Origin of the sequence: Sulfuricurvum sp. IAE1, from assembly GCF_004347735.1 — a bacterium.
In the GTDB taxonomy this organism is placed as follows: domain Bacteria; phylum Campylobacterota; class Campylobacteria; order Campylobacterales; family Sulfurimonadaceae; genus Sulfuricurvum.
The window spans coordinates 1-57,671 of the sequence record NZ_SLTI01000013.1 but is presented as its reverse complement, the minus strand read 5'-3'; the positions used below and the strand labels follow the sequence as shown (position 1 = coordinate 57,671).

Genomic DNA, 57,671 nt, shown 5'->3' with positions numbered 1-57,671 from the left:
CGAACGGGTCCCTTCCGAAACGCTGATCGCGCTGGCCCATACGCTTGGGGTCTTCGACGGTACCACCGACAAAGCGGGGCTCATCAAAACGTTCCGGCGGATCTGGTCGGAAGGGGAGAGCGACAACCGCGCCCTCATCGTCGAGTTTTTCCATCACGAAGGGAAAATCTACCCGAATCCCAAACCCAAGGAAAAACCTCACGAACGCGAAGAGAAGATCGACGAGTTCCTCGACGCCTTCGACATCTCCGCCGACGAGCGGCGGGAACTGCACGCCGCGTTTATCGACGTCCGAACCCGCAAAATCACCCCCGAGAAAATCGCCGCCAAACTCGAGCACCTCCGCTACGTCGGCAAACGCGAAACGCTCGAAAAAGCGCTCGACGGGAAACTCGGTTACGACGACCGGCTGGAGTTTTACGCCCCGATCGTCTACACCCTGGGAAATGAGCGTTTTACCAAAATACAGGTTCTCAAAACCCCTCCGCTCAACGAACGGCGCCTACATGAGGAAGATATCGACACCCTCACCGCGGAGATCGCCCTTCTCAAACAAACCCTTACATCACAAAAACAGGAACAAACCGACCGTTTTACGGCGACCCTCGATCCCCATCGCTACCTAAGCCCCGGCGAGATCGTTTCGGCACTCAAAAGCGCGCCGCCCACCGCCTCGGAAAGCGATGTTCCCCTCCCTTTGAGCGTCCTCAAACGCCTTCTGGGCGAAACCGCGAACCTCAGCGAACACGGCGACGATCTGCTGATCGAAACGACCCACACGATCGAACTCCCCCACACGTCCCAAACGATCGAGTACACCGCTCATCACACCCTCGATCTCTCCCGCATCACCCAAGCGGTCTGGAAACAAGAGGATATCGGCATCGAAACAATGATCGCCGAAACGCTCGAAGAGGAAAAACGGCTCTTCTTCGCCGAACTGGAGCTGCTCGTCTCGGAGTGCCGCGAGCGCTCGCGTCTGCTGGCACTGGAGGAAGAGCGGCTCCATGCCCTCGTGATGGAAACGCTCCTCCCGTTTTTGAGCGGAACCCTTCACATCAGTGCCAAGACCTCCCGCCGCGTCCTTTTCGCGTTCGACCAAAAAATTGCCGGCGAGCTGTTGCGCCGACAGCGCCAGGAACTTCTCGCCCGGACCGTACGCGACTTTAAAAACCTTTTTCCCCTCGCCCGTTCGCTACGCCGTAAGCTGATCCTTCACATCGGCCCCACCAACAGCGGCAAGACCTACGGCGCATTCGAACATCTGCGCAAAGCGGGGACGGGATATTATCTCGCCCCGTTGCGGCTCCTCGCCCTGGAAGGGTACGAAACGCTTAAAGAACACGGCGTCGCAGTCTCCCTCATCACCGGGGAAGAGCAGCTGATCGACGAAGACGCCACCCACATCAGTTCAACGATCGAAATGCTCGGATTCGAGACCGAAGCCGACGTCTGTGTCATCGACGAAGTCCAGATGATCGGAGACCGCGACCGGGGATGGGCCTGGGCAAACGCCATCATCGGCGCACCCGCCAAGACGGTGATCATGACGGGGTCTCCGAACGCGCGTGAAGCGGTCGTGGCACTCGCCGAATACCTGAATGAGCCGCTCGAAATCGTCGAATTCGAACGCAAAAACCCCCTCGAGCTCCTCCGCACCCCCACCCCGATCGACGCGATCGAAGAGGGTACGGCCCTCATCGCCTTCACCCGTGCCAACGCGCTGCGGCTCAAACAGCAGCTTTCCAAAACGTACCGCACCAGCGTCATCTACGGCAACCTGAGTCCCGAAGTGCGCCGGGAAGAAGCCCGCCGGTTCCGCGAAGGGGAGACGCAGATCCTCGTCGCGACCGACGCCATCAGCATGGGGCTCAACCTCCCGATCAAAACGCTGCTGTTTTCCAAAGCCGACAAATTCGACGGCCAGAACCAGCGCTTCCTCACCCCCGGCGAAGTGCAGCAGATCGCCGGGCGGGCGGGGCGCTACGGCATCACCGAAAAAGGGTACGTCGGGGCGCTCAGCGCCGACGTCCTCAAAAAAATCGCCCCCCTTTTCAACGCCCAGCCCGAGCCGATCCGCATCCCGTTTAACGTCATGGCCAATTTCGACCACGTCATGCTCGTCTCGAACATCCTCGAAGAGCGCTCCCTCTCCGCCATCATCGCATTTTTCGTCGACAACATGAAGTTCGAAGGCCCCTTCCGTGCCGCCAACCTCGAGTCGATGCAGGAAGCCTCGGCCATCGTTGACCGTTTCGATCTGGACATGCGGACCAAATACACCCTCGCAACCGCCCCGCTCTCGACCTCCTCCCCGCTGGTGATGGCCTCTTTCGAACGCTACGTCCGCGCACTGGAGCAGAAAAAACCGATCGCCTACATCCCTCCGCGCCATCTGGGAAGCCATGCGCTGACAATGGAAGAGCTGCAGGAAGCCGAAGACCGGATCAAAGAGATCAGCCTTTACCTCTGGCTTTCCTATCGGCTCGGGGAGTATTTCATCGACGCCGAAAAAGCCCGCGCGTTCCGGGGTGAACTCAACCGCTTTATCGAGAATTCGCTCCAGCAAAGCCATTTCGTCCCACGCTGCAAAATGTGCTCCAAACCGCTGCCGCCGCAGAGCGAATTCAGTATCTGCCAAAGCTGTTTCAACAAACTAAACCGTTCCAAACAAGGGGTGAGAGAAGGCGCAAGAGCGCCGCTTCGGGAGGGGACGGCGAAAAAACGGCCGTACCGTTAAAGCTTAGAGGAGGTCGGAGTAATCGTAGCGCGAAGGGTTCAAAAACACTTTCCCTTCCCGCAGCGTGAGCCTCTCATCCGCCTCGACCGCCGTTTCGAAGCGGTTTTTGATCTTCTTTTTTTCTTTCTCTTTGACCCGCTTGAGCTTCAAAAACGCCTTGAGGGAGATCCATTCCTCATCCGCGACCTCGACCACATCGGCATTGATCGCCTCTTCAACGACCGCGTCGGCATTGGCGTGGGAGAGAAATTTGGTCGCCACGACGTGCAGTACGCTGCGCAGCTGAGCATCGCGCTCTTTATAGATCTGTTCGATTTTGACCCGTTCGTCGATCAGCATCTGCTCGCGCTGGTCGCGCAGTCGCGTCGTCTCTTTTTCGAGAACGTCCACCTTGTCGCGCAGCCGTTCGTTCTCCTGTTCGATGTAGCGGGTATAGCGGTCGGCTTCGATCGCCGTTTCCGAATGCGCCGCTTTGGCCGAAGCGACGGCGACGAACTTGACGCCGTTTTCGACGATGCACGTAAGGCTTCCGCGCCGGATACGGTTATGGATCGCCTCTTTGGAGACCCCGAAATGTTCCGCCGCTTCGGCAATCGTCATTTTTTTCATCGTGATCCTTTACTTAGCGGAAGTTGTCGAACACGAGCGGCGCTTCCCACTCCATCGCCTTGATCGCCGCCATGATTTTCTGGAGTTCGTCGATCTGTTTGGATTTGACGCGGATGTGATCCCCTTCGATCTGGGCGGTCGCTTTGGTTTTCATATTTTTTATTTCGGCGACGATCTTTTTGGCCTCTTTGGCTTCGATCGCGTCGACGATCTTGTAGGTCGCTTTGCGGTTCCCCCCGCTGGCGTCTTCGGTTTTGAGTTCCTCGAGCACCTTGGAAGAAAGACCCCGCTTGACCAGACGGCCGATGACGATGTCTTTGAGAGCGTCGAGTTTGTTGTCGCTGGAGGCGAGGAGGATGAGCTGTTTCTCTTTTTCACGGTAGTTGATTTCGTACGTGATCCCTTTGAAATCGTACCGCCCCGCCGCCTCTTTCTCGGCTTGGGCGATAGCGTCTTTAAATGCCTGAAGATCGATTTTGGCGGAAATATCAAGAGAGTGTTCGGATGCCATACATAATGTCCTGCAGATGTTTTTTATAACATCAGTATAACATAATCCTAACTCCCCTAAAACATCGGTCCGCCGAAATCGAGTCCGCCGCCGAAAGCGGCAGCGGCATGAGGGTCTTGATACCCCATCATGGAGGCTTTGGTGCGCAGCATCATGATGTCCTGTTTGGGAGCGATCCCCTGCGGGCATACGGGGACGCATTCACCGCAGAGGGTACAATCCCAGATCCCGTTGGCCTGAACCGCGGCCATCTTGGCCGAAACCTCCCGCTCACGCGGGTCGTTGACGTAGCGCCATACCCTAGTAAGGGCGAAAGGGCCCAAAAAGTCGGGGTTCACCGCATAAACCGGACAGGCGCTGTAACACGATGCGCACAAAATGCAGTCGCTCTGAACCGTGATCCGCTCCATTTCCCCGGCGCTGAGCGCCGATCCGTCCATCTTTTCGCCCGATGCGTGGGCGGCACGGTTGCATTTCTCCACCATCGATCCCTCGACGACGAGGTCGCGAATTACCCGGGCGTTGCGGATCGGCTCGATACACTCCCCTCCCGAAGGTTTGTATTCGCACATCAGCACCTCACGTCCCCCGACGCGAACCGCACAGCTTCCGCACACCCCGCTGCGGCAGCCGTGGGAATAGGTGAGGGTCGGATCGATCTTCGTTTTGATATGATTGAGGAGCGAAAGGAGCGTCGCCCCTTCTAACTCGACGTTATACGTCTGATACTCGCCGTTACCGCTGCGTAAAATTTTAATTTCCATCAGTCGCACCACTCCCGCTATCAATTTTATACGCCATCGGAGCAAAGCCCCGATCGGCTACGCTAACGCTGAGTTCGCTTCGGCAGCGGGCCCGCGGGCAGTACACCCCGTTTTTGCTTATCCTTACCATTAGTCGCACCACTCCCGCTCATTCTCTTCGTCATCGTCACAGGGGTCTTCGCAGCACCCGTTCCAGTCGGCATCCTCTTCCTCATCCCAACGTTCCCCTTCATCCGAACAACGGATCAGCGGTTTCATTTCATGAAATCGGCGCATAAGACTCCGTCCTCCTTCCACGCGATCGTATGGGCCCCGAACATCGAATCGTTTCGCGCAGGGGCGTCGCTGCGGTAGTGGGCCCCGCGGCTCTCGACGCGGCTGATCGCGCTGACGACGATGATTTCGGAGAGTTCAAGCTTGTTCCCGAATTCGATGAACTCTACGAGATTCGTATTGCACTCCCGGGACTTGTCGCGCGGTCCCATGAACGGAAGCTCCTTCTGCATCTGCCGGATAGCCCCGAGAACCGCCTTGAGCCCCATATCGTCGCGTATCAGCCCTACGTTGTTATAGAAGATGTTGGCAAGCATCTCCTGTTTCTGGTAGAAGTCGATCTGGTTGGTGAAATACATGACGCCGCGGACGAAATTGAGATCCTTTGCATACTGCGGGTTTTCGAGGGATGGGGCGGGGTGTTTCGCCCCGAATTCCGCCGCGTTTTTGCCGCATTCACGCCCGAAAACGACGAGTTCGAGGAGCGAATTTCCCCCCAGGCGATTCGCTCCGTGCGTTTTGTGGTTGGCGCACTCGCCGACCGCGAACAGCCCCTGCACCGACGTCATGCAACGTGCATCGACTTCAATCCCCCCCATGCTGTAATGGGCGGCGGGCTTGATGGGGATCAGCTCGCGCACCGGATCGGTCCCTTCGTAGATTTGGGCCAGTTTGCGTTCCTGCGGGAGCTCGTGATCGATAAACGCCTCCCCCAGATGGCGGATGTCGAGGTAAACCGCGCCGCTTTTGCCGATTTCGTCATGGATGGCCCGGGCGACGACATCGCGGGGAGCCAGCTCATCGGTGAAACGATCTCCCTGCGCATCCACAAGGTATCCTCCCGCTCCGCGCGCGCTCTCGGAGATGAGGATCGAGGAGTTTTTAAGCGCCGTCGGATGAAACTGGATGAACTCCATGTCGGCCAGCCGCGCCCCCGCACGGACCGCCGCGGCCAGACCGTCGCCGGTTGATTGGACGGCATTGGTCGAATGCTTGCCGTAAATCGCACCGTACCCCCCCGTCGCAAGGATCACCGCGTCGGCGCGGATCTCTTCGACCTCACCGCTTTCGATATCGAGAAACGTCGCCCCCAGCGCACGGTTCGTTTCGGGATCGACGATCAGGTTGAGCAAAAACCGCCCGTTTTGAAAGTCCACCCCCGCATCCAGACACCGGTCGAACAATGTGTGCAGCAGTTTGAGCCCGGTGTAGTCCTGCGCGTAACACGCCCGCGGCGCGCTGGCCCCTCCCAGGCGGCGGCGGGCGATCTCTCCGGCCTCGTCACGGCTGAAAGGGAGCCCCAGCGCGTTGCACCACCGCACCGCGTCGGGGGCTTTTTCACAGAGCATCGCGATCCGCGCTTCGTCCCCCAAGCCCGCCGAAGAGCGGAGGGTATCGTCGATATGGGCCGCGACGCTGTCGTCGGCGGCGAGCACCGCATTCATCCCCCCCTGCGCCATCGATGTCTGGGAACGGGTCGGGAGGGTTTTGGACGCAACCACGACCTCTGCACCCGTTTCGCGGGCCGACAAAGCGCTCACCAGCCCCGCCCCTCCGCTGCCGATTATCAATACTTTCGCCATTACACCCCTTCTTCATCCAATAATCCCGGCGATTGTACCCCATCGCTCGTTAGGGACGACTCAAAAAGATCGACTAGTTTTTTTGGGTAAAATAACCTATGCAAACGTTGTTCTCGATCCTCGGCATCTATCTGTTCATCGCCGTCGGTTTCGGTGCGAAATGGGCGTTCAAAGAGAAAATCGACGATCGGACGATCACGCTCATAAGCGTTTATTTTCTGCAAATATTTCTCACCTTCTGGGGATTGCTCAAGCGCCCCATCGATACGGCCCTGCTCGCCGCCCCGACGCTGTATCTGGGTATCACTCTATTGTCGCTGATACTGATGATTCCGCTCGCGCGGATGGTGTTTGCCGACACCAAAGAGCGCTCCATCGCCACCGTCGCCGCCCTGATCGGCAACACGGGGAACCTAGGGGTTCCGCTGGGGATCGCCCTATTCGGCGAAGAGAGCGTCCCCTATACCACGCTTATCAACCTTGTCAACGTCTTCGTCGTTTATACGATCGGCGTTTTTTATTATTCGCGCGGTGAATTCAGCGTAAGGGGTTCACTCCTCAACATCCTCAAGCTTCCGGTGTTATGGGCGGCCTCTTTTGCGATCATCCTCAACCTTGTCGGGTACACCCCAAGCCCTGCAATCGATAAAACGCTGATGATGGGAGCCTACGCCTCGATGACGATGCAGCTGGTGCTCTTTGGAATCTACCTCTACGGAATCAAGCTTGCCGAAATCAACCTGCGGCTGAGCGCATGGGTCACAAGCGCCAAATTTCTGTTGATACCGCTGCTGACGTTCGGGATATTGCAGTACGTGGAGATGGAACCGATGGTCAAGGGGATTTTGTTTCTGGAGCTGCTCGTTCCGCTCGCGGTGGCGAACGTCAATCTCGCGTCGCTCTATAACTGTGCGCCGCGCACCGTCACGGCACAGGTATTTCTGACGTCGGCCGCGTTTTTGGGAATCGCGCTGGCATTGCCCGCTATTTTGAAAACGTTCTGATGTTTTCGGCCGTCGCCGCGATGAGACGTTCCCGTGCCTCTCTCGAGGTCCAGGCGATATGGGGAGTGATGTAGAGGCGTTCAGGATGCCCGACGCCCAGAAGCGGATGGGGCGTTTTCATCGGCTCCTGGGCCAGAACGTCCAGTCCGACAAAAATGGGCTTGACGTCGATGATGACCGAAAGGGCCTCTTCGTCGACGATTCCGCCCCGGCCAAGATTGAGGAGCACCGCACCGTCTTTCATCTGGAGCAGTTCGGAGTGGGAGATAAGGTTCTGTGTTTGGGCATTGAGCGGTGCGTGGATCGAGATGACGTCGCTTTGCTCGATGAGACGCGAGAACGTTATTCTCTCATACTCACCGTTCTCGTTTTTCCCCGACGTGGAGTAATAACGGACGTTAGCGCCGAACGCACTTGCGACCCGCGCAACCCCGCGACCGATCTCTCCCAGCCCGATGATACCCCATTGTTTGCCCCGCAATTCGCTGAATGAAGGACCGATATGGGCAAACACCTTTTCACGCTGCCAGTCACCCCGTTTGACGTAGTCGTCGTAATAGCGGCTCTGACCCATCAGGTAAAAGAGCATCGAAAAGGTATGCTGCACCACCGCATCGGTCGAATACCCCGCGACGTTTTTGACGGCAATCCCGCGCCGTTCGGCGGCCTCGTGGTCGATGTTGTTCGTCCCCGTCGCGGCGACGCAGATGAGCCTGAGCGACGGTGCGGCCTCCATCACGGCGTCATTGATGACGACCTTATTCGTCACGATCACCTCGGCCTCGCGGACCCGGTCAAAAATCTCCTCCGCCGTCGTCGTCAGGTGGACGGTGACGTCTCCGAGCGCGTTAAAAGCCTCTAACGACGTATCACCGTACGTTAGCGCATCGAGTATTACGATCTTCATCCGCTTACGCGTCCTTGATTTTCTTGATCAGCTTCTTCGCTTTTTTCAGCGCCTTGTCAGCACGGTCGAGGACAAGAAGAACTGCCATACGGCGCCCGGCGTGCGCTTCGGGTTTGCCGAACACGCGGACAAACGTTTTTTCGTCGAAGAGCTCATCGGCGACGTCGATTACCGGCGTTGTCGATTCGGCTTCGGATTTGAACGCCGCGCTCGCCCCTTCGCCGTAGAAGGTGAAGCCCAGAGGCAATCCCAGGACGGCCCGTACGTGGAGCGCAAACTCGCTCTGGCTTTGGGTGATGAGGGTGACCATCCCCGTATCGTGCGGACGGGGGCTCACTTCGCTGAAATAGACCTCATCCCCTTTAACGAACAGTTCAACGCCGAAAAGCCCTTTGCCCCCCAGTCCGTCGGTAATCGCCTTGGCAATCTTCTGGGAACGTTTAAGAGCTTTTTTGGACATCTCCATCGGCTGCCAGCTGAAAACGTAATCGCCCCCTTTTTGGATATGGCCGATCGGTTCGCAAAATACTGTTTCATTGCCGTTTCGCGCGGTGAGAAGGGTGATCTCGTAGTCGAAACGGATAAATTCCTCAACGATCAGTTCGCTCGCATCGCCGCGGGCTTCCTTGGCGATTTCCCACGACGCGATGAGGTCATCGCGTGTTTTCGCGATACTTTGCCCGTGCCCCGAAGAGCTCATGACCGGCTTGATGACACAGGGGAATCCGACGTCTTCGGCCGCTTCACACATCGCTTCGTAGGTGCTCACGAAATGATAACGGCTTGTTTTAAGTCCCAGATCCTCGGCAGCAAATTTGCGGATGTTTTTACGGTTCATCGTTTTGTTCACCGCTTCGGCGTTGGGGATGACGCAAAACCCTTCTTTCTCCGCTTCGAACAGCGCCTCGATACTGATCGCCTCGATCTCGGGGAGGATGTAATCGGGTTTTTCCTTGCGGATCAGTTTGAGCACCGCTTCCTTGTCCTGCATGTTCACGACGTGCGAATGGTTGGCGACGAGGTGAGCCGGAGCGTTCTTGTAGCGGTCGACCGCGACGACTTCGATCCCCAGCCGCTGTGCTTCGATCGCGACCTCTTTGCCGAGTTCGCCGGAGCCTAACAACATGATTTTTTTGGAATTGCTTTTGAGAGGTGCGCTAAAGAGCATGGTAGAGCCTTGTGCAAAAATAATTGCCTAAGTGTAACACACGGTTTTTAAAGGGGGGGTTATAAAAGGTCGAAGGGGTGTAACCCAAGCGCCGAAGCGCTTGAAATTACAGGCGAGATTCGTAACGTCTCATCATGTAGAGACGTTTCAGCATCTTTTTGCGAGCGCTGATTTTGAACTGCTTGCGCTTTTCAGTCTCGGTAACGTGGTTACGGCGAGCACGGGCTTCAGTAACAATCAGATTACGATCTGTTTGTTTTTTGAAACGGCGGTAAGCTGCATCAAAGTTATCATCTTGGCGTAAGATAATACCAGGCATGCAATCACCCACTTTCTATTTAAAATTTTTGAACCCGAATTCTACCATAACTTTCAAAAAATAAGTAGTTTTTCAGTCAACCCTGAGCTATGATAAAATCTGACGTAGACTTAACACGGAGCATAAATGACGCAGCGCAACCAGTTGATGGCACTTGTTTTTGCCGGAATGATGATTCCCCCCGCGGTTTGGATCGCCCTTTTGGCTTTTTCGGAACTTTTCAGTACCGCAGAATTGCTCGACATCCTCTTTTCGCTTCCCATGATCCTCTACATGGCGGTCGCGACAACGGCGATGATACTGGGGTTCCGGTACTCCCTGGGATCGCTCGAATCGCTGATGGGCAATCCCTCGACCCATGCCGAGGCGGCGGCGCTCATTGCCAAACTGCCCTACCGCTTTTTGGTCGGACAGCTCCTTTATACCGGGATCGGGCCGGCGGCGGTACTGTGGGGCAAGCCTTTTATCGCGCCGGAGCGTTTTATCCTCGCGGAGCTGGCCGTACTCCCGCTGTTGCTCCTTTTTATCATCCCTGTCTTCATTCTTTTCGTCATACGACTTGAAGAGTGGGTCGCTTCGGTTCCTCTCGACGAGCGCAGCCCGTTTTTGTCTTTCGGCCGGAAAATGGTTCTCGCGGTATTTACGACGATGGTCGGGAACATCACCCTTCTGGTACTGCTCAACGCGATTCTTCTCTTCTCTTCACCCGACCTCTCGCTGAGCGACATGCTCAGCAAAAATATCGTCGTGGCGCTGATCGGGACCGCCGTTTCGGCAGTCAACGTCGCCCTGCTCGTCTCGCAGGTGAGCCGACCGGTACAAACCCTCACCGACGGGCTAAAAACTGATCTGTTCAATCTTACAAAAAGGTTTAGGGGGAACACGCGCGACGAAACGGGTACCATGATGTTCAACCTCAACCATTTTATCGCCGAAATCGAGCGTTCCATCTCCCATTCCAAAGAGATCGCCTCCGCCAATCTCGGGGCGGCCCGCGAACTCGATACCATCAATACCGAACTGACCAGGCGGGTCTACGACAGCCGCGTCATCACCGACGCCTCATCGGAAAAAGCACGGTCGGTACAGCGAATCGTTGACGAGGGGGTCGAAAACTTCACGCACGCCTCGGAATCGATGACTCAGGCTCTCTCAAAACTCCTGCACGGGCGGCAGGAACTTTCCGTATTGCTCGATACCATTTCACACAGCACCGAACTCGAAGCCGAACTTCGTTCCAAACTCGACCAGCTCAACGGCGAAGCGTCCCAGGTTCAAAAAATTCTCTCCGTTATCGGCGATATCGCCGATCAGACCAATCTGCTCGCACTCAATGCCGCGATCGAAGCGGCACGGGCGGGGGAACACGGGCGGGGATTCGCCGTCGTTGCCGACGAGGTACGCCAACTGGCCGAAAAAACACAACACAGCCTGGTCGAGATCAACGCCACGATCAACGTCATCGTCCAAAGCATCTCGGACGCTACCGAACAGATGCACCGCAACACAGAAGCGATGCACCATCTGGCCACCCTCTCCGAACGGGTCGACCGGGACATCGACGAGAGCGTCGGCGCAATGGAAAAAACCGATATCCTTACCGGCCAAAGCGTCGAAAATTCCCGAACGATCGCCGAACACATCGAGTCGATGCTCGCGCAAATGGAATCGCTCGCATCCCTTTCGTCCGCCAACGACGCGTCGATGAAGGAGCTCTCCGCTATCGTCGGATCGATCGCATCCTCGGCCGATGCACTCTTCACGCAGCTCGGGCAGTTCAAAACGGCCTGAGCCCCTGCCTGTCCATGCGAAACCAAAGCAGGGTTTCGATAAAATAGTTCCATGATTGCCCAAGACTCCATTGACGCCCTCAAAGCGAGACTCGACATCGTCGACGTCGTCGGTTCCTATGTCGAACTCAAACGTGCGGGCTCGAGCTTCAAAGCCCCTTGCCCGTTTCACGAGGAAAAGTCCCCCAGTTTCGTCGTCAATCCCGCGCGCGGGAGCTACCACTGCTTCGGCTGCGGCGTTCACGGCGACGCGATCAAATTCGTCATGGAGTATGACAAACTCTCGTATCCCGAAGCGATCGAGAAACTGGCCGCCTCGATCAATTTCACCCTCCACTACGAAGGTGGAAACTCGCAGAAAAAACGCTCCAACCTCCTCGAAACCCTCAACGAATGGTACCAGAAGCTGCTCGAGCAAAACCGCACGGCGCAGGAATACCTGCATGAGCGGGGGATCTATGCTTCCAGCCTCGAGCGCTTCGGGATCGGGTACGCTCCCGCTTCTTTCGATACGATCCGTTTCCTGGAACAACGCAAACTGAGCACCGCCGAAGCGATCGAGCTTGGCGCATTGGGGAGGGGGGAAGACGGACGTCTCTTCGCCCGCTTCATCGAGCGGATAACTTTCCCGATCTATGCTCCCGGCGGAGCCCTCGTAGGATTCGGGGGGCGGACCATTACGGGTCATCAGGCCAAATACGTCAACTCCCCCCAGACGAACCTGTTCAACAAATCCCGTCTCCTTTACGCCTACCATCTCGCCCGGGACACCGTCTTCCGCCGTCGCGAGATCATCGTCACAGAGGGGTATCTCGACGTGGTGATGCTGCATCAGGCCGGTTTTACGCAGGCCGTGGCGACGCTGGGAACGGCGCTGACTGCGGAGCATCTCCCGCTGTTGCGCAAGGGCGAACCCAAAGTGCTGCTCGCCTACGACGGCGACAAAGCGGGACGCGCGGCAGCGCTGAAGGCATCGAAACTTTTAAGTGCGGGGGGTTTCGACGGCGGCGTCGTACTGTTCGAGGGAGGGCTTGACCCCGCCGACATGGTCAAAAACGGCGAAATCGAAGCGCTTGGGGGGCTGTTACGCCATCCGATCCCTTTTATCGAATTCGTCGTCACCGAAACGATCAGTACCTACGACCTGCGCGATCCGAAAGCCAAAGAGGGGGCGCTGCACGAGTCGGTCGCTTTTCTCAAAACGCTCTCCCCCCTCCTCCAGGAAGAGTACCGCCCTTTCGTCGCATCCCGTCTTGGGGTATCCCCTTCGCTGATCCGGATCGGTCAGGGGAAAAACGCGGCGGTACAGCCGATCAATTTTTCACATCACGACGTATGGGAACTCAGCCTCATCAAAACAGTACTGGAACGTCCTCACATCATCGATGCGCTCCTTGATTTCGTCGAGCCCGGGCTGCTCCAGTATCATGCGGACGAGTTCGAAGCGGCACTGCGGGGGAACGGCGAGGACCCTCGGCTGAGCGCCCTGTTGATGGATGAGCGGATTCGGGTATTCGAGGGGGACGAAGGGCTCAAGCAAGAACTTATAACGTTCTTAATAACCCACTACAACCGGGAACTCAAAAAAGTCACCACCCAAAATACGGTATCATTCGACCAAAAATCGTATTTAATACGTCAATACCGGGACAAAATCGAACGCCTCAAACGGGGCGAACTCGTTCCGTTAGGATAAAGGGACACCATAATGAAAGCAATCGCCCTCTTCAGCGGCGGCCTCGATTCGACGCTCGCAATGAAACTGATCATCGACCAGGGGATCGAAGTGATCGCCTGCAACATCAACACCGGATTCGGATCGACCAAAGACCGCCTCGCGCACATGCAGAATATGTGTGCGCAGGTGGGGGCCGAATTTCGGAGCGTCGACATCCGCGACGAATACCTCCGTGAGGTTCTCTTTACCCCCAAACACGGTTACGGCAAACATTTCAACCCCTGCATCGACTGCCATGCCAAAATGTTCGAAGTCGCCAAACGGCTGATGGGGGAATGGGGAGCGAGCTTTCTCATTAGCGGGGAAGTGCTGGGACAGCGTCCGATGAGCCAGAACAAAGAGGCCCTGGCGATCGTCCTCAACCAGAGCAACTGCGAAGGGCTGCTCCTGCGCCCGATGTCGGCCAAGGCACTCGAACCGACGATCCCGGAACTGGAAGGATGGATTGACCGCGAAAAACTCGAGGGGATCGTCGGACGCAACCGCGACCGGCAAATGGAGCTGGCCGAAACGTTCGGACTCAAAGACTACGAGTCCCCCGGCGGAGGGTGCCTGCTCACCGATGAGCATTTTGCCCGCAAAATCCGTGATTTTATCTCCCACGACACCTTTAGCGTCGAAGATATCCCGACGCTCAAATACGGCCGCCAGCTGCGCCTTCCGGAGGGTGCCAAACTGATTGTCGGACGTCACGCCGAAGACAACGCCGTGCTCGAGGGGATCGACAATCCCAAATACCTTCACGTGACGACCGATCTGATCGGCCCGCACGCCCTTATTTCGAAAACGGCCAGTGCGAACGACCGCGAATTGGCGGCAAAACTCATGCTGGCATACTGCAAAGCGGGATTTGAAGGGGAGCAGACGCTCCGTTTCGGGGATGAAGTACTAACGGCCGTTAGCACCCTGACGCGCAACGATGCGCAGAAGTATATGATCTAAGGATGCGTTAGTGCGGCTAAGGGCGCACGTAACGCAAGCCGCTTTATTTGACGACTTTACAGCCGTATCCCGCCTGCTTGATCGCGTCGCACATCGCTTCGGGCTTGGTCCCCTCGGCCGCTTTGACCTCCGCGCGCCCCTCTTTGAGATAAACGCTGCTCTCTTTAACCCCTTTTACTTCGGAGAGGGATTCTTTAACGTTTTTGACGCACGCGGGGCAGGTCATGCCGCTTACGTTGAGCTTGACCAGCTGATCGGCACCGGCCACCGCCACAAGCGCCGCAAGGGAGAGAAGAACTTTTTTCATCGTTTATCCTTTTAGTGTTTTCATGCTATTGTTTCATAGAACTGTTAAATTTTCGTTAAGTGTTAACACTGTTGTAACGAAAATCATTTAGTATGCTGATATTTTTTAAAAGGGTGACTTATGAACGGTATCGAATGGTGGCTGATCGTCTCAATCGCCTTTGCAGGAAGTTTCGGTCATTGCATCGGGATGTGCGGGGGGTTTATCGTCGCCTACAGCTCGACCAAAATCGATGCGTCGATGTCGCGTGTCGCCCAACTGATCCGCCACGGCGCCTACAATCTGGGGCGAGTGAGTTCCTATGTCGTTCTGGGGATGCTTTTCGGGGCGCTTGGAGCCTTGTTGAGCTTTACGATGGAGATGCACGGGGCCCTGTTCATTTTCGCCGGGGCCGTCATGGTCGTCACCGCACTGGGGATGTTCGGCGTCTCGTCGCTTATCCACGCCCTGGAGCGCGGTTTCTCCTCCAATTCTCTCTTCAAAGCCCTTTTTTCCCGCCTTATCAAAAGCAAAGGCGTCGGCAGCTTTTTCGCCCTCGGGGTGATGAACGGCTTTTTTCCCTGCGGTTTCGTCTTCTTTTTCGCCGCCAAAGCCGCAGCCTCCGCTTCGGTTATCGACGGGGGTCTGATCATGGCGGCATTCGGCCTCGCTACCGTTCCCACCCTCCTCGCGCTCGGGCAGTCGGTCAGTTTTTTCAAAGAGATCGCGTTTCGCCAGACGATGAACCGCATCGCCGCATCGGCCATTTTGATCTACGGTCTTTACAGTATCTATTACGGGCTGGCCTATTTTTTCGATTTGCCGCTGTAAATCCAAACTTACGTTATACTGTTTTGAGATTTTGTCCAAGGAGTCAGTATGGCGGGAGTTATGTTTGCGTTTTATGATTTTACGGCGCTGGTGGAGCTCAATATCGGGCTTGCCGACAGGCTCAACGAAAACCGGTCGGAAAGTTTTGCGGTGATGCTGTTCGATTTTTCAGAGGTGATCCCCGAATCGGTCGAGCCGACGCTTGGGACGCTGCTCCGGACCTCCGATTCACTCGTCCATTACGACCACCACTACTTCGTGGTGATGCCCTACACCGACCGCTACGGGACCGGCATCGTCAAAAAAATGGTAAATGAGCGGTTCGCGACCGCCGTCCCCTCGGCCGCCGTGTGTTATCCCGCCGACGGGGAAACCCCCCTCGAACTGCTAGAGAAGCTTCACGCGGCGGCAAAAAACGAGTTGGGAATCGATCTGGACTGTCTGTACAGCGCCCTTAACAAAGAGCCTTAACGGCTCTGCATCGCCACGGGCTTGAAGGTGTGGTAGGGAGAGGTCTTGTAATATTCGATCGCGTCGTGAATATCGCTTTTTCGGGCGAGATTGCGATCATATACCACAACGGTCGGACGCACTGTCGCGGTTGAAACCGTTTTCGGGGTTTCCTGGACGACCGGGGCAACCGGATGCGGGGCCGCAACCGGAGCCGCTGCAATCGCCTCCTTGGGTTTTTCGACGGTTACGGGGGCTGTGGTATGCGCCACTGCGGCAACGCTCTCTTTGGCCGGAGATTCTTTGTCGGTTTTCGCCGCGCTTGCGCTCTCACACGATTTGGGTACGTTCCGCTCGATCGGACGGACAAAGGCGTCTTTGGCGATCGCTTTGGCTTTAGCCAGGTCCGCGCGCGCTTTTTTGACACTGTCGTAACGTCCCACCGTCACAACGTTGCAGATTCCCTCTTTTTTCTTGACGCTTTGCAAAGCGCTTTTATGTACTTTCTTTTCGAAAGCGGGAGTGATGGAAGCTTCTTTTTTGGCGCTGATCGTCTGGATCGTATATTCCTGAGCGTTCAACGCTACGCCTGTGACACCGAGGATGATTGTAAGGGCTAACTTTTTCATACCGCTTATATCGGCACAATGCGTTGAAAACTTTACACATCGACCGTTTTTTGGCTCCCTATTGACATTTTAGGATGCACACTCTATAATTTCCGTTCCAAAACTTTGGGCCCTTAGCTCAGCTGGGAGAGCGCGTCGCTGGCAGCGACGAGGTCAGCGGTTCGATCCCGCTAGGGTCCACCATCCTCATTGTAAAATAATCCTCCGATATTTTTTATTTCATCCTCGATAACGTACCACCGCTTTGCGCACCTCTTCGACCGCCACGACCAGTGGAACGATCATCGCCACTCCGGCCCAGTAGGCCGGTTCAAACGGAGCCGTTGCAAAAATGCCCGATACGCCCGGCATCCAGACGATCACACCCAGAATAACCAACTCCGAAGCGACCCCTCCCCAATAATACGGATTGCTTCCCCACCCTACGCTGCGCAGCGAATCGCGTTCGCTCCGGCAGGAGAGGCCGTTTCCGATCTGGGCGAATACGATCGCGGCAAATGCGAGCGTCGTCGCCTGCAGATAGAGCGGATCGTTCCACGAAAGGGTCGTTCCCCACTCCCAGCCGTGGGCATAAAGATAGCCGAAGAAAAACCCCATGGATGCGACCGATCCGAGTATCCCCAGAAAACCGAACGCCCTCAAATAGACTCCGGGGGTCAGAATCGGTTCTTTGCGGCTGCGGGGTCCTTTGCGCATCAGCGATTTGTGGGGCGGCTCGGCACCCAATGCCAATCCCGGCATGATATCGGTTCCAAGATCGATCGCAAGCACCAGTGCGACGGGGAGCGCCAGCGGAGCTCCGATCCAGAAATAGAGGATGTAGGGGACCGCTTCGGGAAGATTACTGGCGAGCATGTAGGTGATAAAACGGCGGATGTTTTCGTAAACGGCACGTCCCTCTTCGATCCCTTTGACGATTGTCGCGAAATGGTCGTCCACCAAAACGGCATCGGCACTTTGCTTGGCAACGTCGGTCCCCGATCCCATCGCAATGCCGACATCGGCTTTTTTGAGCGCCGGGGCATCGTTGACGCCGTCTCCGGTGACCGCGACCGTCTCTCCCATCTCTTTGAGCAGGGTGACGATACGGAGCTTCTGTTCGGGAGAAACGCGCGCGAACACCCGGTTTTTTTTCAGCAGCCGCTTAAGCCCCTCCGGCGGGATCGATTCGATCTGCTCGGAACTCAAAACATCCTCCACCGAATCGATAATCCCCGCCTGAACCCCTATCGAACCCGCCGTGACCGGATGGTCACCCGTTATCATCAGCAACCGGATTCCGGCCCTGTGGCATTTGGCGACCGCTTCGATGATATCTTCGCGCAGCGGATCGACCAGTGCGATAAAACCGATAAAGCATAGTCCCCGCTCGGCTTCTTCACGCGAACGGGGGAGTGCGCTGGAGCGTTTTCTAGCAAGGGCGATCACCCTGTACCCTCCCGACGCGATAGCGTCGTGCTCCGTACTCAACCTCTCCCTCGAAGAAGCGTCAAGGGGCATTCCCGAACCGTCCGTATCGCACAGCGCTATGATGATTTCGGGAGCCCCTTTGACGAAAACTTCATACCCCTGCGGTGTTTGATGCAGGGTACCCATCCGTTTGAGATGGTAGTCAAAAGGATATTCGGCCAACAGCGGCTTGTCATCCCGACGCCTAGCGGGATCGTCGTAACGCTGCGCATAACGCAGCAGCGCCAGATCGACGGGATCTCCCCGTTCCCCGTCGGCCCGGTTGCACAACATAATCGCATCAAGCATCTCCTCAGAAGGGGGGAAGCGGGGAGTTACCACCTCCATCGTATTGCGGGTAATCGTTCCGGTTTTATCGGTCGCAATGACCGTCACCGCCCCGAGATTTTCGATCACCGACAGGGTATTGACCAAAAATCCTTTGGAAGCCATTCTACGCGCCGCGAATGCAAGGGCAAGAGTGACGGTCGGGAGGAGCCCCTCGGGAATCATCGCGACGAGTACCCCCAGCGCGAATAAAAACGATTTCCACAGCTCAAATCCCTCCATCCCGGCAATAACGATGAAGCTTCCCGCAATCGCGAAAGAGACGGCGGCAATCACTTTGGAGATATGGGAAATCTCTTTTTGGAGATGCCCGATCCCCGAGTCGACCTCCTGGGTCATCATGGCGATTTTCCCGTAGCGGGTCTCTTTTCCGACGGCGTAGACGACCCCTTGGGCTTCCCCCTTGACAACAAACGTCCCCGAATAGAGGGTATGACGGGGATGGGGGGTTTCAACCGCGTCGGCGGAGACCGGAACGCTTTCGCCGGTGAGGGTGCTTTCGTTCACCCAGACATCAAACGCACTCAGAATGTAGAGATCGGCGGGGACTTTGTCCCCTTCGCCCACCAAAACGACATCCCCGATCACGAGTTCATCCGCACAAATCGTGCGTCGCTTCCCCTCACGGAGGACGTTCACCCGTTGCGGCAGGATGTTCCGCAACGCTTCGAGGCTCCGTTCGGTGCGGTATTCCTGATAAAATCCTCCCAATCCGTTCAAAACGATAACGACGAGAATGGCCCAGCCGATTGCCTCGATCCCCGATGAAGGGTCAAGCGCGGCCGAGAGAAAACTGATCCCCGCCGCCATCCAAAGAAGAAGGGCGAAAAAGTGGGTAAATTGATCGAGAAGTTTCAGCAACACGGAACGGGGCCGGATACGCGGCAGAAGGTTGGGGCCGTACTCTGCGAGGCGTAATGCCGCCTCCGCTTCCGCCAGCCCCTCTTCCGCAGTTTCCAATACCGAAAGAATCTCTGAACGCCGAAGGGTTTTCATCCCTCTATCGTAACATAATCCACACCGCCTGCGGGTACAGTGAAATTGAATTTTTTATTAATAGCCGTTATAATGGGATGAAGAGCGTTGACAAAGGAAGGCAGTATGGAACTTTCGGTATATCTGGCGCATCAGCCCATTTTCGATCGGCACGGGCAGGTTTTTGCCTATGAACTCCTTTATCGCGACACGCACGACAATGCGGCACACGTTTCGAACCATCTCCATGCCACCGCGCGCGTTTTGGTCAATACCCTCAACTACGTGGGTCTTCAAACGCTCACCAACGGCCGAATCGCGTTTATCAAGGTCGACGACACGGTCATCATGGACAAAATCGTCCTGACGGTCCCGCCCCGTTCGTTCGTGCTCGAAATCCTCGAATCGTCCCGGATCAACGACGCGCTCGTCGAGCGGATCGCGGAACTCCACGCCAAAGGGTACCGTTTCGCCCTCAACCATTACACCCCCGGAACCGACTGTACCGATTTCATGGCCCGCGTCACGTCGCTTCTGCCTTACATCGATTACGTCAAAATCGATATCGCCGCACTGAACGCACCCGAGCAGACCCTCTCAAAACTCAAAACGCACCGCCTGACGTTTATCGCCGAAAAAATCGAAGACGAAGCCGCGCTGAAAAAAGCCGAAACATACGGGTTCGATTATTTTCAGGGGTACTACTTCTGCGCTCCCGACCTGCTCAAAAAAGAGAATTTCGATCCCGACGCGTCGTTGCTGCTCGACCTGATCTACCTGCTTAAAACGAATGCCCCTCTCGAGGAGATCCTCTCGAAGTTCAACACATCCCCCTACCTTACCATCAACCTGCTCAAACTGATCAAACAAAACGAAGAGATACCCCAGGACGCCGTTTCGTCTGTCGAACAGGCATTGCTGCTGCTGGGGCGCAAGCGGCTCTCATGCTGGCTGGAACTGATGTTTTACGCCGACGGGGAGAACGGAACGCCCGAAGAAAACGCCAAAACCAAAGAGGTCACCTCCCAAGCGCTCCAGCGCGCGTACCTGATGGAAGAACTCGCCTACACCCTGAAACAGTCGGTCCACTTCGCCGACGTCGCCTACATGACGGGGATACTCTCCAGCGCCCGGCTGATGTTCGAGGGAGATTACGAAGAGCTCCTGGCACAGATGAAAGTCGACAAAACGATCAGTGAGGCGCTGCTGCACGGAAAAGGGGAACTCGGACGGCTGTTGGAGCTGGCAATCGCGGTGGAGAAAAACGACCTTCCGCGGATCGGGAACCTGATCTTGCAGCTTGATCTGTCCGACCGGGAACTCAACACCTGTCTCCTTAACAGCTACCATCGCAGCTGCATGCGCCCTTGAACCAAATTTCGGTCCGTTAATCTTTTTGGAGGCAACTCCCCATTATAATAACGGATCATTATCCAAAAAGGGTTCCCATGCCGTTCAAACCTTCGATCGTTCTCGCAACCGTTTTGTGTTCAGCCACTCTCGCCCTGGCGGCTCCCGCCACGCTCGCCATCGTCAACGGGCAGCCCATCACCTCATCGGACGCGAACGCGTTCGTTTCCAAAGCGATGCCCGGAATGAACTTTGAAAAACTCGACCCGAAAATGAAACGCCAGGTCGTCGATCAGCTCATCAACCAAGCGCTCATCAAAAACCAGGTGAAAAAAAGCGGTATTCAGAATACCCCGGCGTTCAAAGCCCAATACGCCGCACTTAAAGACGATCTGGCCGTCGACATGTGGATGAAACAGCAGATGCGCAAAATTTCGGTCACCGACAAAGAGGCCAAAACGTTCTACGACGCCAATGCCGACAAAATGAAACAAGACGGTAAAAAAGTGCCTTACGACAAAGTCAAAAACGACATTATGAACTTTATCAAAATCGAAAAGTTCAAAGCGCAGATGAACAAAACGACCGAAACGCTCCGTGCGTCTTCAAAAGTCGAAGTCAAACTCTAAAACGCCGTGCACCGTTTCCGTTCGTTCGGCGCTTCCCTGGCAATCCACCTGCTGATTGCCGCTGCGGGATGGGGCGCATACCAGATTTTTCAAAAATCTCCGCTGACCGAAACCCGGCTGGCGGTGACACTCTCATCTTATGCCCCTATCCAATCTGCCGAAACACCGCCGGCTGATCCCCAAACACCCCTTCCCCCCCAGCCAAAGCGGAAAGAAACAGCCACAGTCCCCGCGCAGCCCATAGCAAAACCTGCGATTGCCGCCAAACCGGTGAGCGCAACGGTTCCGGCGGTATCGAAACCGCTCCAGCCGACACCCCTCGCCGTCCCGGCACCCGCACCGCTTGTAGCCCCCGCACCGCGCCAGGAGATAAAAGCCGCGCCTCCTCCCCCTCCGGCGGAAGAAAAATACGAGGAAGAGAATATCGCGAAAATCCGATCCATTCTCGCCGAGCGGCTCAAATACCCGAAAAATGCCCTTCGGCTCAAACAGCAGGGAGAGGTGAAAGTGTCGTTCACCCTGACCCCAGCACGGGAAGTAGGGTCGGTGTCGGTGACGCAGAGTTCGGGGTTCGAGATGCTCGACGATGCCGCCTGCGACCTTATCGAAACCTCCGCTTCGGAATTTCCCAAACCGCAAAAAAGCGTTCGGATTACCGTCCCGATAGGGTACAAAATCCGCTAAGGGCTATCCGCGCGCCTGGAGTCCCAGACGAAGAGCGTGTTCGATCTGATGATCGTATTTGGGATTGACCCGCCGCAGGGTCTTTTCGAATCTGAGGACGATTTTGGAATCGGCTCCGGGATGGACGCACAACGATTCCATAAGGCGCTCGTATGCGGGAAGGGTATGAGCGTTGATCGTCGCGAAACGCTCCAGCAAGATCCCCACCGCACGGTGCAATTCGGCACGGCTGGCCGAACGGTTCAGGATAACGGCGCTGAGCGTTTCGAACGTCTCAATCGTGTGGACGGTACGCTCTGTTTTGGGGGATCGCCCCAGCCAAACGTACAAAAATACCAGCGTTATCAATAAAAACAATAATCCCAGAAGCGTCAGAACCAGCGGTGTTTGCATAAACGTCGTCCGTTAAGTGTGTTTGGGAGATTGTAGCATAAATAGAGGATTTGTCTCCTTCCCGGGAGGGGAAGGGGGAGAAAAGAGAATTCAGCCGATTACCATTTCACTTCGGTCGTGAGCATGTAAACGTCTTTGGATTCGCCGGTATCACCCGTTTTCGAGGTTACAGCGGAATCTTTTTCGTCGATGAATTTGGCCGAACCGATGAAGCTGACGTTTTTGCTGTACTTGTAAGCCAGACCGGCGATGATTTTATCCCCTTCGACTTTCGATGTTACGGCACCGTTAAGCTCGGTTTCGATTTCGTAGTTGTCGTAACGTCCGATAACCGTCCAATCCTGGATAGGGCGGTATTCGGCATTGATCGACCACCCTTTGTAGTCTTTGTTGTCAAACGACGTCGCAATATCCTGCGTACGTGCTTTGTCTTTAGCCGTGAAATACTGACCCGCGATCAGGAATTCGGGCTGGTTGTAGACGGCGTGAACGCCGTAAAAGCTGCGGTCGTATTCGTTTTTGTCGTTTACGCCGCCGAGGTCAACGTCATTGTCTTTGTGATTGTTCGAAATCAAACCGTACGTCGAGATGTTGGCATACGTATCTTTGGTCCGATCGTTTTTGCCGACTTTTTCGCCGCTGCCGATGAGGTGACCTGTCAAACGCCATTCCACCGAAAGCTGGCTGGAGTTTTCCTGGTTTGCCGCATCTTTGTCCGCATGATAACCCTCACCGTTGAAAACACCGATCTCGGAGCTGAACATATCGGTCTGTGTTTTGAAGTTTACCCCGAAGTCTGCCGAGTTGACGAGGTCTACACCCGATTCGGTTGCCGTCCCTTTCTCTTCCAGAACGACTTTGTTGAACGAACGGTAATGCCAGCCGTTGTGCTCTTCGTAGTCGATCCACGGACGGTGGACGATACCCATTTCAACGCCGGTATACGGAAGCACTTTATCCAGGTAGAGGTAGGCGTATTTGACGAATACGTCGGCATACCCTTTGTTCTGAGCCCCCGACACGGCGTCCGATGCCAGCTCTTTCGTCGCATCGAGCGTTACGCGGAAGTAATCTTTGTCATTGAAATACCCTTTAACCTGAACGTAGTTACGGCGCATTTCAAACCCGGACGAACGTCCCTGGTAGTTCGAGTTGCTGGTTGCCGAATCGACTTTGGTCGACGGGTCTACGCTTGTAAATCCGAGGTAATGCGTTCCGCTGAATTCCAGGCTTTTCGCCTTCGATTTAACGTTCACGTATTTGCTTTGCTTGTCCTGGTACTCAGAGAGTTTCGACTCCTGGTCACGCAACTGCATGTCAACGTCTTTGGCGCTGATAAAATCGCCCATCTCTACGCGCCCTTCACCGGCTGTGGTAAATACCTGACCCGTTTTGGGATCTGTGTAGAGAGTCAACGTGTCCGCGTAGGCAACACCGCTCATCATCGCCGCAGCAAGGGCAGATAACGCAACTTTTTTCATGTGAATCACTCCTGTATTGTTTGGTGGCGTCATTGTAGAAAAATCAGATTACACGGATGTTACATTGCGAAACGGTTACAAACGGGGAAACGGAGGGCAAACACGGGCCGAACGCATACGCAGGGACGGCACCGAAAAACTTAAGTGAAGGAGAATGAGACGGGTGTGCCGGCTGCCGGCACACCTAAAAACGCCTCGGCGCGCTTAGGGGTCCCGACCCCGTAGAGGGGAGGAGAAAAAGCGGGTTTATTTGTTTTCAGCCCAATACTGGCGGACAAGATTCGTCGTCTCGACCGGAAGGGGGATGTATCCGAGTTTCTGAGCCGCTTTGTCGCCGTTACGGAATGAATGGTCAAAGAATTTGATCACTTCTTCGTTTGATTCGGCTTTCTCTTTTGGCATCAGGATGAACGTTGCCGCCACGATGGGGTAGGCGTTGTCCTGCATGACCAGCGAGCTGTAAAAGTGGTCTTTTTTGCTCCATTTGGCCTGTTTGACCGCGTTCTGGAAATTCGGGAGAGTCGCGCTGACCCATTTGCCCTCAGCCGTTTGAAGCGTCGCCGCCGCAAGGTTGTTTTTCTCTTTATAGGCGTTTTCGATGTAACCGATCGAATACGGCGTCTGCTTGATGAGGTTGGTCACCCCTTCGTTCCCTTTGCCGCCGACGCCGGTTTTCCAGCCGATCGCCTTGCCGACGCCGAACTGGCTTTTCCACATTTTGGACGCTTCGCTCAGATAGTCGGTGAATACATGGGTCGTTCCCGATCCGTCGGAACGGTGGACCACGATGATTTTCTGATTCGGAAGTTTGACCCCCGCGTTATCCGCAGCAATCGCCGGATCGTTCCACATCGTGATTTTGCCTGCGAAAATATCGGCAACGACGCTGTTTTTGAGTTTCAGTTTTTCGTCCGCCACACCAGGAAGGTTGTGTGCCACGACGATCGATCCGATCACGGCCGGGAACTGAAGCAGTTTCGCGCTTGCAAGCTCTTTGGGCGTCATCGGCGCATCGGTTCCGCCGAAATCAACGATACGCTCGGAGACCTGTTTGATCCCCCCGCCCGATCCGATCGCCTGATAGTTGACGCGTGTTTTGGTCGCTTTTTGGTAACTGTACGCCCAATCGTAATAACACGGAGCCGGGAACGTAGCCCCCGCGCCGCTGATTTTATCCGCAGCGATCATTGACGTCGCAGCGATAGCCGCAATGACTAAACCTTTGGTAGCTTTCGTTAGCATCTTGATATCCTTGGTGTTTTGATGCCGCCATTGTATTGGGCCGATATAACGAAAAGATTACAAACACCGCTTGGTTTTGTAATCGCCCTGTTATAAACAAAAGTTACAATCGCGCACCAATTCCTGTCCAAAGGCCAGCCATGTTACCACGCTACGAAAACAAACTCAGCGAAATCCGTTCGATGATCTCGGAGCTGCTGCTGCAAATCATCCGCACCAGCGAAGAGACGCTTCACGCTTTCGAAAACGGCGATACCGCCCTCTACGAAAGCGCGCGCAACCATCTTAAAAATCTCCAGAGCGACGCAAACCGGATCGATAACGAAATCATCAAGACGTTTGCCCTCTTCGGCCCGGAGGCCGACGAACTGCGGCTGCTCGTGGCGTATCTGAAAATGACCAACGAACTCGACCGGATCGGCGACGGAATGCGCAAATACGCCCGCCGTCTACAGGAACATTGCGCGGGAGAATGTGATCTTAGCGTCCTCACCGGCGCGATGATCCAGTTGCACAAAACGACCCTCAATGCGCTACAATACATTTACGAGTGTCTGGAATCCCGCGAGCTTTGCGATGCCGAGGAACTCTACCGCAAAGTGATGGTCGAAGAGTCTAAAAACGACGATCTTTTTTCCATCATGGAAAAAGAGCTGCTGACCCTCATCATCACCTCGGGCGAACTCTCGGTCGAATACGTCAAGGTGCTCGGAACCCTTCGCAAACTGGAGCGTTCGGGCGACCGTGCCGTCAATATCGCCGCACTGCTTCTCTACGCGCAAAAAGGCGGAGAGTTGCACATCTACAACTAAACCCATGAGGAGCCGATACGTGGACGCGCTCATACTGATCGTCGAGGATGAACAGGACATTCTGGAGCTGATGGAATACCATCTGGCCAAAGAGGGTTTCGAGACGATCGGGTTTCTCAACACCAAAAGGGTACTCGAAGCGCTGGAAGAAGAGAACGTCGATCTGATCTTGATGGATCGCAACCTTCCCGGGGCGGAGGGGAGCGAATTTGTCGAAATGCTCCGCAAAAAAGGGGTTCAGACCCCCGTCATCTTCGTCAGTGCCAAGCACAAAGACGAAGAGATCGAACAGGGGTTCGAACGCGGCGGCGACGATTACATCACCAAACCTTTCAGCATGAAAGAGCTCGTGCTGCGGGTCAAGGCGATCCTCCGCCGCACCAAAAAGCTCTCGATGGAAGGCTCCCTCGTCTATCGGGATATGTCCCTTAACCTTGCCGCGCGGACCCTCACGATTGATGGCACTCCCGTGGAATTGACCAAACTTGAATTCGACCTGCTGCACGCACTGATTGCCAACCAGCACGTCGTCCTTGATCGGGATTACCTGCTCGAACACGTCTGGGGAGGCGACGAGGTGTACCAGGAGCGGACGGTCAATGTCGCGATCAACCGCCTCAAAGAGAAAATCGATCCGGATAAAACCAAAGACTACATCAAAACCGTACGGGGAGTCGGATACACGCTGTGCTAAGAATCCATCAGCTCTTTTTCCTGAACGTCCTGGGGTTGTTCGTCGCCGCGCTCGCGGTTGCCTCCGCCATCAGCTTTTTCACCCTCAAAAACATGATTATCGAAGACGGGAAAAACCAGCTCGTACGCAGCATCGCCCTCCTTGAAAATGCCGTCGCCGCAACTGCCGATTACGACGCGCTGGCAAAACAGACCGCCCTCAAAACAGGGTACCGGGTCACCGTGATCGCCGAAGACGGCACCGTCATCGCCGAAAGCGACACCGACAAACGGGGGATGGAAAACCACCTGGGACGGATCGAGGTAATGCATTCGATGAGCGAACCCTACGGGATGACGATCCGTTATTCCGAAACCCTCAAAACCGACTTCATCTACATCGCCAAAAAAATAACGACCCCCGACAAAACGCTCTATTTCCGGCTCGCCATGAGCCTTAAAAACGTGATGGACCACTTCTACGCGCTGTGGATCAAATTTTTTGCCGCGTTTGCGATCCTGACAATCATTTCGCTCGCCATCGCCTATAACATCTCCAAAAAAGCGCGTTACGACATCGTCCAGATTACCCGCTATCTCGATGAAATATCGGCCAAAAACTACAAGGCGGTCCTCAAACCCGAGTTTTTCCGGGAATTCCTGCAGATTTCGCTGTTACTCAAAAACCTCGTCAAGAAACTGCATAACCGCGACAAACAAAAACGTAAACACACCGCCAGACTGCGCCTTATCAACAAACAGCAAAACGATATCCTCTCGGCGATCAGCCATGAGTTCAAAAACCCTATCGCGGCGATCATGGGATATACGGAGACCCTTCAGGACGATCCCGAACTCGATCCCAAAATACGGCAGAAGTTCCTCGAAAAGATCCTTGCCAACACGCAGCGCGTGACGCTGATGCTCGACCGTCTCGCCCTCTCGGTCAAACTCGAAAACAACGATCTTCAGGCCAAACCGACAAGATTTGACATGCAAGAGGTGTGCACCGAAACGGTTTCGATCCTCCAGGGGAAATACCCCCACCGGCGCATCGTCTATCACGGGATTTCCAAAACGGTGTTTGCCGATAAAACGATGATGGAGCTCGTCATCACCAATCTCGTCGATAACGCCCTGAAATATTCCGAGGAGGAGGTGACACTCACCCTCACCGAAACGACGCTGGCCGTCACCGACAGGGGGATCGGAATCTCACCCGCCGAACTGGACAAAATCACCTCCAAGTTCTACCGCGTCCAGAAAAACCGCTGGGACAACTCGATGGGCCTTGGACTTTCGATCGTCAGTTACATCCTCAAACTCCACGACACGGTATTGAGCATCGAAAGCACTCTCGGAATCGGTTCGACGTTCGGCTTTCCGATCGGCCATCTCGTCGAAAAACCGGCAAAGCCGAAAAAATGATCCCCCTTCCCGAACCCGTCAACGAAGTGATCCGCACCCTTTGGGAAGCGGGCATCCGTCCGGTCCTCGTAGGAGGATTCGTCCGCGACGCCCTCGCCCGAAACGTCAATCCCGACATCGATATCGAACTCTATAACGTCAGGACGCTCGAACAGATCGAAACCCTCCTCCGGCCGTTCGGCAAACTCAACCTCGTCGGCAAAAGCTTCGGTGTGTTCAAACTTTCGCTCGGGGAGTACAAAATCGATTTTTCCCCTCCCCGCACCGAATCCAAACGGGGTTTCGGCCACAAAGGCTTCGACGTCACCTGGCACAGCGACATCGATTTCGCTACCGCTGCGCGGCGGCGTGATTTTACGATCAATGCCATCGGCTACGATCCCATCGAGAAGCGTTTCCTCGACCCATTCGGAGGAATCGGCGACCTCGCTTCCAAACGGCTGCGCTGCGTCGATCCCGAAACCTTCGTCGACGATCCGCTCAGGGTCCTGAGGGCGGTCCAGTTTGCGGCCCGATTCGAGCTCTCCTGCGACGCGGGACTGCTAGAGCTGTGTAGTGCCATGATCGCACAAGGCGCCCTCGAAGAACTCCCCAAAGAGCGGATATTCGAAGAGTTCAAAAAACTGCTCCTCCTCAGCCCCCGCCCCTCGCTGGGACTGGAGCTCCTCAAAGAGATGGGCGGGCTCGCGTTTTTTACCCCGTTGGAGCAGTTCGACTCGACGCCTCAGGATTACCTCTCCCATCCCGAAGGGGATGTATGGACCCATACCCTGATGGCGGTGGACGTCATGGCGACGATGCGCAGGGGGGAGGAGCGCGAAGACCTGATCTTGATGTTCGCCGTTTTGCTGCACGATATCGGCAAACCGCTCACCACCCTCGTCCAAAACGGCAAACTCAATGCACCGCGCCACGCCGAAGAGGGGGTGGAACTCGCGCGGGAATGGCTGGAAAAAATCACGGGGGACAAAACCCTCATCGAAGGGGTTCTCCCCCTCGTGCGATACCACGGATGGCCCCGCAAACTCTCCCGTTCGAACGCTTCGGATTCGGAAATACTCCGTCTCAGCACGGAGGTGTGCATCGACCGTCTTATCCGCGTCGCCGAAGCCGATTTTTTCGGCCGCGCATTCGTCGGCGACACCCCCGATTGCTTTGAAGCGGGGATATGGCTGCACGACAAGGCGGAGTGTCTGGGTGTCTTGTACGCACCTCCCCCGCCGCTGCTGATGGGCCGCGACCTGATCGAAGCGGGGATGGAACCGGGCGAAACCTTCAAACTCCTTCTCGACAAGGCGTACGAAGCCCAGCTCAACCGCGACATCACCACCCGCGCCGAAGCGCTCGAATGGCTCGCGAAACAATCGTAACAGAGCTGTAACCATCGTGTAATACAATTGCCTCCATTTTTCAGGGGTACCCCCTTTCAAGGCAAGGCATGCTCGATAAAATCTTTCACAACATGACCCGTTTCAGCGCCCTGCTGATCCTTTTCATCGTCGCATGGATTTTCGTCGTCCTTTTCGACCATTCGACCGAAGCGATGCAGGCCTTCGGATTCGATTTCATCGCAAAAGACGAATGGGCTCCGAACGTTGATAAATTCGGCGCCTATGCGGCGATTTTCGGTTCGGTCGTTTCGACCTTCCTGGCGATGCTGATCGCCATTCCCGTCGCGATCGGCGTCGCCATCTTTTTGAGCGAAATCGCCCACGACAAAATCAAGGGCTTTTTCGGGGTCAGCGTCGAGCTCCTCGCCGCGATCCCCTCGGTGATTTACGGAATGTGGGGCCTTTTTTACTTCGTCCCCATCATCCGCGACCTCTTCGGCGGAATGGGGATCGGGCTCCTCAGCGCCGCAATCGTCCTCTCGATCATGATCCTCCCGTTCATGGCCGCCGTAACCCGTGATGCGATGAACACCACCCCCGATATCCTCAAAGAGTCGGCCTACGCGCTGGGGGGAACCCAGTGGGACGTTATCAAGGACATTATCATCCCTTACGCCAAAGCGGGGATAATCGGTTCGCTGATCCTGGCACTGGGGCGGGCAATCGGGGAGACGATGGCCGTCACCTTCGTCATGGGGAACGTTCACCACACCCCCACCTCGATCCTCTCGCCGACGACGTCGATCCCGGTGACACTCGCCAACGAGTTTACCGAGGCCGATTCATCGCTCTATTTCTCGAGCCTCTTCGGACTGGCGCTGACCCTGCTCGTCATGAGTTTCGTCGTCATCGCCGTTGCGAAATTCTACTTTTTGCGTAAAGTGAGGAAAGGCCAATGACCGCTACCCAAAAACGGATCGTGATCAACCGCATCGCGCTGACCCTCTCGAGTCTCAGCGCAGTCGTCGCGCTGGGCTTTTTGTTCTGGATCCTCTATGTTCTCGTCAGTAACGGGATCAATGCCCTGAACTGGAACATCTTCACGATGGAAGGTGCCCCTCCGGGGTATGAGGATAGCGGCCTCAAGCACGCTCTCGTCGGACAGCTGATCCTCGTCGGTCTCGCCACCCTGATCGGCGTTCCGCTGGGGATCATGGCCGGGACCTACCTCAGCGAATACGGCAAAAATTCGCGTCTGGCCCATGCTATCCGCGACATCAGCGACATCATGATGTCGGCTCCCTCGATCGTCATCGGGGCGTTCGTTTACGCCGTCGTCGTCATGCCGATGGGGCATTTCAGCGCGTGGGCCGGGGCGATCGCGCTGGGGATCATCATGATCCCCATTATCCTCCGGACCACCGACGATATGCTTCAGCTCGTCCCCGGGACGTTGCGCGAAGCGGCATTCGCACTGGGTGCGCCTAAATACAAAGTGATCATGGACGTCGTCTACCGCGGCGCCAAAGCGGGGATTCTCACCGGGGTACTCCTGGGAATTGCCCGCGTCGGCGGGGAAACGGCACCGCTGTTGTTCACGTCGTTCAACGACAACTTTTTCACTACCGATCTCAACGAGGCGATGCCGTCGCTGACGGTCACGATCTTCAACTACGCCATCAGCCCCTATGAGGACTGGCAGCAGCTCGGATGGGCCGCGGCGTTCATCCTCTCGATGTTTATCCTGGGACTTAATATCCTCGGACGACTGATCTTATTCTACGGAAAGAAAAGGAAATAATTATGGCTTCCATCATCGATATCCAGGACGAATGCGCGCTGCACGTGCGCGATTTCGAATTCACCTACAAAGGGGCATCCGCACCCAGCCTCAAAAAAATCACGATGCCGATCGCCAAACATGCCGTCACGGCACTGATCGGCCCTTCGGGGTGCGGAAAAACGACGTTGCTGCGCTCGTTCAACCGGATGCACGATCTCTATCCCGGTAACACCTACGCCGGAGAGATCGAATTCGAAGGGCGCAACATCCTCGCCCCCAAAGAAGACCTGATCCATCTTCGGACCAAAATCGGGATGATCTTCCAAAAACCCACGGCGTTTCCGATGTCGATTTTCGACAACGTCGCCTACGGTATGCGACTGCAGGGGATCAAAAACAAAAGTGAACTGGAAGGAAGAGTTGAAAAGGCTCTTCAGGACGCGGCGCTGTGGAAAGAGGTCAAAGACCGTCTCAAACACGACGCCAACGGCCTCTCAGGCGGTCAGCAACAGCGGCTGTGCATCGCCCGCGCGATCGCGGTAGAGCCCGAAGTGCTCCTTTTCGACGAACCCACCTCCGCGCTTGATCCGATCTCGACGCAGGGGATCGAAAAACTGGTCATCGAACTCAAAGAGCGGGTGAGCATCATCATCGTTACGCACAACATGCAGCAGGCGGCGCGGGTAAGTGACTATACGGGGTTTATGTACCTGGGGGAACTGGTGGAGCTGGGGCATACCGAAGAGCTCTTCGTCACCCCGAAAGAAAAACTGACGCAGGAATACATCACCGGAAAATTCGGTTAAATATCCCCGCCTTCCTCTCTTTTCCCCGAACGGGGATTTTTCCGTTTATTTTTCTTTTACGATCTTTTCGCTGTCGATCTCGACGACCGTGTGGACATTTCCGCGCGGATAGAAATCGGCGACCACTTTTAAGCGCTTAGGAGCGATTTTCTGTTCGAAGACGCTATAGATCTCGTTCGCACTGTTTTCGTGCGAAATATGGCGGTTTCTGAACGAATTAATGTAGAGTTTGATCGCTTTGAGTTCCGCCACCCATTTGTCGGGAGTATATTCGACGTAAATCGTCGCAAAATCAGGGTATCCGCTGCGGGGGCAGAGGCAGGTGAACTCGGGCAGCGTCACCTTGATCACATAATCACGCTCGTGCTGATTGGGCCAAATCTCAAAATCTTTTTCAACGTCGAAATTTTCGACGATTTGTTCTCCGTATTTCATGGTCATCCTTGAATGTCTTTCGTAGTTAAAATTTTACCGAGATAATTTCCCTGGCGGTAGTTGATTTTGAGCGACCGCGCAATCCGGTCACCCTCTTCGTCCTCGATCATGGAGATCCAGGTTTTGACGCCGCACAGATGGGCGCCGAGGTTAAGCCCCTGCAAAAGGTTCTGATGTTTTTCTTCCCGTATGTGGCGGCTGTAGAGGGGATCGAAACGGGCGACGTCGACATCGAGCTCTTTGAGATAAAGCATCGTCGTGTGATATCCCCCCAGCCGATCCAGCCCGATTCTATAACCCGCTTTGCGGTAATGGGCGACTTGCTGGGAAAAGCGCTCCATCTGGTGAAAATACTCTTTTTCCTCGAACATCAAAACTATCGCGCCTCGGGCAGCGGGGCGACGCTCGAAAAGGGTGAGTGCGTGTTCGAAGAAATGGGGATTTCGGAGCGTTGTGGGGGATACACTGATAACAAAGCGTTTGTTCGAATCGACGCACAGGCTTCCGATTTCCTCGAGTATCGCGCTCTCGAATCCGCGCATGAGATTCAGACGGTTGAGAATCGGAACGTACCGGCTCTGATGGATCAGTTTTCCTTTGGAATCGACCATTTTTACGGCAGTGTCGTATAGTTCCCCTTCGTCTGTATCGATGGGCCAAAACCCGATGCTGAACCGTTTTTCCTCGAGCGCATCGACCACCTCTTTTTCGAGTTCGTTGATCGGATAATCTTCTTCTTTTTCGATTTTCGTCCGTTCGTTGTGAAGCTCGTACAAACGGCTGACAAGCAGCTCGGCGTCATTCGTCAGCCGCGTGTCGGCCATTACCGCTTCGAGGCGTATTTCGATCTCGTTGCGGACAAAGTTCTGGTATTTGCTCAAAAAAAGTTCCAAAACCGGGACATAATTCTCTTTTTCCCCCGGAAACAATAGGAGAAACACCCCCCCGCGGTATCGGCATACCGGAAGTTTCTCAAACCCTTTTTCGGCGAAAAACAGGTTTACCTTCTCCACTACGTCAACAAGTGCCCTATCCCCGTTTTTAATCCCGTAACGCTCGTTGATGAACCACAGGTTTTCGACGCTGATCATCATGAGTGTCCGGACCCCTTTTTGGACGTTTTTATCGAAAAACTTGAAAAAATACTCGGCGGTAAACGTATGGGTCAGCGGGTCGGTGATGTTTTCGCGGCTGCTCTGGTAAATCAGGTACAAAATAAAATAGACAATGAAAACGAGCATTGTGATGGACATCAGCACAAACGATTCGAACATCGTTTCGGTCCATTTGCTCAGAAGGGTAAAAAGGGTCAGAACGATGAGCAAAAAGACGGGAAGCCCGATCCGCAACGCAAGTACGAAGCGGTGGGAACGTTCTTTTTGCTCGGTATAGGTCATACAGGATCAGATATCCAGGTGTTTAACGTCTTTGGCGTGGGTTTCGATGTAGTTCCGGCGCGGTTCGACATCATCTCCCATGAAAAGGTTGAACGCTTCACTCGCCGATTCGGCATCCTCGATGGTGATCCGCAGCAGTACGCGGTTCTCCGGCGTCATGGTCGTTTCCCATAGCTGCTCGGGATTCATCTCCCCAAGACCTTTGTAGCGCTGGATGTAGGAGCCTTTTTTCGCGTAATCGGTGATCTGGTTGAGCATTTCGAGCAGATCGCCCTCCAGCGGCAGGTTCCAGTCCTGAATTTTGCGGTAAACGTACGTCGCTTCCGCAAAATAAGGGGATGCGAAGAGTTCGTCGTTGATAATCAGCTCCTCCAGACCGCCGTTGGTCTGGACGAACAGGTGCATCTGCTCGTCGTTGACGCTTTTACTGAGAATGTTATTTCCCTGAGCGCTCAGGAACGCTTCGACCTTCCCGTACATTTCGTTCATTCCCAACCCGATAATGTCGGGATTTTCGATGAAATGACGGATCAGATCGACCAGCGCGTAGCGGCGTTCAAGGGCATCGAGGGTACTGCGGTAATGATCGACCATTTTGAAAAAGCTGATCAGATCGTTGGTGCCGATGTTTTCGACTTCCAGCGCGGGAATTCCGTTCTCGATCAAAAACGCGTTCATAACACGATCGTCTTTGAAGTAGATCTCTTTTTTCCCTTTCTGGTAGCGGTAGAGCGGCGGCTGGGCCAGATAGAGGTAGCCGTTTTCGACGATTTTGGGGAGATAACGGAAGAAAAACGTCAGCAGCAGCGTCTGGATATGGCTTCCGTCGACGTCGGCGTCGGTCATGATGATGATTTTGTGGTAGCGGAGTTTCTCTTCGTTGAACTCTTCACCGATCCCGCATCCGAGCGCCGTGATCATGTTGGTGATCTCTTCGGATTTAAGGATCTTGTCCAGGCGCGCTTTTTCAACGTTGAGGATTTTACCCTTCAACGGCAAAATCGCCTGGAAGACGCGATCGCGACCCTGTTTGGCCGAACCGCCCGCAGAGTCGCCCTCGACGAGGTAGAGTTCGCTGATGCTGGGGTCTTTGCTCTGACAGTCGGCGAGTTTGCCGGGAAGGGTTCCGACGGTCATCGCGTCTTTACGGCGGGTGAGTTCACGCGCTTTTTTCGCCGCTTCACGTCCGCGTGCCGCCATCAATGCCTTTTGGACGATCGCCTTGGCCTGGATAGGGTTCTCTTCAAAATATTTGGTCAGTTTTTCGTACGTTACTTTCTGCACGAGGGGACGGACATAGGTGTTTCCGAGTTTTCCCTTGGTCTGCCCTTCGAACTGCGGTTCGGGAACCCGGACGGAGACGACGCAGATGAGCCCTTCGGCAACGTCCTCGCCGCTGAGGTTGACATCTTTTTCCTTGGCGTTACCGTTTTGTTTGTTGTAGTTGGAGATGACACGCGTCAATCCCGCGCGGAAACCGGCTTCATGGGTACCGCCGTTGGGAGTGTTGATGTTATTGACGAACGTAAACGTTTTTTCGTCGTAGCTGTCATTGTACATCAGGGCGATATCCATCTCGATGTCCTCGATCCGTTCGCTGAACGCAAACGGGGTCGCGACCACCTCTTTTTTGTTGACGTCGGAGACAAACTGGCTGATCCCACCTTCGTAATGGTAGGTATTCTCAGCACCGTTGCGCTCGTCTTTGAAAACGATCGTGATGCGCGGGTTCAGGTAAGCCAGCTCACGGAAACGTTTGGCGAGGTAGTCGTAATCGAAAATGACCGTTTCGGTAAAGATCGACGGATCGGGAGCAAATTCGATCGTCGTTCCCCGTTTGCGGGTTGTTCCCGTAACGGCCAGCGGTTCCTGGGGGATACCGCATTTGAAATTCTGTTCATGGATCTGCCCGTCACGGTGAATCGTCATTTTCAGGTCAGACGAGAGGGCGTTAACGACCGAAACCCCGACCCCGTGCAGACCGCCGGAGACTTTATAGGTGTCTTTGTCGAATTTTCCCCCCGCGTGCAGAACGGTCAAAACGACGGTAGCCGCCGAAATTCCCTCAGTCGGGTGCATATCGGTCGGAATACCCCGGCCGTTATCGCTTACGATCGCCGTGCCGTTTTTGGTGAGGGTGACCGAAATCGTGTCACAATGGCCCGCCATCGCTTCGTCGATCGAGTTGTCGACAACTTCGTAAATGAGGTGATGGAGTCCCCGGTGGCCCGTGTCACCGATGTACATACCGGGTCGTTTTCGAACTGCTTCAAGCCCCTTGAGGACTTTAATGTTGCCGGCACCGTAGTTGTGTTCCATGTTTGCTCCCGCTGTTGCGTGTTAAATGCTCTATTTTATCGCAGGTAAACTAAAAAGAAAGTTTTATAACGGTTTTCCCCGTTTACGGGGAGAAAAAAGGGGGGAAAGAAAATTTTTTAAATGACGATCGGCATAACGATCGTTTTGAAGTTGTTTTCGCGTAGTACGAAAGGCTGGTTTGATTCATTGGCTTCGAGGATAAAATCGGGGGTGTTGATCTGTCCGAGAAAATCGAGGATGTAACGGCTGTTGATCGCGAGGATGAAAGGGACGTCGAAGCCGTTTTCGATTTCGACGGCTGTTTTGGCTTCGATGTTGTCGTCACTGAGACTTTCGAACAAAATGGCGTCTTTCTGGAAAGTCAGTTTCAGGTCGTTCGAAATGGTCGTGATCTGCTTGATCGCGGTGACAATCGCGCTTTTGGGCAACGTTATACTCCGCTGACACTCTTTGGGGATGATACGGGTGTAATCGGGGAATTTGCCGTTGATCAGTTTGGTAAAGAAAAGAGAGTCTTCGGATTTGATGATCAAATGGGTGTTGTCGTAGTATATCTCGATGTTTTCGGAAAAGAGTTTCTGGATCTCGATGATCGCTTTTTTCGGAACGATGATCGAAAGTTCATGATCGCTTTGGCTGTCGATGTGAACGAGGGCCAGACGTCTGGTATCGGTTGAGACGAAATTGATCTGGTTGGAACGGATATCGATAAGAGCCCCGTTGAGTTCGAATTTCGGATTGTTCGTATCGGCAGCCGGGGTGATTTTTTTAAGCGATTCAATCAGGATATGGGAATTGACCGCAATATTGGGTTTGTTTTCCGTTGAGGGGAAGGAAGGGAACTCGCTGCTTTTGTAGGTAGGGAGTTTGAAGTTGGAACGTTTCTGACGGATGTGAAGCGTATCACGTTCGAGTTCGAGTTCGATCTCTTCGTCTTTGAGGATACGGACGATGTCGAGGAGTTTTTTACCGTTAGCGGTTACGGAGCCGGGTTCTTCGACGTTCAAAGAATTGGTTTGCATGGAGAGCCCGATCTCGTAATCGGTGGCTTTGGCGAATAACGTCCGTCCGTCCGTGCTCAAGAGAATATGGGAGGTGATTTGGGAAGTGTCTTTCTTTTCAAGAAACGGCTGCAAATGCAGCAATATATTTTCGAGCACCGGTTTGTCAACGGTAATTTTCATCCAAAGCTCCTTTTTTATATTTATAACATCAGTATCTAATAGTTAGTAATAAGGGGGTGTGAATGTGTGAAAACGCTCCACAAACTCCTGTTTTCGGGAATGAACCGATGTGATCAAAAGGATTGTTTTCATTCACATCGATTCACATCTTGAATTATATCTTTTTTAAAACGGGTTGACAAACACAAATTATTCGTCGGTTACCGTCGAGACTTTATTGGAGAGCTCTTCGATCTTGATGCGGAAATCCTCGTCGTTTTTCATCAGCTCCTGGATTTTCTTCATTGTATGGCTGACGGCGGTGTGGTCTTTCATCCCGAAGTACTGCGCCAGCTGCGGCATCGAGTTTGGGGTGAGGGAACGGGAGAGGTAGATGGCGATGCGGCGGGCATAGACGATGTTGCTGTTACGGCTTTTCGAGCGGATTTCGCTGGATTTGACATTGAGCTCTTTGGCGACGGTATCCATGATAAGATCGATTGTAATGTTGCTCCGTTTTTCGGCCATTTGTTCTTTGAGGACGTTTCGGGCGAATTCGATGGTGATGTCCACCCCCATGAGCTGGGAATAGGCGTTGAGTTTCGAGAGGATCCCTTCGATTTCGCGGGTGTTGTTCTCGATGATCGTCGCGACGTAATTGATAACGTCGCGGTCGAGCTTGACCCGGTTGATTTCGCATTTTTTCTTGATGATTTCGATTTTCGTCTCGAGTTCGGGAGGCTGGATGTCCGCGACCAGTCCCCATTCGAAACGGCTGATGAGGCGTTCTTCGATTCCACCGATCTTTTTGGGATGTTTGTCCGAGGTGATGATGATCTGCTTGTTTTCGTTCCGGAGCGCTTCGAAGGTGTGAAAAAACTCTTCCTGCAGCTGGTTCTTACCGCTCAAAAACTGGATATCGTCGATGAGAAGAAGGTCGCATTTGCGGTATTTGTCTTTGAAACGGTCCATCGTTTTATTGTTGAGGTGACGGAGAAAATCGTTCAGAAACTGTTCGACCGAGGTGTAGATGACGGTCTTTCCTTCCGAGAGCATCACGTTCCCGACCGCCTGCATCAGGTGGGTTTTTCCAAGCCCGACGCCGCCGTAGATGAAGAGGGGATTGTAGACGATCCCTGGTTTTTCGCTCACCGCTTTGGCCGAAATGTAGGCAAACTGGTTCGATCCTCCGATAACGAAGTTTTGAAACGTATAGGAAGGATTGAGGAGCGATCCGCCGCTGGGGCGCTCTGAGGGGACGGCAACGGCGACATTGTGGGGAGTTGCGGCGGTTGAGGTTTTAACGACGATCGAGACGGCGGGTCTAACCCCGGTTTTGATTTCGAAAAGATGGGAAATCTTATCGGCGAACTTTGTACGGATCCAGTTGGCGATCAGCGGATTGGGGGCGTGAAAAACGGCCAGATTGCTTTTGGAATCGTTTTCGTTGAATTCGAGCTGCCGGATGTAACGCTGGTAATCGATTTCGCTGATTTCGTTTTTCAGTGCGTTCAATACTTGTTTTCCGATAGAGTTCATCGTTTTCCCCGAGATGTGAATAGAGATGTGAATAATATCTTTTTTTCCCTATAATTAGGCTCAATGAAAGGGTGAATATCTTTTATTCACCCCTGTGAACGGAGAAAATATGACGATTTTGGGAATCGATCCGGGTACACGCAACTGCGGATACGCCATTGTGAGAATCGAAGGGCAGAAAATACGCCTGATCGAAGCGGGACTGATTAAAATGAAAAGCGAAGCGCTGCAGTACCAGATACCCCAGGTGTGCGAGGCGATAGAGCAGATTTTCGCTTCACACACGATCGACGAGGTGGCGATGGAAGATATTTTTTATGCCCACAACCCCAAGAGTGTTCTGAAACTGGCCCAGTTTCGCGGCGCGATATCGCTCAAACTTTTGCAAGAATACGGGATGTTTGCCGAATATACGCCGCTACAGGTCAAAAAATCGCTGACGGGAAAAGCCAAAGCGGCCAAAGAACAGGTGGCATTTATGGTAAAACAGATTTTGGGAATTACGAAAGAGATCAAGCCGCTTGACATTACCGACGCAATGGCCGTAGCGATTACCCACGCGCAGCGGGTCAAACTCGAAAAAAACAAGCAGAAGTGAGGATATTCTTTATAAGAGGCGACCGACACACCAGGAAGGCCGCCGATTCAGAAGTGTATCCAAAGAGTCTTAGAGATCGTTAATGAATTTTCAAAGTTTGGAACGTATCACAAATTGATTAAGCAACGGTTAGTGTGTTTTTCCCTGTTAGGCACCTGAGACAATTCTGAAAACTTTTCAAAACTGCTAAAATTTTTCAAAATGTGTAATATTCACACTGTGACATTCTTGTGAATAACTCTTCGCATTTTCTTCCCGAAAACGACATAAAAACTCTTTCGTTTCAGAAAAAATTTATCTGAAAAAGATCTGAAACCGATAACCTTTTAAATGCCTGAAAGTGCCTATTTCAGGGCTTTGCAAGAAATTTTCCTATTTTCAAAAATTATTAAGGTGCTGTTAGTAAAAGTTATTCACATCACATCTTTCGGATGTAGACAAAATGGGTGTAACAGTCGCGTAATCAAAACGTAATCAATCTGAAATTAACACTATCTAGCATTGTACCAATCTACCATATTATAGAGGGATTACATGGTCAATGCAGAAATGATGTTACGAAAAACGCACCCGCGTTTGTTTGAAAATCCTGGAATCGTCACCAAAAGTTTGATCGGAGTTTTACGTTTGCTCCTGCATGAAAAATCGATCAACCGGTTTATGGTCAAACACGACGATAAAAAAGGGATCGAGTTTATCGGGGCGGTTTTGGAACATTTGAACGTTTCGTACAAAACGGTCCATCGGCAAATCGAAAATATCCCTTCAATGGGAAAAGTGGTGATTGTCGCCAATCACCCTCTGGGAGCATTGGACGCGTTGTGCCTGATCCAAATGGTATGCTCGGTTCGGCAGGATAAAAAAGTCAAAATTGTCGCCAATAAAATGCTGGGAGCGATTCCGCAGCTCAAGGAGTTCTTGATCGGGGTGGACAACATCAACGATAAACTTTCGAAATATGCGCTTCGCCAGATCGATCAGGCGCTTCAGGCTGAGGAAGCGGTAATTTTTTTCCCTTCGGGCGAAGTGTCGCGCGCCGGTTTGTTCGGTATCAAAGAGAAGGAATGGAAAGGTGGATTTGTTAAATTTTCCAAACGTAATGCCGCACCGATTCTCCCCGTTTTTATCAAGGCCCGAAATACTCCGCTGTTTTATGCCGCATCGTGGATCTACAAACCGTTGGGCGCATTGCTGTTGAGCCATGAAATGTTTGCGGCGCGAAACCGCGTTTTTGAATTTGTGATCGGGGAAGTCGTCAGCCATAAGGCATTGAACGACTTGCACGTCAGCGAGAAACGGCATGCCCGTTTGTTCCGTAAACATCTCCTGCGTCTTTCAAAAGGGAAAAAAGGGATCTACCCGACCGAGTCGTCGATTGCCCATCCCGTATCGCGGCAGGAGATTCGCAGCGAACTCCGATGCGGGGAGCTGCTGGGGATGACCAGCGACGGAAAACAGATTGTTCTGATCGAGCAGGAAAATGCTCCCAATATCATCAACGAAATCGGGCGGCTTCGCGAATACTCATTCCGAAAAGTGGGCGAAGGGAGCGGAAAAGCGCGTGATGTGGATGAGTTTGACCGCTATTACCATCATCTTGTCTTGTGGGATGACGAGGCACTTGAGATTGCAGGTGCCTATCGGATCGGTGAATGCGGCTGGATCCTTTCATGGCTCGGGAAAGAGGGATTGTACATGAACGAACTGTGTGAGATAGACGATGCTATGGATCCGATCCTCGACGACGCCATCGAACTGGGACGCAGCTTTGTCCAGCCCAAATACTGGGGCAGCCGTGCACTCGATTATCTTTGGCAAGGGATAGGAGCGTATCTGAGTCACAACCCGCAGATCAAATACATGTACGGACCGGTGAGCATTTCGGGGAGTTTTCCCAAACATGCCCAGGAAGCTCTCGTTTATTTTTACACCCTCTATTTCGGTTCGTTTCATAATCGCGTCCGGGCCCGTTCCCCTTACCGCCTCTCGGATTATGTCCGTCAGGAGTTTGCCGATTTCTTCGTCGGTAACGATTATGCGGAAGATTTCAAACGGCTCAAGGATTATCTCAAGTCGTTCGATGTGTCGGTTCCGACCCTTTACAAACAATACAGCGAATTGTGCGAGGAAGGGGGTGTGGAATTTATGGATTTCGGGATCGATACCGATTTCAACAACTGCATCGACGGGTATATCCTCGTCGATGTTTCAAAGATCAAAGAGGCAAAGCGTCAGCGTTACATCAGAGGGGGGGAGTAAGTTTCATCGCTTCGAAACATTCTCTGACGAAATCTTCGCGCGAAACGATGCGGTACGGGTTGGAACCGTATTCGAATTCGAGCGAATACGCATGCAATAGCAGCCGGGTTGCCCCGGTGTTTTTAAACCGCTCTTCCTCGCCCATCTCCTTATCCAGAAATCGTACCGCATCGGTTTCATTCTGCCCGTAAATCGGATCGCCGATGATCGGATGTTTCACGTGAAACAAATGGACCCGTATCTGGTGCTGACGTCCGGTGAGTGGTGAGGCTTCGACAAGAGTCGCGTCGATGTCGGGAAAATATTCCAGTGGAGTGATGAACGTGCGCGAGGGTTTGCCTTCGGGATGAACGCGGACGATCATACGTACGATACTGCTTTGGTCTTCACGACGCAGCAACGGCTCTCGTATGTCAATGGGATGGTCCAGCTTACCTCTGACTAACGCCAGGTAGTGTTTCGTTATCTCTCGCTCTTCGAACATCATCTTTAAAACGCGTTCACTAGTTTTGTTACGGGCGGCCAAAACAAGACCGCTCGTCTCCTGGTCGATCCGATGGGTGATGTTAGCATCCTGCCCGAAACGGTGCTTGATCTCGTCGTTGAGCGAGTAGGGCGTGTAACGGTTCTGGGGATGGACGATGAGGCCGCTTGGTTTGTCGTAAATAGCGAAATCGTTAGCGACAAACGTCGGGGTGAGTCCTTTGGATAACGGCTCAAAACAGACGAACTCGAAATCCCCTTCCACAAACCCTGCTTGATTATCCATCACATTGCCTTCGACAAACACTCTTCCTTTTGCAATCAGACGCTGCGCCTCTTTTTGGGTATAGCCCAACTCTTTCATCAGGAAGAGAAACGCTTTTTGTTTTGTGGGAGCGTGGAGCTTTTTAACGACGAAAGGCAAAATATATTCCTTTATAAGGGAGGGTTGGATAGACTAAAAATATTATTTAGCGCCGTTTTGATCTGCGCATTTTAACATATAAGGAAGAGTCATGGTAGAACGTTACGCCCGTGAAGAGATGAAAAACAAATGGACGATGCAGGCCAAATATCAGGCGTGGCTCGACGTCGAAAAAGCGGTAGTCAAAGCATGGAACCGTTTGGGACTGATCCCCGATGAAGATGCCCAAAAGATTGTCAAAAATGCGGGATTCAGCGTTGAGCGGATTGATGAGATCGAGGCAGTGACCAAACACGACCTGATTGCGTTCACGACATCAGTTTCCGAAACTCTGGGAGAAGAGAGCCGCTGGTTCCACTACGGGATGACCTCTTCGGACACGGTCGATACCGCAGTTGCCCTGCAGATGAAAGATTCGCTCGCCCTGATTATCGAAGACGTTAAAATGGTGATGGAATCGATCAAGAAACGGGCAATGGAACACAAAATGACGTTGATGGTCGGACGCAGCCACGGGATTCACGGCGAGCCGATTACATTCGGTCTGGTACTGGCCGTCTGGTACGACGAGATGGCCCGCCATCTCAAAAATCTCGAAGAGACGATGGAAGTGATTTCGGTCGGTCAGGTATCAGGCGCGATGGGGAATTTCGCCCACGCTCCGCTCGAACTCGAAGAGTATGCGTGCGAGGAGCTGGGACTCAAACCCGCTCCCGCATCCAACCAGGTAATCCAGCGCGACCGCTATGCACGTCTGGCGACTTCACTCGCCCTCGTCGCCAGCTCGATCGAAAAATTCGCCGTCCAGGTACGCCACTGGCAGCGGACCGAAGTGTACGAGTGCGAGGAATTTTTCTCCAAAGGGCAGAAAGGTTCCTCGGCGATGCCGCATAAGCGTAATCCGATCCTGACGGAGAATATCACGGGACTTGCACGGATGATTCGTGCGTATGCGATCCCTGCGATGGAAAACGTCGCGTTGTGGCATGAGCGTGACATCTCGCACAGTTCTACGGAACGTTTCTGGCTCCCCGATGCGTTTATCACTTCTGATTTCATGCTGCACCGTTTTAACAGTGTAATCGCAAACCTTGTCGTTTATCCGGAGAACATGATGAAAAATCTGAATCTTACCGGTGGGCTTGTGTTCTCTCAGCGGGTACTGCTGGAGCTTCCGCTCAAAGGTGTGAGCCGTGAGGACGCTTACCGGATCGTCCAGCGCAACGCGATGAAAGTGTGGGAAGGGTTGCAGCAGGGCAAAAGTGCGATCAATGAGAAAGGGGAGAGCCTCTATCTGCAGTATCTGCTTGAAGACGAAGAGCTGCGCCAGAGTTTGAGTGAAGAGGCGATCCGCGATTGTTTCGACTATGGCTACTACACCAAAAATGTTGATAAAATTTTCGCGCGGGTGTTCAAGTAATAGATAGAAATATTTTATATTTATAGTGATAGACTGTTGTATTGAATTTTTACAAGTGTACAGATTCAATAATTAACTTCAAAGGTTTCATGAATGAAACGTATTTTCGAACTATCATTATTGGCTAAGCTCTTCAACACTAAAATAGAGCTTTTGCTGAAATTCGAAGATATTAAGTGTAAAGGGAATTAACGTGCTAACCATTATCAAACGCAACGGCCGTCGCGAGCCGCTCGATATTACCAAAATTCAAAAATATACCTCGGCGGCCGTCAAAGGGCTGACCAATGTTTCGCAGAGCGAACTGGAAGTGGATGCACAGATCCAGTTTCGCGACGGGATTACGAGCAACGAGATCCAGCAGACCCTGATTAAAACGGCAGTTGACAAGATCGACATCGATACTCCCAACTGGACGTTTGTCGCCGCACGTTTATTCCTTTATGATCTGTACCATCGCGTCAACGGCTTTACGGGCTACGGAAGCCTTGAGAGCTATTTTGAGAGGGGAGAAGCCGAAGGGCGGATTTTGCTCGGCCTCAAGGAAAAATACGATCTCGCCGACCTGGATAACTACATCGTCCCCGACCGTGACCTCGAATTCAACTATCTCGGGATCAAAACGCTCTACGACCGCTACCTGATCAAAGACCGCAAGGGCGATCCGATCGAGCTGCCGCAGCACATGTTTATGGCCGTCGCGATGTTTTTGGCGCAAAACGAACAAGACCGCCAGGGATGGGCGAAAAAATTCTACGACATGATCTCCAAATTCGAAGTGATGATGGCGACCCCTACCCTCTCGAATGCGAGAACGACGCGCCACCAGCTCAGCTCGTGCTACATCGGCTCTAGCCCGGACAACATCGAAGGGATTTTCGACGCCTATAAAGAGATGGCCCTCCTCTCCAAATTCGGCGGCGGGATCGGTTGGGACTGGACGCAGGTGCGCGCGATGGGATCGTTTATCGACGGTCACAAAAACGCGGCAGGCGGTACGGTTCCTTTCCTCAAAATCACCAACGACATCGCGATCGCCGTCGATCAGCTCGGTACCCGCAAAGGGGCGATTGCCGTCTATCTCGAACCGTGGCATATGGACGTGAAGGATTTCCTTGACGTGAAGAAAAACTCGGGCGAAGAGCGCCGCCGCGCGCATGATCTTTTCCCGGCGCTGTGGATCAACGATATGTTCATGAAGCGGGTCGTTGAAGACGGTATCTGGACGATGTTCGATCCTTTCGACGTCAAAGAACTGACCGAACTGCACGGCGCCGAGTTTGAAAAACGCTACCTCGAACTCGAACAAGACCCTGACGTCATCAAAGAGCATACGAAAGCCAAAGACCTGTGGAAAAAGATCCTCACGAGCTATTTCGAAACCGGAAGTCCGTTTTTGTGTTTCAAAGACAGTGCCAACCGCGCCAATCCGAACGATCACTACGGGATTATCCGCAGCTCGAACCTTTGCACCGAGATTTTTCAGAATACACAGCCCAACCACTATCTTGTGAAGCTCAAATTCGAAGACGGTACGTTCGTTACGTTCGAAGAAGAAGAGATGGTCAAAGTCGACAGCGGAATCACGAAGCCGGCCAAGAAAATCACCGCGCTCGATTCACTGGGCGGAAAAGCGATCTACATTGTCGAAAAGGAGAAAGTCGACGGCGCTACGGCGGTGTGTAACCTCGCTTCGGTGAACCTTTCGCGCGTCCATACCAAAGAGGATATCGACCGTATCGTCCCCGTCGCGATCCGCGCGCTCGACAACGTCATCGATCTGAACTTCTACCCTCTCGAAAAGGTTAAAAAGACCAACATGCGCAGCCGCGCGATCGGTCTTGGGGTGATGGGCGAAGCGCAAATGCTGGCCGAACAGAAAATCGTCTGGGGAAGCCAGGAACATTTCGACAAGATTGACGAAGTGATGGAAGCGGTCAGCTACAACGCGATTAAGGCGTCCAGTGACCTCGCGGTCGAAAAAGGCTCCTATCCCGAGTTCGAAGGTTCCAAATGGAGCCGCGGAATCCTGCCGATGGATCACGCCTCGGCCGAGGTGCAAAACCTGATCGACCGCGGAGGGCTCTTTGCCCCCAATTACGAGTGGGACTCTCTACGCGAAACGATCAAACAACAGGGGATGCGTAACGGCTACCTGATGGCGATCGCGCCGACCTCGTCGATTTCGATTCTCACCGGAACGACGCAGACGATCGAGCCGATTTACAAACGAAAGTGGTTCGAGGAGAATCTCTCGGGTCTCATTCCCGTCGTCGCTCCCAAACTCAACCCCGATACCTGGGGATACTATACCCCGGCGTACGATCTCGATCAGACGATCCTCGTCAAAGCCGCCGCGATCCGCCAGAAATGGATCGATCAGGGGCAAAGCCTCAATATCTTTATCACCCTCGATAAAGCGAGCGGCAAATACCTCAACGACATCTACATGCTGGCATGGAAACTGGGTCTTAAATCGACCTATTACCTCCGTTCCCAGTCGCCTGAAGCAAAACAGGATACGGCGGATCGCTCGATGGAGTGCGAAGGGTGCCAGTAAAGCCCCTGAACGCTTCCGCGCTTCGCAGCCTTCTGGATCGGATCGAGAATGCCCGTGAGGGCGAGATCCGCTCTATCATTCCCCTCTCCCCTACTTCCATCCAAATCCGTTTGAGTGTACAGGATAAAGCGCGCGGTTATGACTGGATTGACGTGATGTTTCAGGTTGAGGGGGTGAACGATGCCAGATTGCTCAGTGATGCCGTGCTGGGCTCGCTTGATATGTCCGAAGGGATCACGGTCGAGATAATGCACGATACGGCTGCCTTGGCAATCGGGCGCTATGACGGGCGGGCGAACGAAGCCCCGCTTTACGTGATCGGCAAAACAATCGGCTACGAAGAGCTCCCTTTCAGCGGGTAATGTGATGGTAAAGGCGGCATTGACCTCTCTTTTGGCCTTCGCGCTGGCCGCCCCTACCCTCAGTGCTTCCGAGCCCTACTCGCTGCGGCTGGGATGGGGGATTGCCGATAAAAACGATTTCGGCGAGATACTGAGCGGCGAAGGGGAATTCGATACCGCAAAAACGCATGTCCTGGGGATTGATGCGGGGTACCTGCTGGCCGAAAACCTGTGGGAAAAACCGATCGATCTGTATCTCAAGGGGGCCCTTTACCGTTTCTACGAAAACGGCTATCAGAAAGATTTCTGGGAAGGGGTCCTCTATCTCAAGGCGTATTACAATCTCGACGGGTGGAACAACCGGATGCGACTTGGTGTGGGGGAAGGGTTTTCCTACGCTTACCGCGTACCCGTCGTCGAGCAGAACGAGGCGCTGCACAAAGGGAGTGCGACGTCGCGGTTTCTGAACTACCTCGACGTCAGTATCGATATCGACATCGGACGGATGTTCGGCGGCGAGACGTACAAGGATATTTATCTGGGGTACGCCCTCAAACACCGTTCGGGCATTTTCGGGCTCATCAACAACGTCCGCAAAGGGGGATCGAATTACGACATGATCTACCTCGAGATGAGGTTCTAGAGGCTAGAGGTGTTTTGAGAGGAGCTCAGAGACGCATTCGCGGATCATCGTGTAGACGTTTTCGAACCCTTCGAACCCGTCGAAAAAATAGGGATCGGGGACGTCGGCCCCGCCGTAACCGTAATCTCCGAGTTTCACGAGATTTTGACACCCCATCGCGCGAAGATCGCGGTAATTGCTCGCATCGAGCGCGACGATCAGGTCGAATGCCTGGAAATCGGCCTTGGTCACCTGCCGTGCGCGGAGGTGTGAGATATCGACGCCGTTGTTGCGCGCGACGGTGACCGAGTGCTTGCAGGGGGCTTCCCCGACATGCCAGCTTCCCGTCCCCGCCGAGTCTACGGCAATCCCGTGCCCTCCCTCTTCTATCAGCTTCCGTGCGACTCCCTCGGCAATCGGGGAGCGGCAGATGTTACCCAGGCAGACGAACAAAACGGATTTCATGATGTTTTTTCCAGTAAACAGATGAAAAAGCCGTCTATCGTATCGGTCGGCAGAATCCGCACCGCGTTTTGGATACGCTCGTCGTACACCTCTTTTCCCCAGCGTTCTAGAGGCTTTTGAACGTTATCGAAGGGTAGGACAAGGGGTAAGGTCTTTAAACGCTCTCCATGACGCTCCAGGAGATGCTGGAGAGGGCTTTCGTTCTCTTCGGGGGAAAACGAGCAGGTGCTGTAGAGCAATTTGCCTCCGGGTTTGAGGGCGTCGAAGGCCGAGAGGAGTAATCGGCGCTGGAGCTTCGAGGTCTCTTTGACTTTGTGGACGCTCCAAAAGGAGGTCGATTTCTCGTCGTAGGTTTTAAAGCGCGCTTCGGACGAACACGGTGCATCGAGGAGGATGCGGTCGAACATCTCGGGGCATTTTTTGCCGACACTGCGCCCGTCGGTCATGTAGGTGTGGGCATTGGTGACCCCTTGCTGTTTCAGGTTGTCGCAGAGTCGGAAAAAACGTTCGCGGGAGGGTTCGACTGCCGAGAGCCAGCCGGTATTTTGCATCATTCCCGCGAGGATAAGGGTTTTGCCTCCGGGGGCGGCGGCGAGGTCGAGGACCGTCTCTTCGGGCCGGGGGGCGAGCAATACGGGGGCAATCATGGAGGAGAGGTTCTGGATGTAGAGCCGGCCGCCGTAAAAGGCCTCTGTTTGGGTCAGGCGCAGTTTGTCTTCGGGAGCGATGCGGTACACCCCCTCCATCCACTCGACGCGCTCAAATGCGATACCCCCCTGGGAGAGTTCGGCTTCGAGTTCGGACGGGGTCGATTTGAGGGTATTGACGCGGAACGTCACCTGCTTGGGGGCATCGAAGGTTTTGAGGACCGCGGCGAACCGTTCATGTGGAACAATCTTCTCCAGCCGCTCGGTAAATGCTTCGGGGAGGCTCATGATTTTCGTACCGCCATCCGTACCACCGAAGCGATGCCGACGTGCCCTCTTCCCTCGTTCAGTTCGGTATCGCATTCGGCCAGTTCCAGGATGTCGCAGGAATGGCGAACGAGGATGGAGCGCAGGGCATCGGCGGTATAGAGAAGCGTCTCGTCTTTGGGCCCGCCTGTCGTCCGGGGCATCTGGTGGATGGAGAAAAACTCCCCCGCAAAAAGGCCGCCGTGTTTGAGAATACCGAGTACTTTAGCGTAAACGTCGCTGCGCAGCGGTTCGGGAAGATGGAGGAACGAGCACAGTACCGCGTCGTACGTCTCGAGAGGTTCCCACACCTCCAGGTCGGCATGGATCAGTTCGAGAGTAAGGTTTGCGGATTTGGCCCGTTCGGCGCATTTGGCGAGCCCTACGTCGCTTGCGTCGAGTGCCGTCACGGCGTGGCCGCGCTGCGCGGCGTAGATCGCATTGCGCCCTTCCCCTTCTCCCAGGAAAAGGATTTTGGCAGGTGCGGTGAAGGAATCGATATGAGAAGCGACGTAGCGGTTGGGATCAAGGCCGTAAAAATACCCCTCTTTGGCGAACCGTTCGTTCCAGAATTCGCGCTGGTCGCTCATTTGCGCACCACCCCGTCCAGAACGGGTACGAAATCGCACACTTCCAGGGCATCTTCCATGATTTTTCCCCCCTGCTTCGTAAAGCGGGTGATCACCTGCTCGCGTCCTTTTTCCACCGGGGCGATCAGGATTCCCCCCTCGCGGAGCTGGTCGAAGAGTTTCTGGGGAACGTTTTTCGCCGAAGCCGAAAATAAAATGCGGTCATAGGGAGCGTACTGTTCCCAGCCGTTTTGGCCGTCGTCGGTACGGGTATGGATGTTTCCGAGCTTGAGATGACGGAAGCGCTCCTTTGCTTCGAGCAGCAGCGATTCGATCCGCTCGATCGTAAAGACGCGCCGGAAGATTTTGGACAATACCGCCGCCTGATAGCCGCTCCCGCACCCGATTTCCAGGACGCTGTCGCACCCCTCCGGGCTGAGGTACTGCGTCATTTTGGCGACGGTGAGCGGGCTGGAGATGTATTGCTGTGCGCCGATGGGGAGTGCGTCGAGGCGGTAGGCGTTATGGCGCATCGCCAGGGGGACGAACGCTTCTCGGTTGGTGTGGATGATTGCTTCTTTGACGAGTGGCCGGAGGGGGAATTTTTTCGAAATCTCTTCGGCCATGCGCGTTGTTTTAATGGCGGTGATTCGGTCGATGTTCATGCTATTCCTACGTTGAGGTATCGGCGCATCGAAGCGACCGTACGGGATTCGTAGCGCGAGGTCAGCATCTGTGCGCCGCTGTTGCGGATCTCCCCGCCAAAGGGGGTGATGATGCCGCCCATGCCGCTGGTATCCTCGTTGGCCGCGTCCGAAGCAATGACGTAGCACTGGTTCATCACGGCCAGGGCATTGGTCAGGGTGACGAAGTGCTCGCTCCGCAGTTTTCCCCATTGTGCGCTCACGGCGATCAGATCACACCCCTCGAGTTGCTGCCATAGGGTTTTGAAGCGGAGTTCGAAACAGATCAGGATGCCGATACGGATCCCTTCGAACTCAAACGGTACGATCGCACGGTCGCTCCCGGGGACAAAATATTTCTCTTCGCCCCCCAGGGCAAAGAGTTTGGCCTTAGCCTGCGTATGGATGATGCGGCCTGCGTGGAGGGCGTAAGCGACGTTCATCATCCCCTCTTCCGTCCGGGTGATGGCGGTGAAGATCAAAAGACGCTCTCCTACACTGTTTTGAAGGGTATCGAGCGCTTTGAGGGTAAAATCGGCGGCTTCGTCGAAACGGTCGTATGCGAATCCGCTCAAGGCGACTTCGGGGGCGACCACGATCGCGTCTTGCGGGGTTTGGGCGATGAGGGAGGACAAGCGCTCCAGGTTGGCGTCGAAGTCGGGATCGGTCGGAAAACAGAGCGAGACGACGCTGCGGGAATTAGAAGTCGTCAAAACTGAGGCTTCCTTTGGAGTAGTTGGTGACCGTCCCCTCGAAGAAGTTGGTTTTCTGGTCGTTGAATTTGGAGAAGTCATCAACCCATTTGATCGGATGGGAGACGCCGTAGAGGGGTTTGAGGCCCACGGCACTGAGGCGCTGGTCGGCGAGGTACTGGATGTATTGTTCCACGATTTCGTTGGTGAGACCAAGAATCTGTCCCTGCGTGATGTATTTTCCCCAGGCGGTTTCGAGTTCGACCGCTTTGCGGAACATGTCGTAGACCTCTTCGATCAGTTTTTCGGTAAAGAGGTCGGGGCGCTCGCGGCGCAGGGTGTTGATGATGTTCTGGAACAGCACCAGGTGGGTCACTTCGTCACGCTGGATAAAGCGGATCATCTGGGCGCTTCCCAGCATTTTGCCCGAACGGGCGAGGGTGTAGATGTAGGTGAAGCCGCTGTAAAAGTAGATCCCCTCGAGGATCTGGTTTGCGAAACACGCCTTAAGAAACGCGCTCTCGCTGGGGTCGTTGGCGAGCTCTTCGTAGCGCGAGGCGATGGAGTCGTTTTTGGTTTTGAGCATCATGTCCTTGCGCCACAGATCATAGATCTCCTCGCTGTTCTGGCTGATCGAGTCGACCATGACGGCGTAGCTTTGGGAGTGGAGCGCCTCTTCGAAGGATTGGCGCACCAGGATCAGGTTGATTTCGGGAGCCGTGACGTAGGGATTAACGTTATCGATGAGGTTATTCGTTTGCAGCGAGTCCATGAAAATAAGTTGCGAGAGTGCCTTGTCGTACGCGGTCTTTTCCATTTCCGTGAGGTACTTGTAATCGACCGCGTCGCGGGTCATGTCCACCTCTTTGGGGAACCACGTGTTGTTGAGCATCATCTCCCAGAGGTTGTAGGCCCACTGGTACTTGATGTTGTTGAGCTCGAAAATCCCCGTCGGGTTCCCCCCGAAAATACGCCGGTCGTTGACGTGTTCGCTGGAAGTCGGGTTGTAGATTTTCTTGCGGTTCATGGTTGCTCCCGTGATAGACGAATATAGGGATCGATTATCTCCTAAAAGAGTTTTAACTATGCTAAAATGAAAGCAGATTTCAGAAGGGGGAAACGATGAAAAAATCACTCATTTTCAAGTCACTGGCGGCGGGGCTCGTCGCGTACGGTGCCGCAGGCTTTTTCGCCGTTCCCTATGCTATCAAAAACGTCGTTCCCCAAAAAGTTTCCGAAGCAACCGGCGGGGGGAAGTTTTCGGTTCGTTCCGCCGCGTTCAACCCGTTCACCTTCCATCTGAAGCTTGAGGGGGTGGTGTTTAAAACACCCCGGGGCGGGGAACTTTTTGCTATGAAGCAAATGGCCCTCAACGCCGATCCGCTCGATTATCTCTGGAGAGGGGGGTGGGTGTTGAAGTACGTCGCCTTGAGCGAACCCGAAATCGCGGTTCATCGCGGGAAAGACGGCACGTTCAATTTTGCGTTTTTGACCGAAGGAGGATCACCGGAAAAAGCTCAAAGCGCTTCCGAGCCGCCGAAGCTCCTGATCAAGCGGTTCGTCCTCAAAGACGGTGCGCTCGATTACCGCGATTACGCGGAGGGTAAAGCCTATGCCCTGGGAGTGGGACCGATCGGTTTTTCGCTGGATAACATCGATTTGCGCGATCTTTCGACCGCCGAAGGGAAACTCCGCCTCTATGCCTCGATCAACGAGGGGGGATTCATCGATCTCAAAGGAAAGCTTGACGCCCTGTCACCGCTGAAAATCGGGGGCAGCGTCGCGTTCGATTCGGGGAAACTTTATACCCCGTGGCGCTATTTTCGGGATAAATTCCCGATCGAGGTTGCCGACGGCAGCGCCGCATTCGGGTTTGATTACCGTTTTGACAGCAGCGACGTCAACGCCACCGAAATTTCCCGGCTCCGCTTTGACGTGAACCGGCTGCGGATCATCCCCAAGGGGGAAAACCGCAATCTGCTGACGTTGGGGTCGCTGCGGTTGAGCGAAGGAAAGCTTCTTCCGATGCGCCATCGTTTCGAGGCGGGGTCGCTCGCGCTCAAAGGCTTGAACGTCAGTGCGACGCGGGGGGCCGACGGAAAGATCGACTGGCTCGGATACGCAGCCGACATCCAAAAAGCTTTTCCCGCCGACCCGGCGAAGAAAACGGCCCCTGCCGCTCCGTGGGATGTCCGAATCGGGGCCGTATCGCTGGAGGAGACCGGTCTGGTGTGGAACGACAACGCCCCGAAGCAGCCCTACACCCTGAGCCTTGCGAACGGGCGATTGCACACGGGGGTGCTTAGCGCCGATCCCAAAGAGCTGCTGGAGCTTTCGCTTGCAACCGACGCGATCCGGATGGTTCGCCGCGCCGACGGGGCGGCAATCGCGGGGATCGGTGCGGTTGCGGTCGAGGGGGTGAATATTGACCGCGAGGGGCGGTTCGCGGGCGTGGAGAAAGTGAGCCTTGTCTCCCCCGAAATTTCGCTCAAACGGCTCAAGGACGGATCGATCGACCTGATGGGGTATGTATACCGTGGATCGCGACCTGCCCCTGCGTCGCCGCAACAGGCGAAAGACGGAGGGGGATGGGGCTACCGTGTCGGCGAAATCGCTCTGAATGACGCCCGCGCGTCGTTTCTCGACGAAGTCCCCTCGCGGAAGGTTGCGTTTGGGATCGATCGGCTGGATGCCGCGCTCAGAGGGTTCGAGAGCAATCCCGATACGCCCAACGATTTCGCGCTTAACGCCCGAATCAACGCCCAGAGCACCGTCGATATGCGCGGGGAGATTGTCCGTTCGTCACTGCGAAGCAGCGGTACGTTCGATGTCCGCCATCTCAATCTCGCATGGTTCGACCCCTACCTCGAGCCCTCCACTTACGCGTCGTTGCGTCGCGGTGATCTCTCGGTCAACGGACACTACGGCTATACGGGATCGGCTGCATCGGTGAAAGGGAAGCTTGCACTGAATGACTGGGTGCTCAATGACACGCGCGACGACTCGGTGCTCCTGGGATGGAATACGATCGGCGTCACCCCTTTTGCCTACGCTTACCCGGATAACCGACTCAAAATCAATCACCTGTCAATCGACGGCCTCTACGCCAATGCCCTCATCGACGAGAAAAAGGTGCTCAATTTCTCTACGCTCTCGAAGCCGCAACGCAACGGGACCAAAAACGTTTCTCGGGGAACTTCGGGCAACCCGTTCGGCCTGGATGTGGTCAAGCTCATCGTGCGCAACAGCAGCGCAACCTTCAGCGACCGTTCCCTCCCGCTGCCGTTTAAGACCTACATCCACGATCTTGAAGGTTCGGTGCTTGGGATTTCGACGACGAAAAACGTCACGACGTTCGTCAAGCTTCGAGGCGGCGTCGACGAATACGGCCTTGCCAAAATCGACGGGCAGCTCAACACCAAGGCGCCGAAAAGTTTTACCGACATGCGGGTGGCCTTCGATAACCTTGATCTTCCACGCTACACACCCTATTCGCTCCAGTTCCTGGGATATAAGATCGACGGCGGAAAACTCTTTTTGAACCTGGGGTACAAGATCGATGCGGGTCAGCTTAAAGGGGATAACAAGGTGGTGATCCGCCAGATCGAGCTGGGAGAGGAAAAAGAGGGAGGCAGCCCCTGGCCTATGCGGCTTGTGGTAGCACTGCTCGAAGATTCCGACGGCGTCATCGACATTGATCTCCCCGTAGTCGGGGATGTGAACAAACCCGATTTCAAATACGGTCAGGTCGTATGGCAGGTGATTACGAACCTCTTTACCAAAGCGGTGACCTCGCCGTTTCGGCTTTTGGGGTCGTTGCTGGGGATCGAGGACGATTCGCTCTCTTCGGTCGATTTCGAAGGGGGATCGGCCGCGTTGCAGCCTCCGCAGCGTGAAAAGCTTGACAAGCTGATTACGGTACTCCAAAAACGGCCCAAACTGACTCTCGAAATCTACGGCGGATGGAACGATGAGGCCGACGGCTACGCCCTGCGTGGGGAAAAGCTCCTTGCACAGGCGCTCAAAAGCGATAAAAGCCTCAAAGCCGATTCCCCCAACGCCCTTCCTTTGGACGTACTCGAAGAGATGGCCGAAGATGCGCTCGAACGCAAAGAGCTTAAGGCGCTGCGCGGCGAGTTGGAGAAAAAATATCCCGAAGAGGCGGCGTACGTGCGTCATTACAGCGCGGCACTGATCGAGCGTCTCATCCCCTTGCAGCCGTTGCAGCCCAGCGAACTAGAGGCCCTCGCGCAGCGACGTTCGGAGGCGATCCGCGCCCATCTGGCCAAAACGGCGGGGATGGAGAAACGGGCCGTACTCAAAGGAAACGAAAAAGCGGCCCCGGGTGAGACCAAAGAGATCCCCGTGCGCCTGAACGTCATCGTTCCGTAAAAATGAATATGTTGTTCAATCGGGCTGATTTTTAAAATCGCCCGAATCTCCCTATAATTGCGTAATTTCTTTGAAGGAGTCCTGCATGCCGTTTTCACCCGCAAAACGCAAAGACACCCTCAGCGGCATCCTGTTCGTCGCGATTTTCGCCGCCGCGGCGACGATGATTGCGGACTTGCCGCTGATCAAAAATCTCGGGATATCGCCGCTTGTGGTGGGTATCGTCATCGGTATCTTTTACGCGAACACCCTGCACAACCGCATCCCTTCCGCATGGGAAGGGGGAATCACTTTTTCGGGGAAGAAAATCCTCCGTTTCGCTATCGTTTTTTACGGCTTTCGGATCACATTCCAGGAGATCGCCGAGGTGGGGATGGAAGGGTTCATGGTATCGCTCATCATGCTCGCTTCGACATTTCTTCTGGGGACCTATCTGGGGCAAAAGCTTTTTAAAATGGACCGCGATACGTCGATGCTGACGGCGTCGGGGGCATCCGTGTGCGGTGCCGCCGCGGTTCTGGCGACCGAGCCGGTGCTCAAAGCCGAAGAGCACAAGGCGGCGATTGCCGTCTCGATGGTCGTGCTGTTCGGGACGATCGCCATGTTTTTGTATCCGGCCCTTTACAGCGCGGGTGTATTCGCCGGGATGGATGACCGCACTTTCGGTATTTTCGTCGGTGGGACGATCCACGAGGTGGCACAGGTCGTCGCCGTCGGCGGCGCGTACGGCAAAGAGGCTTCGGACGCGGCGGTCATCGTCAAAATGACCCGGGTCATCATGATCGCGCCGATGCTGATTTTGCTGGGGATGTATCTCTCCTATGCGGCGCGCAAAAGCGGAGCGGCAGGCGGAGGAGTGAAGCTGGTCATTCCGTGGTTCGCCGTCTATTTTATCGGGATGGCCGGCCTCAACTCGCTGCTCTCGCAGTACGGGTCGGCCCATGCGGGCGAAGAGATCGCCGCAACTATCCAAAATACGGTCTCGGCGATCAACATCGTCGACACTTTTTTGCTCACGATGGCGATGACGGCGCTCGGGATGGGAACACGCTTTGCGAAGTTCAAAGGGCTAGGCATGGCGCCTCTTTATACCGCAGGTGCGATGTTCGCATGGCTCCTCATCGGCGGGTATTTCATCACGATGTGGGTTGTGGCGACGTTCTAAGCTCCTCGGCTCTTTTTCATCAGGAAAAGAGCCTTTTCCTTATTCACTGCACGAAACCCGATCATCGCGATTTTCGACGCTCATGCTTACTCCATTCGATACTCTTCCCGTATCACCTTTTCCACCGCTTCGGCCATTTTTTCGTATCCTGCGGCATTGGGGTGAATGTAGTCGCTTTTGTAGCGGCTGTCGCTCAAGAGTTCGCTTAGGATGTCGTCTTCGAGGGGGATACCGTTGCTTTCGGCCGTCTCTTCGTATATCGGATGGGGGTCCAGCCCAGTGAGAGAAAATTGCGGTACCGCGATCACGATTACGTCAATACCGCGTTCGTGTGCCAGATGAATCATCGCCGAGAGATTGGCGCGCAGAAGGGAATCGGGACTTTTATTGAGGATGTCGTTTCCTCCGTGGCACAACAGAAGCAGCGAAGGGCGGTATCGGTCGAGGAGCAAAGGGAGGCGTTCGAGCCCCTCGGCGGAGAGTTCGCCGGGGATACCCGCATTGATGACTTGACGCTGGATCCGTTTTTCAAGCTGAAAGGGATAGCTCTCCTCCCGTGCCGCCCCGGTGCCGTAGGTGAGCGAATCCCCGAACGCAAGCACGACCGCTTTTTCGGGGAGGGTTTTTGGCGGCGTGAGCGGTTTGGTTGCGTGTTTGATGACGATGCCGGTTGCCAGTACGCTTAACAGCAGGAAGAGAAAGAGGGTTAGCCGTTTCATGAACGTCTTCGGTAACTTAGCGCTTCGAGGAGATGCGGTTTTTGGATATCGTCGCTCCCCTCGAGGTCGGCAATCGTACGGGCGACTTTAAGGAGGCGTGTGACGGCCCGGAATGAGAGGCCGAAACGCCCTATCGCTTGATCGACGACCTGCTGCGATTCGACTCCGAGGATGCAATGACGGGCTACCTCCTCGTCGCTTAATGAGCCGTTGAGACGATGCTGGCCGCGGCGTTTTTGGCGAAGGAAGGCTTCGCGTACGCGGGCATGGAACTCCCGGGAAGGGAGCCCTGGTTTGTCTTCGGCGTCGATCGGATGCATTTGAACGTACAAATCGATCCGATCCAGAAAGGGATCGGAGAGACGCGCACGGTAGCGGGCGATTTCGGTGTCGGAGCAACGGCAGGGGGTCGTCGTGCTAAAAAGGTTCCCGCAGGGGCAGGGGTTCATTGTCAAGCGCGGAGTTAAATTCTGCAGTTTTTTCTAACAATTTTTACGTTTCGTAACCTTAAGCGACGGGTTCATCCGAGTGTTCAGAGGAACGTTT

The 57,671-nt window shown here is 54.4% G+C and carries 53 protein-coding genes and 1 tRNA gene (1 of these 54 running past the window's edge); 26 read left to right on the top strand and 28 right to left on the bottom strand.

Annotated elements, in window-relative coordinates; genetic code table 11:
- Window positions 1-2,740, top strand: the 3' portion of a protein-coding gene (locus tag E0765_RS02860; protein ID WP_132811722.1) for a helicase-related protein. 83 nt of this gene lie to the left of the window's left edge; 2,740 of the gene's 2,823 nt are visible here — the last part of the coding sequence; the start codon falls outside the window, past its left edge; its stop codon occupies window positions 2,738-2,740.
- Window positions 2,741-2,743: 3 nt separating this feature from the next.
- Here the strand turns inward: E0765_RS02860 and E0765_RS02855 are convergent, their stop codons facing one another.
- The 5 genes from E0765_RS02855 to E0765_RS02840 all read right to left on the bottom strand — a co-directional run bounded on the left by E0765_RS02855 (window position 2,744) and on the right by E0765_RS02840 (window position 6,480).
- Entirely contained in the window at window positions 2,744-3,349 is a 606-nt protein-coding gene (locus E0765_RS02855) for a DNA-binding protein (protein WP_132811721.1), read from the bottom strand.
- Window positions 3,350-3,362: 13 nt separating this feature from the next.
- Window positions 3,363-3,860 (bottom strand): YajQ family cyclic di-GMP-binding protein, encoded by a 498-nt coding sequence (locus E0765_RS02850; protein WP_132811720.1) that lies wholly within the window; start codon window positions 3,858-3,860, stop codon window positions 3,363-3,365.
- 56 nt (window positions 3,861-3,916) lie between these two features.
- Complete coding sequence (locus E0765_RS02845) at window positions 3,917-4,624, bottom strand: succinate dehydrogenase/fumarate reductase iron-sulfur subunit (protein WP_132811719.1); 708 nt, start codon at window positions 4,622-4,624, stop codon at window positions 3,917-3,919.
- A gap of 129 nt (window positions 4,625-4,753) precedes the next feature.
- Entirely contained in the window at window positions 4,754-4,900 is a 147-nt protein-coding gene (locus E0765_RS12425) for a hypothetical protein (protein WP_165921634.1), read from the bottom strand.
- Entirely contained in the window at window positions 4,879-6,480 is a 1,602-nt protein-coding gene (locus E0765_RS02840; RefSeq protein ID WP_132811718.1) for an FAD-dependent oxidoreductase, read from the bottom strand. Before E0765_RS02840 ends, E0765_RS12425 begins: the two co-directional genes overlap by 22 nt.
- A gap of 98 nt (window positions 6,481-6,578) precedes the next feature.
- Here E0765_RS02840 and E0765_RS02835 point away from each other — a divergent pair, with 98 nt between their 5' ends.
- Window positions 6,579-7,484 carry an AEC family transporter gene (locus tag E0765_RS02835; protein ID WP_132811717.1) on the top strand — a complete coding sequence of 302 codons (906 nt, stop codon included), beginning with the start codon at window positions 6,579-6,581 and terminating at the stop codon, window positions 7,482-7,484.
- On the opposite strand, the gene E0765_RS02830 is transcribed toward E0765_RS02835, so the two are convergent.
- The 3 genes from E0765_RS02830 to rpsU all read right to left on the bottom strand — a co-directional run bounded on the left by E0765_RS02830 (window position 7,465) and on the right by rpsU (window position 9,878).
- A complete protein-coding gene (locus E0765_RS02830; RefSeq protein WP_132811716.1) occupies window positions 7,465-8,391 on the bottom strand; it encodes a D-2-hydroxyacid dehydrogenase in 927 nt (308 codons plus the stop codon). The genes E0765_RS02835 and E0765_RS02830 overlap by 20 nt on opposite strands.
- A 4-nt stretch (window positions 8,392-8,395) precedes the next feature.
- Window positions 8,396-9,559, bottom strand: a complete 1,164-nt coding sequence (gene purT, locus E0765_RS02825; protein ID WP_132811715.1) for a formate-dependent phosphoribosylglycinamide formyltransferase — start codon at window positions 9,557-9,559, stop codon at window positions 8,396-8,398.
- Between the two features lie 106 nt (window positions 9,560-9,665).
- Window positions 9,666-9,878 (bottom strand): 30S ribosomal protein S21, encoded by a 213-nt coding sequence (gene rpsU / locus E0765_RS02820; RefSeq protein ID WP_013458942.1) that lies wholly within the window; start codon window positions 9,876-9,878, stop codon window positions 9,666-9,668.
- Window positions 9,879-10,004: 126 nt separating this feature from the next.
- On the opposite strand from rpsU, the gene E0765_RS12790 reads away from it, so the two are divergent.
- Genes E0765_RS12790 through E0765_RS02805 form a run of 3 tightly spaced genes read left to right on the top strand, consistent with a single transcriptional unit; the run spans window position 10,005 to window position 14,348 of the window.
- Window positions 10,005-11,669, top strand: a complete 1,665-nt coding sequence (locus E0765_RS12790; RefSeq protein ID WP_223175664.1) for a methyl-accepting chemotaxis protein — start codon at window positions 10,005-10,007, stop codon at window positions 11,667-11,669.
- Window positions 11,670-11,720: 51 nt separating this feature from the next.
- Window positions 11,721-13,364 (top strand): DNA primase, encoded by a 1,644-nt coding sequence (dnaG, locus tag E0765_RS02810; RefSeq protein WP_132811714.1) that lies wholly within the window; start codon window positions 11,721-11,723, stop codon window positions 13,362-13,364.
- A 12-nt stretch (window positions 13,365-13,376) separates the two neighbouring features.
- Complete coding sequence (locus E0765_RS02805; RefSeq protein ID WP_132811713.1) at window positions 13,377-14,348, top strand: argininosuccinate synthase domain-containing protein; 972 nt, start codon at window positions 13,377-13,379, stop codon at window positions 14,346-14,348.
- Between the two features lie 43 nt (window positions 14,349-14,391).
- On the opposite strand, the gene E0765_RS02800 is transcribed toward E0765_RS02805, so the two are convergent.
- Window positions 14,392-14,655 (bottom strand): cation transporter, encoded by a 264-nt coding sequence (locus E0765_RS02800; RefSeq protein WP_132811712.1) that lies wholly within the window; start codon window positions 14,653-14,655, stop codon window positions 14,392-14,394.
- 120 nt (window positions 14,656-14,775) lie between these two features.
- On the opposite strand from E0765_RS02800, the gene E0765_RS02795 reads away from it, so the two are divergent.
- Both E0765_RS02795 and E0765_RS02790 read left to right on the top strand, forming a co-directional pair.
- Window positions 14,776-15,465 carry a sulfite exporter TauE/SafE family protein gene (locus tag E0765_RS02795; protein WP_132811711.1) on the top strand — a complete coding sequence of 230 codons (690 nt, stop codon included), beginning with the start codon at window positions 14,776-14,778 and terminating at the stop codon, window positions 15,463-15,465.
- 48 nt (window positions 15,466-15,513) lie between these two features.
- A complete protein-coding gene (locus tag E0765_RS02790) occupies window positions 15,514-15,936 on the top strand; it encodes a hypothetical protein (RefSeq protein ID WP_132811710.1) in 423 nt (140 codons plus the stop codon).
- Here E0765_RS02790 and E0765_RS02785 read toward each other — a convergent pair.
- Window positions 15,933-16,544 carry a hypothetical protein gene (locus E0765_RS02785; protein ID WP_132811709.1) on the bottom strand — a complete coding sequence of 204 codons (612 nt, stop codon included), beginning with the start codon at window positions 16,542-16,544 and terminating at the stop codon, window positions 15,933-15,935. The genes E0765_RS02790 and E0765_RS02785 overlap by 4 nt on opposite strands.
- Window positions 16,545-16,651: 107 nt before the next feature.
- Between E0765_RS02785 and E0765_RS02780 the strand changes: the two genes are divergently transcribed.
- Window positions 16,652-16,727, top strand: a tRNA-Ala gene (locus E0765_RS02780).
- A 36-nt stretch (window positions 16,728-16,763) separates the two neighbouring features.
- Here the strand turns inward: E0765_RS02780 and E0765_RS02775 are convergent.
- The gene (locus E0765_RS02775; protein ID WP_132811708.1) at window positions 16,764-19,337 is read right to left on the bottom strand and encodes a cation-transporting P-type ATPase; all 2,574 of its coding nucleotides are present in this window, start codon (window positions 19,335-19,337) and stop codon (window positions 16,764-16,766) included.
- A gap of 105 nt (window positions 19,338-19,442) precedes the next feature.
- Between E0765_RS02775 and E0765_RS02770 the strand changes: the two genes are divergently transcribed.
- The 3 genes from E0765_RS02770 to E0765_RS02760 all read left to right on the top strand — a co-directional run bounded on the left by E0765_RS02770 (window position 19,443) and on the right by E0765_RS02760 (window position 21,979).
- Window positions 19,443-20,687 carry an EAL and HDOD domain-containing protein gene (locus tag E0765_RS02770; protein WP_132811707.1) on the top strand — a complete coding sequence of 415 codons (1,245 nt, stop codon included), beginning with the start codon at window positions 19,443-19,445 and terminating at the stop codon, window positions 20,685-20,687.
- A 77-nt stretch (window positions 20,688-20,764) separates the two neighbouring features.
- The gene (locus E0765_RS02765) at window positions 20,765-21,295 is read left to right on the top strand and encodes a SurA N-terminal domain-containing protein (RefSeq protein WP_132811706.1); all 531 of its coding nucleotides are present in this window, start codon (window positions 20,765-20,767) and stop codon (window positions 21,293-21,295) included.
- Window positions 21,296-21,301: 6 nt separating this feature from the next.
- Window positions 21,302-21,979, top strand: a complete 678-nt coding sequence (locus E0765_RS02760) for an energy transducer TonB (protein WP_132811705.1) — start codon at window positions 21,302-21,304, stop codon at window positions 21,977-21,979.
- 3 nt (window positions 21,980-21,982) lie between these two features.
- Here E0765_RS02760 and E0765_RS02755 read toward each other — a convergent pair whose 3' ends face one another.
- The 3 genes from E0765_RS02755 to pstS form a co-directional block, all read right to left on the bottom strand.
- Window positions 21,983-22,372, bottom strand: coding sequence for a hypothetical protein (locus tag E0765_RS02755; RefSeq protein ID WP_132811704.1), 390 nt, complete (start codon window positions 22,370-22,372; stop codon window positions 21,983-21,985).
- 98 nt (window positions 22,373-22,470) lie between these two features.
- Window positions 22,471-23,853 carry a hypothetical protein gene (locus tag E0765_RS02750; protein ID WP_132811703.1) on the bottom strand — a complete coding sequence of 461 codons (1,383 nt, stop codon included), beginning with the start codon at window positions 23,851-23,853 and terminating at the stop codon, window positions 22,471-22,473.
- A 246-nt stretch (window positions 23,854-24,099) separates the two neighbouring features.
- Entirely contained in the window at window positions 24,100-25,095 is a 996-nt protein-coding gene (gene pstS, locus E0765_RS02745; protein WP_132811702.1) for a phosphate ABC transporter substrate-binding protein PstS, read from the bottom strand.
- A gap of 140 nt (window positions 25,096-25,235) precedes the next feature.
- Between pstS and E0765_RS02740 the strand changes: the two genes are divergently transcribed.
- The 7 genes from E0765_RS02740 (at window position 25,236) to pstB (ending at window position 31,927) form a co-directional block, all read left to right on the top strand.
- On the top strand, window positions 25,236-25,907 hold the full coding sequence (locus tag E0765_RS02740) for a PhoU domain-containing protein (protein WP_132811701.1): 672 nt from the start codon (window positions 25,236-25,238) through the stop codon (window positions 25,905-25,907).
- A gap of 19 nt (window positions 25,908-25,926) precedes the next feature.
- Entirely contained in the window at window positions 25,927-26,601 is a 675-nt protein-coding gene (locus E0765_RS02735) for a response regulator transcription factor (RefSeq protein WP_132811700.1), read from the top strand.
- On the top strand, window positions 26,595-28,007 hold the full coding sequence (locus E0765_RS02730) for a HAMP domain-containing sensor histidine kinase (protein WP_132811699.1): 1,413 nt from the start codon (window positions 26,595-26,597) through the stop codon (window positions 28,005-28,007). The genes E0765_RS02735 and E0765_RS02730 overlap by 7 nt, the downstream gene beginning before the upstream one ends.
- Window positions 28,004-29,377, top strand: a complete 1,374-nt coding sequence (locus E0765_RS02725) for a CCA tRNA nucleotidyltransferase (RefSeq protein WP_132811698.1) — start codon at window positions 28,004-28,006, stop codon at window positions 29,375-29,377. The genes E0765_RS02730 and E0765_RS02725 overlap by 4 nt, the downstream gene beginning before the upstream one ends.
- A 68-nt stretch (window positions 29,378-29,445) precedes the next feature.
- Window positions 29,446-30,297, top strand: a complete 852-nt coding sequence (pstC, locus tag E0765_RS02720; protein WP_132811697.1) for a phosphate ABC transporter permease subunit PstC — start codon at window positions 29,446-29,448, stop codon at window positions 30,295-30,297.
- A complete protein-coding gene (gene pstA, locus E0765_RS02715) occupies window positions 30,294-31,139 on the top strand; it encodes a phosphate ABC transporter permease PstA (RefSeq protein ID WP_132811696.1) in 846 nt (281 codons plus the stop codon). Before pstC ends, pstA begins: the two co-directional genes overlap by 4 nt.
- Window positions 31,140-31,141: 2 nt before the next feature.
- On the top strand, window positions 31,142-31,927 hold the full coding sequence (gene pstB, locus E0765_RS02710; protein ID WP_132811695.1) for a phosphate ABC transporter ATP-binding protein PstB: 786 nt from the start codon (window positions 31,142-31,144) through the stop codon (window positions 31,925-31,927).
- A gap of 45 nt (window positions 31,928-31,972) precedes the next feature.
- Here the strand turns inward: pstB and queF are convergent, their stop codons facing one another.
- The 5 genes from queF to dnaA form a co-directional block, all read right to left on the bottom strand.
- On the bottom strand, window positions 31,973-32,362 hold the full coding sequence (queF, locus tag E0765_RS02705) for a preQ(1) synthase (protein ID WP_132811694.1): 390 nt from the start codon (window positions 32,360-32,362) through the stop codon (window positions 31,973-31,975).
- Between the two features lie 2 nt (window positions 32,363-32,364).
- Window positions 32,365-33,759 (bottom strand): EAL domain-containing protein, encoded by a 1,395-nt coding sequence (locus tag E0765_RS02700; protein WP_132811693.1) that lies wholly within the window; start codon window positions 33,757-33,759, stop codon window positions 32,365-32,367.
- A 6-nt stretch (window positions 33,760-33,765) separates the two neighbouring features.
- Window positions 33,766-36,078, bottom strand: a complete 2,313-nt coding sequence (gene gyrB / locus E0765_RS02695) for a DNA topoisomerase (ATP-hydrolyzing) subunit B (protein WP_132811692.1) — start codon at window positions 36,076-36,078, stop codon at window positions 33,766-33,768.
- Window positions 36,079-36,194: 116 nt separating this feature from the next.
- Entirely contained in the window at window positions 36,195-37,262 is a 1,068-nt protein-coding gene (gene dnaN, locus E0765_RS02690; RefSeq protein WP_132811691.1) for a DNA polymerase III subunit beta, read from the bottom strand.
- Window positions 37,263-37,451: 189 nt separating this feature from the next.
- Window positions 37,452-38,780: a chromosomal replication initiator protein DnaA gene (dnaA, locus tag E0765_RS02685; protein ID WP_132811690.1), complete on the bottom strand. Its 1,329-nt coding sequence runs from the start codon at window positions 38,778-38,780 to the stop codon at window positions 37,452-37,454.
- 109 nt (window positions 38,781-38,889) lie between these two features.
- Here dnaA and ruvC point away from each other — a divergent pair, with 109 nt between their 5' ends.
- Together ruvC and E0765_RS02675 are read left to right on the top strand one after the other, a co-directional pair.
- Window positions 38,890-39,378: a crossover junction endodeoxyribonuclease RuvC gene (ruvC, locus tag E0765_RS02680; protein WP_132811689.1), complete on the top strand. Its 489-nt coding sequence runs from the start codon at window positions 38,890-38,892 to the stop codon at window positions 39,376-39,378.
- A 552-nt stretch (window positions 39,379-39,930) separates the two neighbouring features.
- Window positions 39,931-41,637, top strand: a complete 1,707-nt coding sequence (locus tag E0765_RS02675; RefSeq protein ID WP_255417830.1) for a lysophospholipid acyltransferase family protein — start codon at window positions 39,931-39,933, stop codon at window positions 41,635-41,637.
- Here E0765_RS02675 and E0765_RS02670 read toward each other — a convergent pair.
- Window positions 41,621-42,544 (bottom strand): RluA family pseudouridine synthase, encoded by a 924-nt coding sequence (locus E0765_RS02670; protein WP_132811687.1) that lies wholly within the window; start codon window positions 42,542-42,544, stop codon window positions 41,621-41,623. The two genes, E0765_RS02675 and E0765_RS02670, sit on opposite strands and share 17 nt — an antisense overlap.
- A 91-nt stretch (window positions 42,545-42,635) precedes the next feature.
- Between E0765_RS02670 and purB the strand changes: the two genes are divergently transcribed.
- The 4 genes from purB to E0765_RS02650 all read left to right on the top strand — a co-directional run bounded on the left by purB (window position 42,636) and on the right by E0765_RS02650 (window position 47,508).
- The gene (gene purB / locus E0765_RS02665) at window positions 42,636-43,964 is read left to right on the top strand and encodes an adenylosuccinate lyase (protein ID WP_132811686.1); all 1,329 of its coding nucleotides are present in this window, start codon (window positions 42,636-42,638) and stop codon (window positions 43,962-43,964) included.
- A 193-nt stretch (window positions 43,965-44,157) separates the two neighbouring features.
- A complete protein-coding gene (locus E0765_RS02660; protein ID WP_132811685.1) occupies window positions 44,158-46,524 on the top strand; it encodes a ribonucleoside-diphosphate reductase subunit alpha in 2,367 nt (788 codons plus the stop codon).
- Window positions 46,515-46,886, top strand: coding sequence for a hypothetical protein (locus E0765_RS02655; RefSeq protein ID WP_132811684.1), 372 nt, complete (start codon window positions 46,515-46,517; stop codon window positions 46,884-46,886). The genes E0765_RS02660 and E0765_RS02655 overlap by 10 nt, the downstream gene beginning before the upstream one ends.
- Window positions 46,887-46,905: 19 nt before the next feature.
- Entirely contained in the window at window positions 46,906-47,508 is a 603-nt protein-coding gene (locus E0765_RS02650; RefSeq protein ID WP_132811683.1) for a hypothetical protein, read from the top strand.
- A 3-nt stretch (window positions 47,509-47,511) separates the two neighbouring features.
- Here the strand turns inward: E0765_RS02650 and E0765_RS02645 are convergent, their stop codons facing one another.
- Genes E0765_RS02645 through E0765_RS02620 form a run of 6 tightly spaced genes read right to left on the bottom strand, consistent with a single transcriptional unit; the run spans window position 47,512 to window position 51,876 of the window.
- On the bottom strand, window positions 47,512-47,952 hold the full coding sequence (locus E0765_RS02645) for a low molecular weight protein-tyrosine-phosphatase (protein ID WP_132811682.1): 441 nt from the start codon (window positions 47,950-47,952) through the stop codon (window positions 47,512-47,514).
- The gene (locus E0765_RS02640) at window positions 47,949-48,887 is read right to left on the bottom strand and encodes an RsmB/NOP family class I SAM-dependent RNA methyltransferase (RefSeq protein ID WP_132811681.1); all 939 of its coding nucleotides are present in this window, start codon (window positions 48,885-48,887) and stop codon (window positions 47,949-47,951) included. Before E0765_RS02640 ends, E0765_RS02645 begins: the two co-directional genes overlap by 4 nt.
- On the bottom strand, window positions 48,884-49,495 hold the full coding sequence (locus E0765_RS02635; protein ID WP_132811680.1) for a bifunctional 2-polyprenyl-6-hydroxyphenol methylase/3-demethylubiquinol 3-O-methyltransferase UbiG: 612 nt from the start codon (window positions 49,493-49,495) through the stop codon (window positions 48,884-48,886). The genes E0765_RS02640 and E0765_RS02635 overlap by 4 nt, the downstream gene beginning before the upstream one ends.
- On the bottom strand, window positions 49,492-50,139 hold the full coding sequence (locus E0765_RS02630; RefSeq protein WP_132811679.1) for a protein-L-isoaspartate(D-aspartate) O-methyltransferase: 648 nt from the start codon (window positions 50,137-50,139) through the stop codon (window positions 49,492-49,494). Before E0765_RS02630 ends, E0765_RS02635 begins: the two co-directional genes overlap by 4 nt.
- On the bottom strand, window positions 50,136-50,870 hold the full coding sequence (locus tag E0765_RS02625; RefSeq protein WP_165921633.1) for a carbon-nitrogen hydrolase family protein: 735 nt from the start codon (window positions 50,868-50,870) through the stop codon (window positions 50,136-50,138). Before E0765_RS02625 ends, E0765_RS02630 begins: the two co-directional genes overlap by 4 nt.
- Entirely contained in the window at window positions 50,857-51,876 is a 1,020-nt protein-coding gene (locus E0765_RS02620) for a ribonucleotide-diphosphate reductase subunit beta (RefSeq protein WP_132811677.1), read from the bottom strand. Before E0765_RS02620 ends, E0765_RS02625 begins: the two co-directional genes overlap by 14 nt.
- Window positions 51,877-51,971: 95 nt before the next feature.
- Between E0765_RS02620 and E0765_RS02615 the strand changes: the two genes are divergently transcribed.
- On the top strand, window positions 51,972-55,241 hold the full coding sequence (locus tag E0765_RS02615) for a DUF748 domain-containing protein (protein ID WP_132811676.1): 3,270 nt from the start codon (window positions 51,972-51,974) through the stop codon (window positions 55,239-55,241).
- A gap of 85 nt (window positions 55,242-55,326) precedes the next feature.
- Window positions 55,327-56,406 (top strand): YeiH family protein, encoded by a 1,080-nt coding sequence (locus E0765_RS02610; protein WP_132811675.1) that lies wholly within the window; start codon window positions 55,327-55,329, stop codon window positions 56,404-56,406.
- 86 nt (window positions 56,407-56,492) lie between these two features.
- On the opposite strand, the gene E0765_RS02605 is transcribed toward E0765_RS02610, so the two are convergent.
- Window positions 56,493-57,125, bottom strand: coding sequence for an arylesterase (locus tag E0765_RS02605; protein ID WP_132811674.1), 633 nt, complete (start codon window positions 57,123-57,125; stop codon window positions 56,493-56,495).
- Window positions 57,122-57,574: an ATP-binding protein gene (locus E0765_RS02600; RefSeq protein ID WP_255417828.1), complete on the bottom strand. Its 453-nt coding sequence runs from the start codon at window positions 57,572-57,574 to the stop codon at window positions 57,122-57,124. The genes E0765_RS02605 and E0765_RS02600 overlap by 4 nt, the downstream gene beginning before the upstream one ends.
- Window positions 57,575-57,671: the final 97 nt, after the last annotated feature.

Coding starts and splice junctions, on each gene's coding strand:
- E0765_RS02855 (WP_132811721.1), bottom strand. CDS start 3,349: ATGAAAAAAATGACGATTGCCGAAGCGGCGGAACATTTCGGGGTCTCC.
- E0765_RS02850 (WP_132811720.1), bottom strand. CDS start 3,860: ATGGCATCCGAACACTCTCTTGATATTTCCGCCAAAATCGATCTTCAG.
- E0765_RS02845 (WP_132811719.1), bottom strand. CDS start 4,624: ATGGAAATTAAAATTTTACGCAGCGGTAACGGCGAGTATCAGACGTAT.
- E0765_RS12425 (WP_165921634.1), bottom strand. CDS start 4,900: ATGCGCCGATTTCATGAAATGAAACCGCTGATCCGTTGTTCGGATGAA.
- E0765_RS02840 (WP_132811718.1), bottom strand. CDS start 6,480: ATGGCGAAAGTATTGATAATCGGCAGCGGAGGGGCGGGGCTGGTGAGC.
- E0765_RS02835 (WP_132811717.1), top strand. CDS start 6,579: ATGCAAACGTTGTTCTCGATCCTCGGCATCTATCTGTTCATCGCCGTC.
- E0765_RS02830 (WP_132811716.1), bottom strand. CDS start 8,391: ATGAAGATCGTAATACTCGATGCGCTAACGTACGGTGATACGTCGTTA.
- purT (WP_132811715.1), bottom strand. CDS start 9,559: ATGCTCTTTAGCGCACCTCTCAAAAGCAATTCCAAAAAAATCATGTTG.
- rpsU (WP_013458942.1), bottom strand. CDS start 9,878: ATGCCTGGTATTATCTTACGCCAAGATGATAACTTTGATGCAGCTTAC.
- E0765_RS12790 (WP_223175664.1), top strand. CDS start 10,005: ATGACGCAGCGCAACCAGTTGATGGCACTTGTTTTTGCCGGAATGATG.
- dnaG (WP_132811714.1), top strand. CDS start 11,721: ATGATTGCCCAAGACTCCATTGACGCCCTCAAAGCGAGACTCGACATC.
- E0765_RS02805 (WP_132811713.1), top strand. CDS start 13,377: ATGAAAGCAATCGCCCTCTTCAGCGGCGGCCTCGATTCGACGCTCGCA.
- E0765_RS02800 (WP_132811712.1), bottom strand. CDS start 14,655: ATGAAAAAAGTTCTTCTCTCCCTTGCGGCGCTTGTGGCGGTGGCCGGT.
- E0765_RS02795 (WP_132811711.1), top strand. CDS start 14,776: ATGAACGGTATCGAATGGTGGCTGATCGTCTCAATCGCCTTTGCAGGA.
- E0765_RS02790 (WP_132811710.1), top strand. CDS start 15,514: ATGGCGGGAGTTATGTTTGCGTTTTATGATTTTACGGCGCTGGTGGAG.
- E0765_RS02785 (WP_132811709.1), bottom strand. CDS start 16,544: ATGAAAAAGTTAGCCCTTACAATCATCCTCGGTGTCACAGGCGTAGCG.
- E0765_RS02775 (WP_132811708.1), bottom strand. CDS start 19,337: ATGAAAACCCTTCGGCGTTCAGAGATTCTTTCGGTATTGGAAACTGCG.
- E0765_RS02770 (WP_132811707.1), top strand. CDS start 19,443: ATGGAACTTTCGGTATATCTGGCGCATCAGCCCATTTTCGATCGGCAC.
- E0765_RS02765 (WP_132811706.1), top strand. CDS start 20,765: ATGCCGTTCAAACCTTCGATCGTTCTCGCAACCGTTTTGTGTTCAGCC.
- E0765_RS02755 (WP_132811704.1), bottom strand. CDS start 22,372: ATGCAAACACCGCTGGTTCTGACGCTTCTGGGATTATTGTTTTTATTG.
- E0765_RS02750 (WP_132811703.1), bottom strand. CDS start 23,853: ATGAAAAAAGTTGCGTTATCTGCCCTTGCTGCGGCGATGATGAGCGGT.
- pstS (WP_132811702.1), bottom strand. CDS start 25,095: ATGCTAACGAAAGCTACCAAAGGTTTAGTCATTGCGGCTATCGCTGCG.
- E0765_RS02740 (WP_132811701.1), top strand. CDS start 25,236: ATGTTACCACGCTACGAAAACAAACTCAGCGAAATCCGTTCGATGATC.
- E0765_RS02725 (WP_132811698.1), top strand. CDS start 28,004: ATGATCCCCCTTCCCGAACCCGTCAACGAAGTGATCCGCACCCTTTGG.
- pstC (WP_132811697.1), top strand. CDS start 29,446: ATGCTCGATAAAATCTTTCACAACATGACCCGTTTCAGCGCCCTGCTG.
- pstA (WP_132811696.1), top strand. CDS start 30,294: ATGACCGCTACCCAAAAACGGATCGTGATCAACCGCATCGCGCTGACC.
- pstB (WP_132811695.1), top strand. CDS start 31,142: ATGGCTTCCATCATCGATATCCAGGACGAATGCGCGCTGCACGTGCGC.
- queF (WP_132811694.1), bottom strand. CDS start 32,362: ATGAAATACGGAGAACAAATCGTCGAAAATTTCGACGTTGAAAAAGAT.
- E0765_RS02700 (WP_132811693.1), bottom strand. CDS start 33,759: ATGACCTATACCGAGCAAAAAGAACGTTCCCACCGCTTCGTACTTGCG.
- gyrB (WP_132811692.1), bottom strand. CDS start 36,078: ATGGAACACAACTACGGTGCCGGCAACATTAAAGTCCTCAAGGGGCTT.
- dnaN (WP_132811691.1), bottom strand. CDS start 37,262: ATGAAAATTACCGTTGACAAACCGGTGCTCGAAAATATATTGCTGCAT.
- dnaA (WP_132811690.1), bottom strand. CDS start 38,780: ATGAACTCTATCGGAAAACAAGTATTGAACGCACTGAAAAACGAAATC.
- ruvC (WP_132811689.1), top strand. CDS start 38,890: ATGACGATTTTGGGAATCGATCCGGGTACACGCAACTGCGGATACGCC.
- E0765_RS02675 (WP_255417830.1), top strand. CDS start 39,931: ATGTTACGAAAAACGCACCCGCGTTTGTTTGAAAATCCTGGAATCGTC.
- purB (WP_132811686.1), top strand. CDS start 42,636: ATGGTAGAACGTTACGCCCGTGAAGAGATGAAAAACAAATGGACGATG.
- E0765_RS02645 (WP_132811682.1), bottom strand. CDS start 47,952: ATGAAATCCGTTTTGTTCGTCTGCCTGGGTAACATCTGCCGCTCCCCG.
- E0765_RS02640 (WP_132811681.1), bottom strand. CDS start 48,887: ATGAGCCTCCCCGAAGCATTTACCGAGCGGCTGGAGAAGATTGTTCCA.
- E0765_RS02635 (WP_132811680.1), bottom strand. CDS start 49,495: ATGAGCGACCAGCGCGAATTCTGGAACGAACGGTTCGCCAAAGAGGGG.
- E0765_RS02630 (WP_132811679.1), bottom strand. CDS start 50,139: ATGAACATCGACCGAATCACCGCCATTAAAACAACGCGCATGGCCGAA.
- E0765_RS02620 (WP_132811677.1), bottom strand. CDS start 51,876: ATGAACCGCAAGAAAATCTACAACCCGACTTCCAGCGAACACGTCAAC.
- E0765_RS02615 (WP_132811676.1), top strand. CDS start 51,972: ATGAAAAAATCACTCATTTTCAAGTCACTGGCGGCGGGGCTCGTCGCG.
- E0765_RS02610 (WP_132811675.1), top strand. CDS start 55,327: ATGCCGTTTTCACCCGCAAAACGCAAAGACACCCTCAGCGGCATCCTG.
- E0765_RS02605 (WP_132811674.1), bottom strand. CDS start 57,125: ATGAAACGGCTAACCCTCTTTCTCTTCCTGCTGTTAAGCGTACTGGCA.
- E0765_RS02600 (WP_255417828.1), bottom strand. CDS start 57,574: ATGAACCCCTGCCCCTGCGGGAACCTTTTTAGCACGACGACCCCCTGC.